Source organism: Auritidibacter ignavus, assembly GCF_003703835.1.
GTDB lineage: Bacteria > Actinomycetota > Actinomycetes > Actinomycetales > Micrococcaceae > Auritidibacter > Auritidibacter ignavus.
The window spans coordinates 1-48,845 of record NZ_RDQR01000021.1 but is presented as its reverse complement, the minus strand read 5'-3'; the positions used below and the strand labels follow the sequence as shown (position 1 = coordinate 48,845).

Annotated in this window: 42 protein-coding genes and 1 pseudogene; 18 read left to right on the top strand and 25 right to left on the bottom strand. The window is 59.6% G+C overall.

All coding sequences use genetic code 11. From position 1 onward, the window contains the following. Nucleotides 1-200 (top strand): transposase (locus DYI20_RS10045; RefSeq protein ID WP_136090121.1); only part of this gene is annotated, 200 nt, incomplete at its 5' end. 429 nt (nucleotides 201-629) lie between these two features. Here the strand turns inward: DYI20_RS10045 and DYI20_RS10040 are convergent. Further along, nucleotides 630-1,550 carry an aminoglycoside phosphotransferase family protein gene (locus DYI20_RS10040; RefSeq protein ID WP_122549430.1) on the bottom strand — a complete coding sequence of 307 codons (921 nt, stop codon included), beginning with the start codon at nucleotides 1,548-1,550 and terminating at the stop codon, nucleotides 630-632. Nucleotides 1,551-1,701: 151 nt separating this feature from the next. Further along, nucleotides 1,702-1,875: a hypothetical protein gene (locus DYI20_RS12380; RefSeq protein ID WP_158524770.1), complete on the bottom strand. Its 174-nt coding sequence runs from the start codon at nucleotides 1,873-1,875 to the stop codon at nucleotides 1,702-1,704. Nucleotides 1,876-2,257: 382 nt separating this feature from the next. On the opposite strand from DYI20_RS12380, the gene DYI20_RS12665 reads away from it, so the two are divergent. From DYI20_RS12665 to DYI20_RS10030, 3 genes are all read left to right on the top strand, one after another. Continuing rightward, a complete protein-coding gene (locus tag DYI20_RS12665) occupies nucleotides 2,258-2,524 on the top strand; it encodes a hypothetical protein (RefSeq protein ID WP_243857626.1) in 267 nt (88 codons plus the stop codon). Further along, entirely contained in the window at nucleotides 2,481-3,374 is an 894-nt protein-coding gene (locus DYI20_RS10035; protein ID WP_243857628.1) for an integrase catalytic domain-containing protein, read from the top strand. The genes DYI20_RS12665 and DYI20_RS10035 overlap by 44 nt, the downstream gene beginning before the upstream one ends. Before the next feature lie 316 nt (nucleotides 3,375-3,690). Further along, nucleotides 3,691-4,950 carry an MFS transporter gene (locus DYI20_RS10030; RefSeq protein ID WP_122549429.1) on the top strand — a complete coding sequence of 420 codons (1,260 nt, stop codon included), beginning with the start codon at nucleotides 3,691-3,693 and terminating at the stop codon, nucleotides 4,948-4,950. On the opposite strand, the pseudogene DYI20_RS10025 reads toward DYI20_RS10030, so the two are convergent. From DYI20_RS10025 to DYI20_RS10000, 6 genes and pseudogenes are all read right to left on the bottom strand, one after another. Beyond that, a pseudogene (locus DYI20_RS10025) lies at nucleotides 4,922-5,913 on the bottom strand (IS481 family transposase). The gene DYI20_RS10030 and the pseudogene DYI20_RS10025 overlap by 29 nt on opposite strands. Before the next feature lie 98 nt (nucleotides 5,914-6,011). Continuing rightward, complete coding sequence (locus tag DYI20_RS10020) at nucleotides 6,012-7,841, bottom strand: ABC-F family ATP-binding cassette domain-containing protein (RefSeq protein WP_122549428.1); 1,830 nt, start codon at nucleotides 7,839-7,841, stop codon at nucleotides 6,012-6,014. A 72-nt stretch (nucleotides 7,842-7,913) separates the two neighbouring features. After that, the gene (locus DYI20_RS10015) at nucleotides 7,914-8,870 is read right to left on the bottom strand and encodes a 4-(cytidine 5'-diphospho)-2-C-methyl-D-erythritol kinase (protein ID WP_122549427.1); all 957 of its coding nucleotides are present in this window, start codon (nucleotides 8,868-8,870) and stop codon (nucleotides 7,914-7,916) included. Beyond that, a complete protein-coding gene (gene rsmA, locus DYI20_RS10010) occupies nucleotides 8,867-9,775 on the bottom strand; it encodes a 16S rRNA (adenine(1518)-N(6)/adenine(1519)-N(6))-dimethyltransferase RsmA (protein WP_424923551.1) in 909 nt (302 codons plus the stop codon). Before rsmA ends, DYI20_RS10015 begins: the two co-directional genes overlap by 4 nt. A gap of 110 nt (nucleotides 9,776-9,885) precedes the next feature. Beyond that, complete coding sequence (locus tag DYI20_RS12820) at nucleotides 9,886-10,863, bottom strand: resuscitation-promoting factor (RefSeq protein ID WP_166769879.1); 978 nt, start codon at nucleotides 10,861-10,863, stop codon at nucleotides 9,886-9,888. 244 nt (nucleotides 10,864-11,107) lie between these two features. After that, nucleotides 11,108-12,172, bottom strand: coding sequence for a TatD family hydrolase (locus DYI20_RS10000; protein ID WP_243857630.1), 1,065 nt, complete (start codon nucleotides 12,170-12,172; stop codon nucleotides 11,108-11,110). A gap of 208 nt (nucleotides 12,173-12,380) precedes the next feature. On the opposite strand from DYI20_RS10000, the gene DYI20_RS09995 reads away from it, so the two are divergent. Further along, entirely contained in the window at nucleotides 12,381-13,649 is a 1,269-nt protein-coding gene (locus DYI20_RS09995; RefSeq protein WP_122549425.1) for a ferrochelatase, read from the top strand. A 134-nt stretch (nucleotides 13,650-13,783) separates the two neighbouring features. Here DYI20_RS09995 and DYI20_RS12650 read toward each other — a convergent pair whose 3' ends face one another. Together DYI20_RS12650 and rsmI are read right to left on the bottom strand one after the other, a co-directional pair. After that, nucleotides 13,784-14,098 (bottom strand): hypothetical protein, encoded by a 315-nt coding sequence (locus DYI20_RS12650; protein ID WP_243857632.1) that lies wholly within the window; start codon nucleotides 14,096-14,098, stop codon nucleotides 13,784-13,786. Further along, nucleotides 14,091-14,666, bottom strand: a complete 576-nt coding sequence (rsmI, locus tag DYI20_RS09990; protein ID WP_243857634.1) for a 16S rRNA (cytidine(1402)-2'-O)-methyltransferase — start codon at nucleotides 14,664-14,666, stop codon at nucleotides 14,091-14,093. The genes DYI20_RS12650 and rsmI overlap by 8 nt, the downstream gene beginning before the upstream one ends. Nucleotides 14,667-14,733: 67 nt before the next feature. Between rsmI and DYI20_RS09985 the strand changes: the two genes are divergently transcribed. Both DYI20_RS09985 and DYI20_RS09980 read left to right on the top strand, forming a co-directional pair. Beyond that, entirely contained in the window at nucleotides 14,734-16,371 is a 1,638-nt protein-coding gene (locus DYI20_RS09985; RefSeq protein ID WP_244924681.1) for a dolichyl-phosphate-mannose--protein mannosyltransferase, read from the top strand. 63 nt (nucleotides 16,372-16,434) lie between these two features. Further along, a complete protein-coding gene (locus DYI20_RS09980; RefSeq protein WP_122549423.1) occupies nucleotides 16,435-18,285 on the top strand; it encodes an AMP-dependent synthetase/ligase in 1,851 nt (616 codons plus the stop codon). 8 nt (nucleotides 18,286-18,293) lie between these two features. Here DYI20_RS09980 and DYI20_RS09975 read toward each other — a convergent pair whose 3' ends face one another. Together DYI20_RS09975 and DYI20_RS09970 are read right to left on the bottom strand one after the other, a co-directional pair. Further along, complete coding sequence (locus DYI20_RS09975; protein WP_166769880.1) at nucleotides 18,294-19,808, bottom strand: TIGR01906 family membrane protein; 1,515 nt, start codon at nucleotides 19,806-19,808, stop codon at nucleotides 18,294-18,296. A 157-nt stretch (nucleotides 19,809-19,965) separates the two neighbouring features. Then, a complete protein-coding gene (locus DYI20_RS09970) occupies nucleotides 19,966-20,958 on the bottom strand; it encodes a stage II sporulation protein M (RefSeq protein WP_110099605.1) in 993 nt (330 codons plus the stop codon). 64 nt (nucleotides 20,959-21,022) lie between these two features. On the opposite strand from DYI20_RS09970, the gene DYI20_RS09965 reads away from it, so the two are divergent. After that, a complete protein-coding gene (locus DYI20_RS09965; protein ID WP_122549421.1) occupies nucleotides 21,023-21,820 on the top strand; it encodes an RDD family protein in 798 nt (265 codons plus the stop codon). Nucleotides 21,821-21,897: 77 nt separating this feature from the next. Here DYI20_RS09965 and ahcY read toward each other — a convergent pair whose 3' ends face one another. From ahcY to DYI20_RS12645, 5 genes are all read right to left on the bottom strand, one after another. Further along, nucleotides 21,898-23,424 carry an adenosylhomocysteinase gene (gene ahcY / locus DYI20_RS09960; RefSeq protein ID WP_122549420.1) on the bottom strand — a complete coding sequence of 509 codons (1,527 nt, stop codon included), beginning with the start codon at nucleotides 23,422-23,424 and terminating at the stop codon, nucleotides 21,898-21,900. Between the two features lie 82 nt (nucleotides 23,425-23,506). Further along, a complete protein-coding gene (locus DYI20_RS09955; protein WP_180342606.1) occupies nucleotides 23,507-24,031 on the bottom strand; it encodes a DUF3499 domain-containing protein in 525 nt (174 codons plus the stop codon). Nucleotides 24,032-24,136: 105 nt separating this feature from the next. Beyond that, entirely contained in the window at nucleotides 24,137-25,954 is a 1,818-nt protein-coding gene (locus DYI20_RS09950) for a DUF5719 family protein (RefSeq protein ID WP_147472553.1), read from the bottom strand. 5 nt (nucleotides 25,955-25,959) lie between these two features. Continuing rightward, the gene (locus DYI20_RS09945; RefSeq protein WP_166769881.1) at nucleotides 25,960-29,658 is read right to left on the bottom strand and encodes a glycosyltransferase; all 3,699 of its coding nucleotides are present in this window, start codon (nucleotides 29,656-29,658) and stop codon (nucleotides 25,960-25,962) included. An 11-nt stretch (nucleotides 29,659-29,669) separates the two neighbouring features. Further along, complete coding sequence (locus DYI20_RS12645) at nucleotides 29,670-30,233, bottom strand: WhiB family transcriptional regulator (protein ID WP_110101143.1); 564 nt, start codon at nucleotides 30,231-30,233, stop codon at nucleotides 29,670-29,672. A gap of 511 nt (nucleotides 30,234-30,744) precedes the next feature. Here DYI20_RS12645 and DYI20_RS09935 point away from each other — a divergent pair. Then, nucleotides 30,745-31,377 carry a hypothetical protein gene (locus tag DYI20_RS09935; RefSeq protein ID WP_110101144.1) on the top strand — a complete coding sequence of 211 codons (633 nt, stop codon included), beginning with the start codon at nucleotides 30,745-30,747 and terminating at the stop codon, nucleotides 31,375-31,377. On the opposite strand, the gene DYI20_RS09930 is transcribed toward DYI20_RS09935, so the two are convergent. Beyond that, a complete protein-coding gene (locus DYI20_RS09930) occupies nucleotides 31,340-31,936 on the bottom strand; it encodes a GtrA family protein (protein ID WP_110110574.1) in 597 nt (198 codons plus the stop codon). The genes DYI20_RS09935 and DYI20_RS09930 overlap by 38 nt on opposite strands. 188 nt (nucleotides 31,937-32,124) lie before the next feature. Here DYI20_RS09930 and DYI20_RS09925 point away from each other — a divergent pair, with 188 nt between their 5' ends. From DYI20_RS09925 to manA, 4 genes are all read left to right on the top strand, one after another. Continuing rightward, the gene (locus tag DYI20_RS09925; RefSeq protein ID WP_110101177.1) at nucleotides 32,125-33,264 is read left to right on the top strand and encodes a 5-(carboxyamino)imidazole ribonucleotide synthase; all 1,140 of its coding nucleotides are present in this window, start codon (nucleotides 32,125-32,127) and stop codon (nucleotides 33,262-33,264) included. Nucleotides 33,265-33,371: 107 nt separating this feature from the next. Beyond that, nucleotides 33,372-33,893 (top strand): 5-(carboxyamino)imidazole ribonucleotide mutase, encoded by a 522-nt coding sequence (gene purE, locus DYI20_RS09920; protein WP_166769906.1) that lies wholly within the window; start codon nucleotides 33,372-33,374, stop codon nucleotides 33,891-33,893. Nucleotides 33,894-33,970: 77 nt separating this feature from the next. Further along, on the top strand, nucleotides 33,971-35,695 hold the full coding sequence (locus DYI20_RS09915) for an LCP family protein (protein ID WP_122549417.1): 1,725 nt from the start codon (nucleotides 33,971-33,973) through the stop codon (nucleotides 35,693-35,695). A 15-nt stretch (nucleotides 35,696-35,710) separates the two neighbouring features. Beyond that, on the top strand, nucleotides 35,711-37,060 hold the full coding sequence (manA, locus tag DYI20_RS09910; protein ID WP_122549416.1) for a mannose-6-phosphate isomerase, class I: 1,350 nt from the start codon (nucleotides 35,711-35,713) through the stop codon (nucleotides 37,058-37,060). 9 nt (nucleotides 37,061-37,069) lie between these two features. On the opposite strand, the gene glpX is transcribed toward manA, so the two are convergent. Continuing rightward, nucleotides 37,070-38,083 (bottom strand): class II fructose-bisphosphatase, encoded by a 1,014-nt coding sequence (glpX, locus tag DYI20_RS09905; protein ID WP_122549415.1) that lies wholly within the window; start codon nucleotides 38,081-38,083, stop codon nucleotides 37,070-37,072. 166 nt (nucleotides 38,084-38,249) lie between these two features. Between glpX and DYI20_RS09900 the strand changes: the two genes are divergently transcribed. From DYI20_RS09900 to DYI20_RS09890, 3 genes are all read left to right on the top strand, one after another. Beyond that, on the top strand, nucleotides 38,250-38,948 hold the full coding sequence (locus DYI20_RS09900; protein ID WP_110099618.1) for a DUF4245 domain-containing protein: 699 nt from the start codon (nucleotides 38,250-38,252) through the stop codon (nucleotides 38,946-38,948). Next, nucleotides 38,945-39,589, top strand: coding sequence for a carbonic anhydrase (locus tag DYI20_RS09895; RefSeq protein ID WP_110099619.1), 645 nt, complete (start codon nucleotides 38,945-38,947; stop codon nucleotides 39,587-39,589). The genes DYI20_RS09900 and DYI20_RS09895 overlap by 4 nt, the downstream gene beginning before the upstream one ends. Nucleotides 39,590-39,661: 72 nt before the next feature. Next, complete coding sequence (locus DYI20_RS09890; RefSeq protein WP_110123442.1) at nucleotides 39,662-41,089, top strand: class II fumarate hydratase; 1,428 nt, start codon at nucleotides 39,662-39,664, stop codon at nucleotides 41,087-41,089. A 100-nt stretch (nucleotides 41,090-41,189) separates the two neighbouring features. On the opposite strand, the gene DYI20_RS09885 is transcribed toward DYI20_RS09890, so the two are convergent. Next, the gene (locus DYI20_RS09885) at nucleotides 41,190-42,806 is read right to left on the bottom strand and encodes an amidohydrolase (protein WP_122549414.1); all 1,617 of its coding nucleotides are present in this window, start codon (nucleotides 42,804-42,806) and stop codon (nucleotides 41,190-41,192) included. Nucleotides 42,807-42,937: 131 nt separating this feature from the next. Then, complete coding sequence (locus DYI20_RS09880) at nucleotides 42,938-43,471, bottom strand: prepilin peptidase (RefSeq protein ID WP_110099623.1); 534 nt, start codon at nucleotides 43,469-43,471, stop codon at nucleotides 42,938-42,940. 141 nt (nucleotides 43,472-43,612) lie between these two features. Here DYI20_RS09880 and DYI20_RS09875 point away from each other — a divergent pair, with 141 nt between their 5' ends. Further along, on the top strand, nucleotides 43,613-44,284 hold the full coding sequence (locus DYI20_RS09875) for a rhomboid family intramembrane serine protease (RefSeq protein ID WP_110123371.1): 672 nt from the start codon (nucleotides 43,613-43,615) through the stop codon (nucleotides 44,282-44,284). 43 nt (nucleotides 44,285-44,327) lie between these two features. Here DYI20_RS09875 and phoH2 read toward each other — a convergent pair whose 3' ends face one another. From phoH2 to mca, 4 genes are all read right to left on the bottom strand, one after another. Next, entirely contained in the window at nucleotides 44,328-45,653 is a 1,326-nt protein-coding gene (gene phoH2, locus DYI20_RS09870) for an RNA 5'-3' helicase PhoH2 (RefSeq protein ID WP_233242962.1), read from the bottom strand. A 201-nt stretch (nucleotides 45,654-45,854) separates the two neighbouring features. Continuing rightward, nucleotides 45,855-46,634, bottom strand: coding sequence for a polyprenyl diphosphate synthase (uppS, locus tag DYI20_RS09865; protein WP_122549413.1), 780 nt, complete (start codon nucleotides 46,632-46,634; stop codon nucleotides 45,855-45,857). Between the two features lie 9 nt (nucleotides 46,635-46,643). Next, nucleotides 46,644-47,015 carry a hypothetical protein gene (locus DYI20_RS09860; protein WP_110099627.1) on the bottom strand — a complete coding sequence of 124 codons (372 nt, stop codon included), beginning with the start codon at nucleotides 47,013-47,015 and terminating at the stop codon, nucleotides 46,644-46,646. Beyond that, nucleotides 47,015-47,926 carry a mycothiol conjugate amidase Mca gene (mca, locus tag DYI20_RS09855; RefSeq protein WP_110110579.1) on the bottom strand — a complete coding sequence of 304 codons (912 nt, stop codon included), beginning with the start codon at nucleotides 47,924-47,926 and terminating at the stop codon, nucleotides 47,015-47,017. The genes DYI20_RS09860 and mca overlap by 1 nt, the downstream gene beginning before the upstream one ends. Before the next feature lie 228 nt (nucleotides 47,927-48,154). Here mca and DYI20_RS09850 point away from each other — a divergent pair, with 228 nt between their 5' ends. Beyond that, nucleotides 48,155-48,670: a DUF4307 domain-containing protein gene (locus tag DYI20_RS09850; protein WP_110101152.1), complete on the top strand. Its 516-nt coding sequence runs from the start codon at nucleotides 48,155-48,157 to the stop codon at nucleotides 48,668-48,670. Nucleotides 48,671-48,845 lie beyond the last annotated feature (175 nt).

Here is a 48,845-nt window from a genome sequence, read left to right as displayed (position 1 = left end):
GGACGCTGAAGAAAAGGGCGGCAGACATCCTGGCCTACTTCGACCGCCCCGGAACCTCCAACGGACCCACCGAGGCCATCAACGGACGACTCGAACACCTGCGCGGATCCGCCCTGGGCTTCCGGAACCCAACCAACTACATCGCCAGGTCCTTGCTCGAGAGCGGAGGATTCAAGCCCCGTCTACACCCTCGATTGTGAAGAGCCCCTTTACGCACTCTTGGTACGCTTAATGCATCAGGCCCGACAATCCACTCGCTACGCTGCTCGGCAGCGATGAGAAGCTCGACACCACTCAAAGCAGATGTCGCGACGGTAGCGCCCTCGGCGGATGGTCGCAGACTCCAGCCTAGACTAGTTCGGCGTGCATTCCTCAGTGCTGTTGATGCCACCACGGGGCTAGCCACTTCGGCGCCTCGCGCCACTGAGCTTCCTGTCCTCTTTAAGTGGACGTCCTCGTAAAGCCAGCGACTCACCGTCCTCGCTGCGACACTCGAAGTGGCTGAAACAGACTCACCGTTGAGGCACCTCCTAAGTTCCTTGCCATCGACAAATAGAGAGTTAAGACATTCTTCGGCCCAACGCGCCGCGGCCGTATACTCAGTTTCAAGCAGTGCAGACCTAGTGCCCTTACTTAGCATCCCGCATCAACCCTTTGCTTATAGCAGTGGCATTGGCGGTCATGTTTATTGTCATGCGTAACAAAACCGTCGCCAACGCAGTCTGTGGAACCGATGCAGCGGCCACCACTTGTGACCGCGCAAGAAGTTTCAAGGCTACGACACGCACGAGAAGCACCGCCTCGTCGGTGTCGGAGGCAAACCCGTATGCGCCTAGGAGGTGGGCAGTGAACTCTTTAAATTCCCCCATAAGGCCAGCTGGCACGCTGGTACGTACAGTACCTCCCGCGGTTTGTGCCCGCACACGCGATGCAAGGAACGATGCCATTAGTGAGCTGATATCATGCAGATTCGGTCCCGCGCCCGCCAGCTCCCAATCGATAAACACCGCATCGTGCTCAGTGGTAAGTACGTTGTCTATCGAGAGATCGCCATGAATGAACACTGACTCCATCTCCTGGAGTTGTGTGATCGTTCTCTTTAACGTTTCGTGCACCTGTTTTGGAAGTTGCTTTAGCGTCCATAGCGCGCCGTCAGTGATGTGCATGAAGAGGTGAGCCGGAATAGGATACAGAATGGGTGATTCTGGCTCCGCGCCGAAATCTATTGACGCTCGGTGTAGGATGGCTAGCTTCTTCCCGATGAGGGAAACTTGACCTCGCCAGTCCGTGGGAAGATCCCGATCAAAAAAATCCTTGATCGGGGAGGAATATCCGTGAGGGGTCTCCATGGTAATCTGGTTGTCGAGGATACGTGTGCTTGGCAATGCGACCGGGTTTCCGGCTTCATCCAGAATCTCTGCAGCCGCTTGCATAGCCTGGAACTCCCGGTTAAGAAGTCGCTGTTCCTTGTCGAAGCCTCGCGCTGTTTTTACGTACCTCTTGAACTCCTTTTCATCGGATACTGTGACCCGAGACCCCATCCGCTCCATCGCGTCCACCTTTTCCGTCGATCGATTTCACAACGATCAATAATGCTTGCAGAACTACTAGTGCTGGGCCAGGACCCCGGGCACAGATTGGGCCCTACCCGATCGCAATAGGCGACTGCTTCGGTAGGGCCCAATCAGGGTTTCCCGCCTTTTAGCACATGATCAGAGCGGTACCGATCGTTGCGCAGACGGGGGTGGTTGCAACCATCTCAGGGTCCGTGGCGAACGCTTCCTCGCGCTCAGCCTGCTCCATCAGGTCGATGGTGTCCTGAAAGTCGCCGAAGACTGCTTCCGCCATCATGGTGTTCTCGGTCTGCATGGACATGTTCTCTTCCTTGAGTCGTGCCCTCCGCCCTGAGCGACGGGGTCGCGTCATGCACTATCTTCGCTCGAGCCCACAGCTGACGGACCGCCTGCGACGAGACTCATAGAAAGTCCCCGCGTAGTAAGGGGTCGTGCCTCACAGAAGAATCCACGCGAAATCTTTCTCCCGGGCCACCAGGCACGACGACGATGGGGTCATGGTCGACAAGGACGTATCTATGAGCAGCCGAATCGAGATCACGAAGAACTACGCCACCGCCTACACGCAAGCGCCGAAGAAACCTAAAGCCGCGATCCTCGATACCGTCACCGAACTCACCGGGTAGAACCCCGACCACGCCCGCCAGCAACTCACCCGCCGTACCCGGCAGCCCAAAGGACGCGTGAAAGCCACAGTCGCGGTCATCGACAGGCCGAAGACGAAGGCCCGCAAATACTCCTACGACGCGGTCAAGATCTTGCCATACGTGTGCTCGATCGCCGGCGGCATCTGCGGTCAGTACCTCGCCACAGCCATGGAAGGCCTGCTGGACTGCCTCGAAGCCCACCCACCTGATCCCGGGCAAAGGCCGCTACAACCACAGCGTGCGTGCCGAGCTGTTGGCGATGAGTCCGGCGACCATCAACCGGTACCTCAAACCAGTCCGTGACAAGGATCCCCTGCCTGGGAAGTCAGCGACGAAGCCCGGGAGCCTGCTGCGGAACTCCATCACCGTGCCCAAGGCCGGTGACGAAGTCGACGACGAACCCGGCTTCTTCGAAATCGATACCCTCGCCCACTGCAGCCCGACCCTCAACGGCGAGTTCGCCCGCTGCGTGAACGACACCGACATGCACACCGGGTGGGTCTATACCCACCCGATGAAGAACAACGCCTCGACCCACGTCGTCGATGCCTGCACACAATTCGTCAATACTGTGCCCTACCTGGTGACCGGACTCGACTTCGACAACGGATCCGAGTTCATCAACCACAACCTCAACGACTGGGCCGCTGACCGCAAGATCTTCTTCACCCGGGCACGCCCGTACACGAAGAACGATCAGGCCACCATCGAATCGAAGAACAACCACCTCGTGCGCCGGTACGGGTTCTCCTACCGCTACGACACCGCGACCGAGCTGGAGCTTCTCCAACGCCTGTGGCCGCTGGTCAACGACCGCCTGAACTTCTTCACTCCGAGGAAGAAACCGACCGGGTATTCCACCGATCGTGCCGGCCGCCGCAAACGCGTCTACGACTCTGCGAAGACACCGTATCAACGATTGCTGGATTCCGGGATCCTCAACGCCCAGCAGAAACAAGAGCTTCAGAAGTACCGGGCAGGTCTGGATCCGGTCGACCTGGCTGCCGAGATCGATCAAATCCAGCAACGGTTGATCAAGCTCACCGCGACCAAGACCGCGAAGCTCGAGCGCGAGATCGAGAAAACTCAGGCCCAACCGGACCCCGCGGGCATCAAGGTCCACCACACCCGGGCCGGCTCAGACCCCGGTTAGCGGGGAAAATATGTGTCAGGCACAGCCTGCAATTCCCGGGGATCTTGACATGAGGCACTCCGGGGCATCTAGGCCACGAGTTACGGACGGCCGTGTGCGCGAAGCGCACGTCGGCCGCGTGACATGCACGTGTCCACTGAGAAGAAGGGGCTCGCGCTATCGCGCGTGTTGGCCTCGGCAGTGCTGCCTGGCGAAGCGTGAAACGTAGCTTGACCTCGACCGACGCCGACTACAGACTCCATTGCCGCCGAGCTCATGATCAGTCTCTCGCTCCGAGTGTTGACCTGGCCGCGACGGCATAGTTTTTCATAGTGCCATGAACAGAAGCACATGGGCATACTTCGGCTCCTATAGCTTGTCCCTCCTGGGCAACGGCATCGCATCAATCGTCCTGCCTCTTTTGGTGCTCGCGCGAACCGGTGACATCCTCGCCGCCGGGATCGTGGCGAGCGTTACATCTGCAGTGAGCGCGGTGATTGGACTATTCGCCGGCGTGTTAATCGATCGCATCAATCGTCGAACGATCTCGATCATCAGTGATGTTATTTCTGCCAGTGCGGTTGTAGCGCTTCCGATTGTTGACGCAACCGTAGGACTAAATTTAGCTTGGTTCATCGGCTTGGCAGTGTTAGGAGCTTTTGGGGATGCGCCTGGAATGACTGCCAGAGAGGCACTTTTGCCGAAATTGGCTAAGTTGAATAATGAACGCCCAGACACACTTGATCGTCTTGTTGGAACACGCGAGGCTCTTTCTGGTGCGCTCATGTTGGCTGGTCCGGGTCTAGGTGGGTTACTGATTGCCGTTTTCGGCGTTGGATCCACGACTTTATTTGTAACTGCGGCTACGACCCTAACCGCTGCAGTTGCCTCATATGGAATCCAACATAGAGCAGGAGACCCTGACGCTCTGGAATGCGCGGACAAGCATCAGTACCGCTCTCCGATGGTTGCAGTTCTGTCTGAACTCGGTGTGGCTCTACGGTTCTTGTTCTCTCAGCGCCTTATTCTTGGCGCCACCGCGCTTACCGCTTTGTTTGTTGCCACCTCCGCTGCGCTGCAGACGAGCTTGCTACCTGCATTCTTCGCGGCTGAAGATCTTCCCGGGCTCACGGGGCTGGTCGTCGCATGCCTATCCGCCGGAAGCCTGGTCGGGGCCGGTATATACGCTGTGACTGTAGGAAAGATATCGCGACGGACCTGGTTTGTTGTCGGGATGATTGGGACTTTGGTGGGATACATCGGCCTAGGAGTAATGGCAACTCCTTGGCTCGTAATTACCGCCGCTGTGGTTATAGGCCTTGCTGGCGCGCCCGTTTCGGCCGTGATTGGAGTAGCGACAATTGAGGCTACGCCGGACCAAATGCGAGGTAGAGTGCTAAGCGCTCAGAATACTATTATGCTCGCGGCGCCAGCTGTATCGTCTGCCCCAATAGCTGCTGTCGCGAGCAACTGGGGGCTACCGGCGGCAGGGCTTTCTCTGGCAACTGTAATTGGTATCGTAGTTGCGGTTAGCATCGTAACGCCTGCGTTTAAGAACCTCGACAGTGTTATGCCGAGCACCGACGCAGACGACTGATGTAATTCCCCGCGAGGTTGTGAACGCGTTCAGCTGGGGTGAGACCGCCGATGCCGGTGTGGGGTCGGTGATGATTGTAGTAGTGCAACCAGTCGGGGTAGGTTGCGGCGTGGGCTTGGTCACTGTAATAGGTTTGGGCATAGGCCCATTCCTGGGCCAGGGTGCGGTTGAAGCGTTCGACTTTGCCATTGGTTTGGGGTCGGTAGGGTTTGGTGAAGCGATGCTTGACGGTGTCCCCAAGGTTGGCCTTGAACAGGCGTGAGCGGTAACAGGCGCCATGATCAGTCATCACGGCCTGCACGGTGATCCCAGCATCGGCGAAGAATGCTTGGGCGCGTTGCCAGAACCCTGCGGCGGTCTCTTTGCGCTCATCGGACAGGATCTCAGAATAGGCCAGCCGCGGGTGATCATCCACGGCGTGGTGTAAGAACGCATAGCCGCGGCCCGTGTTGCCGTACCCGTTGTTTTTGCGGCCTGCGACCCCGAGTTTCCGATGGCCACCGCCGTCGGGGATTCGGCCCAGTTTCTTGATATCCACGTGCACGAGCTGCCCGGGAGCCGATTTTTCATAACGGATGGGGGCTGGTGTGCGCACCGGCAGCCCGGTGGTCTGATCCACGTGCGCTAACCGGGGCATCCGGTATCGGGCCAGCACCCGACCCACCGTGGAGCGGGCGATACCCAGGTGATAACTGATCCGATGCGGGCCCCCCGGCGGGTGAACCGCAACGCAATGATGCGCCGCTCCTTGCGAACAGACAACCGATGGGGTGACCGATGCGGCCGCGACGATCGATCCGTCAGCGGCTCCCCGGCCCGATAGCGAGCGGCCCACTTCGAGGCCGTGGCCGGTGAGACTTGCAAGCGTTCGGCCGCTCGACGAATCGTCCAGCCGTCCTCAACAATCAACACAGCAAGGCGACGACGGCCTTCAGGAGTCAACGGTGCATTAGAGTGGAACATGAAGACCTCCGGTTTTCAGATGCAGGTTGTGCTAACCCCATCTGTACCGGAGGTCTTCTTCCTACCGCGAGTGTTCACAACCTCCCGGGGAAGTACAGTTAGCTCTCTACCGCTTCGAGCAACTCCAGCCAACGGGATTCCTTGGTATCAATCTCTTTGCGGAGCTCGGAGGCTTGGGCTGTCAGGTCCGCAAGCCCTTCGAAATCTGTCTGGTCGTGAGTGGCCATTTTTTCTTCTAGCTCAGTGAGTTCGGTGTTGAGTTTCTCCAGTTTGCGCTCAATCGAGGACGCTTCTTTCCGCGCAGCGTGTTTCTCAGCCCCAGACAAGCCACGTGACTGTTCGTTACCGGCGACGTTGTCAGCGCCGGAGGAATGGTGTTGTTGCTGTTTCTGGTTCGTCGACGGTGTCGTCTTGGCTTGACTCTCAGCCTGTTCGGCGAGCTGGAGATACTGGTCGACGCCACCGGGCAAATGCCGAAAGGTCCCGTTGATGATGGCATATTGCTGATCGGTGACGCGCTCCAGCAGGTATCGGTCGTGGGAGACGACCAACAAAGTGCCAGGCCAGGAGTCCAGCACATCTTCCATAGCCGTCAGCATTTCGTGGTCCACGTCGTTGGTGGGTTCGTCCAGGATCAACACGTTCGGTTCCGATAACAGCACCAACAAAAGCTGCAACCGTCGTTTCTGTCCTCCGGACAGGTCTCTGACCGGGGTGGACAGATGGTCACGACTGAACCCGAGCCGTTCCAATAATTGGGCCGGGGTGAAGTCTTTTCCGTCGATGGTGAATGAGGTTTTGGTACGTGCCAGGACGTCTCGGACCCGGTCGTTGCGAATCGTTTCGAGTTGCGAGAACTTCTGGTCGAGGACTCCCAATTTCACGGTTTTCCCACGTTTAACACGTCCGGAGTCCGGTTCGACGGTTCCGGCGATCAGCCCCAGCAACGTAGACTTGCCGGCGCCGTTGGCGCCGAGAATTCCGGTGCGCTCCCCCGGTGCAATGCGCCAGGTGACATTGTTCAGCACGTGGATCCCGTCATAGTCAACCGAAACATTCTCCAGATCCACCACATCTTTGCCCAACCGGGAGACGGCCAGCGCTTGAAGCTGAATCGAGTCACGAACTGGGGGCTCTTGAGAAATCAGCTCAGCGGCAGCGTCGAGCCGGAATTTGGGTTTCGAGGTCCGGGCCGGTGCCCCTCGACGCAGCCAAGCCAACTCCTTGCGCATCAAATTCTGACGTTTCGCCTCGGCGGCGGCAGCAATGCGTTGCCGTTCGACTTTCTGCAATACGTAGGCGGCGTAGCCGCCTTCAAAAGGCTCCACCATGCCGTCATGAACCTCCCACGTATCCGTACACACCGCATCCAGAAACCACCGGTCGTGGGTGATGACCAACAGCCCGCCTTCATGAGCTGTCCAACGCTGATTGAGGTGATCGGCCAACCACCGAATCCCTTCCAAGTCCAGGTGGTTGGTAGGCTCGTCCAGGCCAATCACGTCCCAGTCTTCGACCAACAACTGGGCCAGAGCCACGCGACGGCGTTGTCCACCCGAGAGCGTTGAGATCGCGGCGTTCCAATTCAGATCGGCCACCAGCCCGGAAATGATCGAGCGGATGCGTGGGTGTGAGGCCCATTCGTACTCTGCCCGGCCTCCCACAATGCTGTAGCCCACCGTGTCCGCGCCACGCAACGCATCGGACTGGGTCAGCACACCGATTCGGAGCCCATTGCGGGTGGTGACCCGGCCGGTATCGGGACTCTGTTGTGAGGTAAGAATCGACAATAACGTTGATTTACCGTCGCCGTTTCGACCCACGATACCGATTCGTTGGCCTTCCGAGATACCCAGCGTCACCCCGTCCAACACGGTACGGGTTCCAAAAGTCATCGAGATATTTTCAGCACCAAGCAAGTGAGCCATCGACAGCGTCCCTCCTCTGTCCTGAACTACGTCAACATGACGAATCGGTCAGGTTGATACCGGTAAAACACTCTACAGAATGCGAGCGCCTGACCTCGGTGCGCTAATCGGGATGGAGGCGATCCCGCAACGTTCTTCTACCCGTGAGGCCAACTGCGTTGCGTCGTCAGCGTTACGGGCCAAGAACATCACGGTCGGTCCGGCCCCACAGATCATGGCAGCCAGAGCACCTTCTTGCATGCCTATATCCAGCACGTCGGAGAGCTCCGGCAACAGTGAGACGGCAGCGGCTTGCAGATCATTGTGCATGAGCAACGCGATCGTTTCCACGTCCCCACGAGTCAGAGCGTCCAGTAGTTCGGGATCAATTGCTGCACACTCCCGCTGTGGTTGGATACCTTCATCACGCAGGGAGGCGAGGTTGGCATAGACCTCGCGCGGCGCGTAGACCGAAAAGGCTGGAACGATCACCAGGTTGAGGCTTGCCCGGGTCAGGATCGGCGACAATACATCACCGCGTTCCATCCCCACCGCTGCACCGCCCAGGATGGCAAACGGGACCTGCGTGGAGATTTCGGTTCCCAGCTGGGCCAGGTCACGCCGTGACAGGTGCAGGTCCCACAGGGCAGCGCAGGCCATCAGTGCTGCCGCAGCGTCGGCGGCGCGACCACCCACTCCGCCTGCCAACGGCAAGTCTTTGGTCAAATACAGGTCAACCCCGTGAGTTTCCGGCTCAAGCTGCAACCGGCGTCGCAACAGGTCAGCTGCTTGAAAAACCACATTGGAATGGTCATCGGGGATATCAGCGGGATCGAGGATTCCGCGGGAGGAGTCGGAGATGGAGACGGTGATATGTTCATCGTCACGGGCGACGGCGACGACCTCGTCACTGAGGGAGATCGCCAGTGAGATGGTGGCTAGCTGGTGGTAGAACGGGCTGAGCTGTTGCCCGACCTCGGTGGTGAGGTTAATCCTGCCCGGCGCGGTAACCGTGACGTGTCCGTAGAACTCTCCGGGACGTAGACTCATCCGCCGACTCCGAGGGTCTTGGACTGCTCAGCGATGGCGGCAAAATCTTCAATGCTGAGCACTTCCCCACGGGCCTGGGGGTTGAGGCCTGCTGCCCGCAGAATCCGTTCTGCTGAGGCACCAGAGCCGGCCCAGTTCGATAGTGCTGCCCGCAGGGTCTTGCGTCGCTGTGCGAACGCCTCGTCGATAACGGTGAAGACCTCGTTCCGAGATGCTGTGGTCTGGATTGGTTCGCGTTGGTGAAAATGCACAAGCCCGGATTTAATACGCGGTGCGGGCCAAAAAACGTGGGTTCCCACAGTTCCAGCGGAGCGTGCGGTAGCGTACCAGGCCAGTTTGGCAGAGGGAACTCCATAAATCTTGGTGCCCGGTGCCGCACAGAGCCGATCGGCGACTTCTTGTTGCACCATCACCAACCCGTGTCGGATGCTGGGCACTGACGCCAGAATGTGCAGGAGGACAGGGACCGCCACGTTATACGGCAGGTTTGCCACGAGCGCGGTCGGTGCTGAGTTGGTCGCAGCCGGGCGTACGTCATGGAGCTGGTCAGCATCAATCTGCAGAGCGTTTGCTTGCAGCACACTGGCACAACGCGACGCGCCAGGACGGAAGTGTTCTAGGGTTTCAAGCAACGCTGCGGCGGGAACCGGATCAATTTCGACCGCGGTCACCGCGGTGGCTTGGTCAAGCAGGCCCAGAGTCAACGAGCCCAGCCCGGGACCAATCTCTAAAACGTGCTCTGTGGGGTCAAGCTGTGCCTGATCAACAATTCGACGAATGGTGTTCGGATCGATGACGTAGTTCTGACCCCAGGATTTCGTCGGGCGTAGCTGCAAATGCTCGGCAAGACGACGAATATCTGCGGCCGACAGCAGACGTTGGGCTTCAGCAGTCACAGTCATCATTTTAGTGGTATTTACCACCTCACTTGACCACACGAAAGAGCTCGAGCACCTCTTGAGAGATGCTCGAGCTCTTTCGTGGTCCTGGCCGTTGCGGTCAGCCCAGAGTGTTATTAGCGCAGTCCCAGGGAACGCGAGCAAGCTGGCCACTGGCCCCAGCCAGACTGACGTTGCAACTTGCTAGCAATTTCAATCTGCTGGGCCGGAGTGGCTTTATCAGCAGTCGGCGCGTACTTGGTGCCACCCATGGCTTTCCAGGTGGGACCGGAGAACTGCAGGCCACCGTAGTAGCCGTTACCACTGTTGGTCGACCAATTGCCACCGGACTCGCACTGGGCCAGTTTCGCCCAGACACCAGAGCTGGGAGCCGCACCGCCGGAGCTGGAGGACTCTTCAGAATCATCCGAGGAGGAATCCTCTGAGTCGTCATCGGAGGAGGTGGACGACGATGATGAGGAAGACGAGGAAGTAGACGATGAAGAGCTAGCCTGCTGCTCTTTCTCCTTGGTGCCGACCTTCACGACTTCGTCGGTCGGTTCTTTGGTGATTTGACGGTGGGTCTCTTCGCGGGACGATTCTTTGCCGTCGATCACGGTGACGGTGTAGGTGACTTCAGCGGTGCCGTTTTCACCTTCGGTCTCTACCTTGGTCTTCCCCTTTTCCAGGCTGTCGTCGTTTTCACGAACGGTTTCGTACTCAATCGTTTCTTCTTCGACAAGCTCTTCGGTGGTGACAACCTGCACGGTGATTTTGTCACCGGTGGAGATCTTAGTGTCGGTGGAAGGGCTCACTTTGTCCTTCTCGCCGACCTCGATGCCGGACAAGCTCAGAGCCTCCCCGACAGTATCGGCGTACACCGCGTAGTTTTCGGTTTCACCGGCACGGGTCACCTCCACAACAGTGGGTGCTGCCGGGATGAAGTCGGTCAGTGGCTGAACGCTGGAGGCCAGATCGATATCGAGTGCTTCCCCTTGGCCAGAGTTCTGCTGATCCTGTGCCTGAGCGCTTCCGTTGTTCTGAGTCAGGATGAAAGCTGCTAGCCCGCCCAGAACCAGCGCAAGCGCTGCCAGCTGCGCGACGAGCTTGCTCACGCTACTACTAAATACTCGTGACATGAAAAGGTGTTCCAATGCTTCGGGTAGGTGATGGTTAGCGACCAACGAGAGATCTGAAAAGTGGGGAAGCCCTCAACAAAGGGAGTGTCCCCCGTCGACATTCCAATACAATAACGGAAAGATAACGAAGGTCTCAACTCTATAACGATTTTTGTGAACAACACACCGTTGCCGAGGGTTGACTGACGGTATCCTCACATCACCGTTGCCGAACCGAAATCTAGGAAAAATCCCCGTAAACACGCCGAGTATTGGCCATCACCTGTTCGCACATCTGCTGTTCACCAGTACCACGCACCTCAGCGATTTTTCGTAACGTCAGTGGCGTCATATACGGAGCATTAGGCCGTCCCCGACGCGGATGAGGAGTCAAGAACGGAGAATCCGTCTCTGTCAGGATCAGCTCTGGCCGTGCCAGGGCTGCAGACTCTCGCAGGCGGTCATTCGCGTTAAAAGTCACCGGACCTGAAAAAGACATGTACCAACCGTGTTCGTTACAAATGTCGGCCAGCTCGGGCCCTGCTGAAAACGCATGAAAAACCACGTGTTCGGGGCGTTGCGGCATAGACAGCAGAATCTCGACAACATCCTCATGCGCCTCGCGGTCGTGGATTTGTACTGCTTTACCCAACTGAACGGCCAGCTCCACGTGTTTTCGGAAGGAATATTGTTGCGCTTCGTGGCCTTTTGCACCAGTACGGTAATAATCGAGCCCGGTCTCTCCCACCGCCCTGACGCGAGGATGCCGGGCCATCTCTGCAATAGCCTCAATGGCCCGCTCCAGCCCGGCCTGGCCTTGCTGATCCCAGATCTCGGCAGCTTCATTAGGGTGCAGGGCCACGGCCCCGAGTAAGCGCTGGTGAGTCTCGATGGATTCAAGAGTGAACCGTGCCGAGTCCAGATCACAGCCGACTTGGATTACCCCGGCTACACCAACGGATTCGGCAGTATCTAGTGCATCGGCAATGGAGACCTCGACGAGTCCGTCACGAAAATCCAGGTGAGCGTGGTTGTCGATGATCGGCGAGACCAAAGGTTCCGGCGCTTTCGGGTAGACCAGCACCCGCTGCTTTCCGGTGTATTCATCCACGGTGTCACGACGTGGGCCACCCCCTTCGGACACAGTGTCTACGACTCCGGGACGGGCTGGATCAGGCCAGTGCACCCGATAGGCCTCGGGCACGCCGGTCTGATCGTACTTTTTCGACTTCTTCGAACTCATCATTTCCTTACCACGCGTGAGCACGGACAACGGTAGATCGGAGCCACCTCCCACTCCAAGCATTACTCCGTTCCTGACGGTTTGACGGCTATGCAGGCACCAGATCTGTAGTGTACTCTCCGCCCATGACCACTCCCGTTCTACGGGGCACAGGGTCGCATTGACAGCGGTGTATTGAGGAAGAACTAGACTGAGAAGTGACCCTACAGATCAGGTCGTGACCGCGCGTCACGGCTGTGATTCAACGTGGCCCCGATCCTCAGGAGGAACCGTGACCGAATGGTCCAAACCCAAACCGGCTTCCCGCGTCGTGCTTCAGGCCGGTGCAGCCGTTCCCGCAGCCACACCCCACGCCCAGTCCGGTGTGAAATGGGTTGAAGAACCCACCGAGTTTGACGCGATCTTATTGGCTTCCTACGGCGGGCCCAATGGCCAGGACGACGTCATCCCGTTCCTGCGCAATGTGACTGCCGGTCGCGGCATCCCCGACGAGCGTTTAGAAGAAGTCGCCGTACACTACCGCGAGCGCGGTGGTGTCAGCCCGATCAACGAACAGAACTTGGCGCTGAAAGAAGCCCTGGAGAAGGAACTGGTTGCCCGCGGTATTGACCTGCCGATCTACTTCGGCAACCGCAACTGGGAGCCCTACTTCACCGAGGCCATCCACCAGGCTCACGCCGACGCGCAGGCTCGCAAGGCCGACCACACCGAAGACGGTGCGAAACCAGAGCCGACCAAGATCTTTGCCCTGGTGACCTCGGCCTACTCGACGTACTCCTCCAATCGCCAATACCGCGAGGATTTCGCCGACGCGCTGGAGTACCTAGACCTGTGGAATGAAGTCCAGATCGATAAGATCCGGGCATTCTTCGACCACCCCGGTTTCATCAACCCCTTCATCGAAGACACCATCGCCAAGGTGCGCGAACTGCAGACCGAGACCCCGGACTTGGACCTGCAACGCGATGTGGAGTTCATGTTCGCTGGCCACTCGATTCCGCTGACCCACAATGAGGTCTCAGACGAATCCGATGAGCACGACCCCGAAGTGCGCGGTACCTACGAGCAACAGCACGTGGCCGTGGCTGAACTCATCGTTGACGCTGTCCTGAAGGAGTTCGGTGTTTCCGAGATCTCCTGGCAGTCGGTGTGGCAGTCGGAGTCGGGCCCAGCCTGGCAGAAGTGGCTGGAACCAGACATTGGAGATGCCATTAGCGAACTCGACGAGTCGAAGAAGGCCATCGTCGTCGTTCCGGTCACCTTCTTGTCTGATCACATGGAAGTCTGGTGGGACCTGGATAACGAGGCGAAAGAGGAAGCCGAGGGGCGCGGACTGATCTTCAAACGCGTCGCCACTCCGGGCACCCACCCCGACTTCGTCTCGGCCCTCGTCGACCTGGTGGAAGAACGTCTGAAAGGTACCCCGGCAGATCAGCGCCCGGCATTGACCTCCTACGGCCCCGGTTATGACGTTGCCCGGGCCCGGCGTGCCGCTGGTTCAGGTGGCTTCCGTGCCAGTGTGGGGGGCCTGCTCCCCTAGCGCCCTGCCCGACCGACGATGAATTCCTCGTCACAGCCCCGGAAGACACAGTCCACCCCAGACCGGTCACCCCGCCGGCAGGTCACTGAGTGTCCGGGGCTGATCTGTCGGAGCTAACCCCTGGTCGCAGGAGATCACCGACGTTGTTGGTAGAGGTTGTACAGCGTCCGGGCCGAACCGCCGTATTCGTGTGCGATCTGTTTGGTGGCGTCTTTAGCGCGCATCCCGGTAGCAACCAATTCGTCCACGAGCCGTAGCTGTTGTTCGTCATCGAGTTCGACCCGTCGGTTGTCAGCTGGAGCCAGTAAGAGCACAAACTCTCCGCGAAGCGTCGCCGTCTGCGTCCAACCCAATAACTCACGCAAGGAGGCGGTCACCACCTCTTCGTGCCGTTTCGTCAATTCCCGGGCCACGCACCCGATCTGATCTTCGCCAAAGACCTCAGTCATTACCTGTAGCGTATCGACCACTCGGTGGGGGGGACTCAAAGAAAATCAGCGTGCGCGGTTGATCCTGAAGATCCGTCAAGAACCGGGTTTTCTCGCCGTGTTTTTTCGGAACAAACCCTTCGAAGCTAAACCGATCGCTCGGCAATCCCGAGACTGCTAGCGCGGTCGTGACCGCGCTAGCCCCCGGGGCGCAGGTCACGGTCAACCCGTCTTGTACCGCCGCCTGCACCAGACGGAAACCAGGGTCTGACACCACCGGCATGCCAGCATCGGTCACCACCGCAACCGTGGCCCCTTGGCGTACTTTCTCCAGTAGCTCCGGGGTGGACCGTTGTTCATTATGTTCGTGGTGGCTGATGAGTTGACCACGAATCTCCACTCCTAGGGCAGTAGCTAACCGTTGAGTGGTGCGGGTGTCTTCGGCGGCGATAATCTCGGCGCTAGCCAGCACGGTCCGTAGCCGGTCAGTGGCGTCCTGCAGGTTTCCAATCGGCGTCGCAACCAACACAATCTGGCCCTCGCCCGCCTGGTGCAAGTCATGAGCTTCGGTGTCTGGGCCACCCTTCATTGATCCCCTCTCAATTCTTCTCCCGCAAATACCGTACCGCCGGGTGTTCTCACGTACGATGTTCTGTGTGTCGTTGACAGAAACTCCCGCTCCCACAGCCAGGCAAGGTGCTCGCCGCACCTGGCTCGATTCTATCGACCATGCCTATACCGACACGGTGCTTCGTGCTCGATTGCTGGGTGAGAAACTGACCACCCAGCGGTGGGAATGGATTCTGATTTTAGCGGTCGCTGCCGTGGCCGCGCTGTTGCGATTCCACCGTCTCGACCACCCACACAAGTTGATCTTTGACGAAACCTACTACGTCAAAGACGCCTACTCCTTGTTGCACTTCGGTGTGGAGATGGAGTGGGAAGAAGACATCAACGACGCCTTTATCGCCGGTGAGGCCGAACCGCTCAATGAACCCGCCTATGTGGTCCACCCACCCTTGGGCAAATGGCTGATCGGCCTGGGGATGCTACTGTTTGGTAGCGATAACGGGTTCGGCTGGCGCTTTTCCTCGGCGGTGGTCGGAACCTTGTCGGTGCTGATTCTGTCACTGATCGCCTGGAAAATCTTCCATTCTTCCTTTTTAGGCGCCACCGCGGGATTATTGATGGCTGTCGACGGCCACCACCTGGTCATGTCCCGGACCGGTCTGCTGGATATCTTCTTGTCCTTCTTCGTCCTGGCTGGTTTCGGCGCCCTGGTCTTAGACCGTGATCATGGACGACGGCAACTCGCCGACACAATCAACTCCGCCTATCGCAACGGAACCCTGTCCCAGGTACTGCGCTATGGGCCGATGATCTGGTGGCGTCCGTGGCGTATTGTGGCCGGCATTTTGTTGGCAGCCGGGTGTTCGGTGAAGCTCTCCGGACTAGCATTCGTGGCAATCTTCGGGCTGATGACGGTGTTCTGGGACCTCAACGCCCGTCGCGTGGTCGGGATCAGGCGCTGGGCGCTGGGCGGGATTCTCCGCGATGGTCTGTGGGCATTCGTCTGCGTGGTCGGAGTTGGATTCCTGACCTATTTGGCCACCTGGACCGGCTGGTTTGTCTCCTCCCGGGGCTATCACCGTCACTGGGCCGAGGACAACCCTGCCGAATCGTGGCTGGGATCGCTCATCCCTGACACGTTGCGCTCTTGGTTCCACTACCATCGTGCCTCCACCGACTTCCATACCGGTCTGGATTCGGGACACAACTACGCTTCGTCGCCGTGGACCTGGCCCTTTATGGGCCGGCCGGTCTCCTTCCACTACGAATCCACCGACGACGGTTCGGGTGATTGCGGGGCAGCACACTATTCGGAAGCTATCCTGGATCTGGCCAACCCCATCCTGTGGTGGTCGGGCACGGTGGCCATTATTATCCTCACGGTGGTGTGGTTTGCCAAGCGCGACTGGCGCGTCGGCGCCATCTTGGGTGCCTATGTGGCCGGACAACTGGTCTGGGTGCTCTGGCCGGAGCGGACGATGTTCTTCTTCTACACCATCGCTTACGAGCCCTTCCTGATTCTGGCCATCGTCTATTGCCTAGGCTGGTTGTTGCGGTGGGAAACCGGCCACAATCCCCGAGCCAAAACCCGAAATCTGGTCATTGTCCTAGGTTATATTCTGGTGATTATGCTGGTCTCAGCGTTCTTTATGCCGATCTGGACCGCCGAAGAGATTCCCTATGATCAATGGCGGTGGCGGATGTGGATTCAGTCCTGGATTTAATTCGGTGAGAACCGCTGATCAACGATGCGTCTTAACCGTTCAGCGAGAGTAGAGAAGGAACCCATGCGGTACGTAAACACCCAGTTGAAAGTCTCCCTTCCCGAAGACTCCAATCTCACCGATTTGGTGCTGAAAACCGCCCACCACAGCCCCGAGGCTCCCGCCTACGCGCTCTCCAACGGCATTGGAGGCTGGATCGATGTGAGCTATCGCGAATTTCTAGATCGCGTCCGGGCGGTCGCCAAAGGCCTCATTGCCCGTGGCATCAAACCCGGCGACCTCGTTGCTGTGTTGGCTCCGACGTCCTATCAGTGGGCCGTGATTGACCAGGCGCTATGGTTTGCCGGAGCGATCTCAGTGCCAATCTATGACACCTCCTCCCCGGCCCAGATTAGTCATATTCTCTCCGATTCCGGGACCACGGTGATCTTGCACCAGGGCACACTACAGGCCCAGGCGGCTGAGAAAGCTGTTGATGAGCTGAATCAGTCCGCCACCGATTCCACCCGCATCGAACGGCTGGCTCTCGACGAGGACCTCTTCGATGCACTGACGACCGACGGCGAGACCATCTCCGATGAGCAGCTCGAGCAGGCCCGTTCCGCCGCTACGCTCTCGGACCCGGCTACCATTGTCTATACGTCCGGGACCACCGGTCGCCCCAAGGGAACCATCATCACACACGGGAATCTTGCCTTGGGCGCAGCCAATCTGCTGGAGTACACCAGTGAGATCCTGGCCGCACCGGAAAATCGGACCCTGATGTTTCTACCGTTGGCCCATATTCTGGCACGTGCGGTGCAGTTTGGTTGTTTGGTGGGCAAGATTCAGATTGCCCATACCCCCAACCTGGGCTACCTGTTGCGGGATATCGGGTCCTTCCGCCCAACCTGGTTGTTGCTGGTTCCGCGCATGTTGGAGAAGGTCGAGGCCGGCATCATCAACAAGGCCCGAGAAGGGGGCCAGGAGAAGATCGTCCGCGCTGCCCGCCAGGTCGCTATTGAGTACTCTACTGCCTGCGACGCTCAACAACGCGGAGAAGGCTCCGGTCCGTCCATGGCGTTGAAGCTCAAGCACAAGGTGTTTGACAAGCTCGTCTTTTTCAAGATCCGAGCGCTGATGGGTGGCAATGCCCGAGTGGCGATCTCCGGTGCCAGCCCGCTGCATCCCGAACTGGCTCACTTCTTTTCCGGTATGGGAATTCACGTCAAAGAGGGCTATGGCCTGACCGAGTCCACCGCCCCGGCGACGGTGAATGTTCCCGGCGTTACCCGCATTGGTTCCGTGGGCCGACCCATGCACGGCATGGAAGTCCAGCTGGCCGACGACGATGAGATTCTGTTGCGCGGTATTGCGGTCACTCCCGGCTACTACGGGGCACAGGCTTCCGGCGAATCCGCCGTCGATGAGCACGGCTGGTTCCACACCGGTGATATTGGGCGCCTGGATGACCAGGGCTACCTATATGTCACCGGCCGGAAGAAGGAACTGCTCGTGACCGCAGGCGGAAAGAACGTCGCACCTACTCCCCTGGAAGAAGCCATCCGCACCTGCGAGCTGGTCGACCAGGCTGTTGTGGTGGGCAATAACCGTCCGTTTGTGGGTGCGCTGATCGCACTAGATACGGATGCGCTAAAGCACTGGTGCGAACAGCACGACCGGCATCCGCTCAGCTTGGCTGAGGCGGCCACTGATGAGCAGGTCCGCGAGGAGATCCAGCAGTATATCGATCAGGCCAACGAGTCGGTGTCTCGGGCAGAGTCGGTCCGGAAGTTTAAGATCATCTCCGCCGAGCTGACCCAGGAAGCCGGCTATGTCACTCCAGCGGCTAAGCTCCAGCGCAACCGGGTCATTGAGGACTTCCAGGACCAGATCGAGAGCCTGTACTCCTCCGGCTCTGCCGGGAATTTATAGCGTACTACTTAACGCCCAGGGCGAGATCCTTCTTCCAAGCTGACCTCGGTGACCTTCCCGTCGGTCGTCGGCCACTGCTGGCGGGCTGCCAGCATCATCAGCTGGGTTTGGGCGGAGCGCTTTTTCCGGCGCTTCGTCGGCCAGGTTGCCACCAGCGTGATCGCCGCGGTCAACACCGTCAGCGCTCCGACGGCGAGACCGGCGTCGATCCAGAACTGATTGGGGTACAACCGGATCAGGGTATCGGAAGCGTAGAAAGTCCACGTTCCGTCAGCGAAGAACAGCGCGTGGAAGCCGGCGAAGAAATCCTGCCAGGCGATGATGGCCACGACAGCCAGGGCCACGATGACGAGCAACAGCCAGATGCTGGCCGCAAACAGTGAACGGCGAATGGCGCCTTTCGAGATCCGAGAGAGCACCACCATGATGATCGCCGAAGCGATGACCAATACGGCTCCGATCAGCATCGAGGTTAGCATCACCGACTTGACGTCTGCCATGTGAGAGACCTCGTCCTGGGTGAACAGTGGTGACCCATCGGCGAAGGTCAATGACGCCAGGTAGTTGGGTGAGGCGAGGTTAAACAGGTAATCCAACCCATAGGAACCGTAGTCGAGCCGTTCAGTGGTCGTCAGGCCAAAGTCATCGGCGGGGAACCCGGGTCGGTGGTATTCAATCCAGAGAAATAAGGGTGAAGCCACGGCGCGAATGACCACGGTTAAGAAGGCAATGGGGGCAATGATTGCCAGCACAGTTTGCAGGATCCGGGAGAGAGTCTTGGGTCCTTCAAGTGCTTGGGCGCGGGCAGCAAGACGCGCCTGCGCGTCTGTGAGGAGGCGTTGTTGTTCGGCTACCCGATCTTCCCGGGTGTCTGCCGGTAGACCGTCGTGGTCTGCCAGCAGGTTGTGCTGCGTTCCGGTTGCTGTTGCTGGTTCAGCAACAGGGGTAGCACCAGCGACGGCGGCAACGTCAGGAGCCCCCGTAGCTTCGGGCTGAGGTAGCTCAGCCTGCGCGTTGGGCCGTCGCCGGCTGGCCCGGGTTTCGTGCACCGTTTCAGACTCGGCCATCGTGGTGCTGTTGCTTACTCCATCGTCGAGAGCCTGAGTACGGTCGAGCGAGGACCTGTCGTCATGGTCTTTGAGGAAGTTCGGCATGGCAGTGGTGGCGGCGGTCGTGGCCGATCCGGAGTCGTGAGGGTCCGCCGGAGGGGTTGTCCGAGACGATTCGTCAGAGTCCCGGGGGGCGGATGAGGGCTCAGCGTCAGGCTGGAGGGTCTGGATTGGGTGGGTGGGTTGATCCACCGAGTCATGACTCACCGTGTCCTGTTCGGAGAGCTGGCTGTAGAGCGGGGTTGATTCCGAGGTGTCCCGGGTGGACTGTGGTGACGATGCTGTGGGAGAGGACTCGGTCGTGTTCTGCTCGTCCGCGCTCTCAGCGTCGTCGGGTTCCTGAAAACGGGCGTAGTCAATGCCAGATTCAAACTCTGGGGCCTCATCGGGGGTGGGTGATGTTTTGTCAGACATCGACAAGAAACCTCTTTCCGCGGCGCGGGTGAATAGCAACGGGTAGCACTCGTTGTCCCCCACAGTAGTCGTCGCTACCCCGGTCATTTCTAGGCCACACCGACACGTGGCGGAAATGGTGTGCTGAGAGAGCTCCAGCCAGCGTGAAAGTCCGAATTTAGGCGGTTAGTTCTACGGTTCCACCATCGTATTGCCCCACGTCGGCGTCCAAGTTCATCCGTGCCGCCCGAGCTCCCAGAATCCAGGTGTAGCACCAATAAGCGGCAAGAACCAGCAGGCCAATACCGTGACGCAAGACGTCGGGTATCTCGGCGGGGGTCACGAACCCTTCGACCAGGCCAGAAACAAAGAGCACGACCACCAAACCGATGGCCACGGTAATCAACATTCGCCCCGCTCTGGCTAAGGAAAACAACCTGGTGTGTCGGCCCGGCGCCACCCAGGACCAAAAGATGTACAGCCCGGCAGCGCCGGCAATAAAAATGGCGGTAAGTTCCATATAGCCGTGGGGCAGAATGTAATTGAAGAAGGTGTCAGTTTCACCGTGGCGGGCCATGATGCCACCAGCAACCCCGACATTCGCCGCGTTAAGGTAGAGCACTACAGGCACGAAGAACCCGGTAATCCCGAAGGCAACCTCTTGGGCGGCGATCCAGGCGTTATTGGTCCAGACTTGTCCAGCGAAGGAAGCGGCAGGGTTCTGCGAGTAATAACCCACAAACTCGTGTTCCACGTAGATTTCTTGTTGTTGTTCGGACATCAGAGCATTGGCGACTTCGGGGTGTTGATACACCCAAGCCCCATAAGCGGTGGCTACCGCACAAAAGAGCGCCCCGAGCACAAGAGTCAACCAGCGAATTGTGTAGAAAGCATACGGGAGCCGATAGATCACAAAGTCCGTAAACGCGCGGGTAAAATCTCCCGGGGTAGAGCTGAGCCGTTGTCGGGCGCCGGCGACAATGAGTGACAGTCCGCGAGCCTGGGGGCCATGTGGGTCTTGGGCTTGGATGACCGACAGGTGCGTGGATGCCACCCCATAGAGCTCGGTCAGCTCATCGATTTCGGCCGCACTGAGTCGGCGGGTTCTCGACAAGGTCTGAAGCCGCTCCCAGTCACCGCGATTCACTGCCGTGTATGCCTCTAAGTCCACGAGGCCAGGCTACCCGCTATGCTGAAGAAGTACCATCACTTCAGCGAGTCGAAAGTTTGGTGCCGTGAGCAACTCCACCTCGGTCGTGACCGGTCAGGCGGTTCTTCTGCATTTGAACCCAGCTACCGTCTTCGTGCGTGGCATGTCGACAATCATCGACATTTTGCTCAGTGCGGTCGGACTGTGGGCCACTTTTGTTGTCTTGGCCAGCGTCATCGAACAGTTAGATATGGCCGCGTTGGGAATGTTTAGCCTTCTCACCGTTGTCTTCTGGTTCGTGCTAATTCCCCTCACGGTGGAAACGGTCTCGGGCGGAAAATCGGTGGGCAAATTGGTTTTCGGCACCCGAGTAATCCGTGACGACGGCGGAGCCGTCGTTTTTCGGCACAGCCTCATCCGGACGCTGAGCGGGTTTTTCGAATTGTTGCTGACCTTGGGCTCCGTGGCACTGATGAGTGCCATTCTCAATGATCGCGGAAAACGTCTCGGCGACATGATGGCAGGAACCTATGTGATTCACGACCGGCAACCGCGACTACCTGAGCCGTTGCCAACCGTGCCAGCGGAACTACATCGTTGGGCTCAGATCGCCGATGTAGGACGCATACCCGATGAATTACTGGTAGAAATCAACCAGTACTTGCGAAACTTTTCGCGGATGACCCCACAGGCCCAGAACCTGCATACCCAACGGTTGCTTCAACTAGTGGATCCTTATGTCTCCCCGGCGCCACCTGCACAAACACCGCCGACGGTGTATCTCCACGCGGTCGTGGCCGAACGACGCAATCGTGACTATCAGCTATTGATCAGCCGTCAGCAGTCCCAGCGCCAGCTCTCAGCTGAGCTCAACCAACACTAAGCGCGACCACGGCCGGCACCGGAAAAGGAGTATCTATACCCGCTCCGGTACCGGCCGTCGCTACTCGTCAACAGGGGTCAGTAGCGGTAGTCCTCGGACTTATACGGCCCCGCGACGTCGACGCCCAGGTACTCGGCCTGTGTCTTTGTCAATTCGGTCAGTTGCGCCCCAAGGGCCCCAAGATGCAACCGTGCGACCTTTTCGTCAAGAATGCGCGGTAGCGTGTAGACCCCTACCGGATACGTCTGGCCGGTAATCGAACCGGCATCACCTTGAGAGTGGAAGAGCTCGATCTGAGCCATCACCTGGTTTGTGAACGATGCTGACATCACGAAAGAAGGGTGGCCGGTGGCGTTGCCCAGGTTCAGCAGTCGCCCCTCAGAAAGCACAATCACCGAGTGCTCGTTCTCAGTGCCGGGTTCGAAAACCCATTCGTGGACCTGCGGTTTGATTTCCACTTTCTTAATTCCGGGAATCCGGGCGAGACCGGCCATATCGATCTCATTATCGAAGTGCCCGACGTTTCCGACGATGGCTTTATCTTTCATCTGTTGCATGTGCTCGGCCATGATAATGTCCCGGCCACCGGTAGCAGTGATGAAAATATCGGCGGTAGAGACCACGTCTTCCAACCGAGCCACTTGGTAGCCATCCATGGCCGCCTGCAGGGCGGTAATCGGGTCGATCTCGGTGACGATCACTCGAGAGCCTTGACCGGAGAGGGCCTCGGCTGCTCCCTTGCCCACGTCACCATACCCAGCCACCACGACCGTCTTGCCTCCCAGCAACACGTCGGTGCCACGGTTAATGCCGTCGGGTAACGAGTGGCGAATGCCGTACTTATTATCGAACTTAGACTTGGTGACCGAGTCGTTGACGTTCATAGCAGGGAATAACAACTCACCGGATTCAGCCAACTGGTTCAACCGCAGTACACCGGTGGTGGTCTCTTCGGTCACGCCGCGTAGTTCGCGCGACAGACGGGTGAAACGTTGCGGGTCGGCCTCCAGGGAGGCGGCCAGGACCTTGAGCACCTCACCATATTCTTCCGAGTCCTCTTCGCTGGGAGACGGAACTGCTCCTGCGGCTTCACATTCCACGCCTTTGTGCACCAGCATGGTGGCGTCTCCGCCATCGTCGAGGATCATGTTTGGTTCGGTCCCCTCAGGCCAGGCAAAGATTTGATCTGCTGCCCACCAGTATTCGGCCAAAGACTCATTCTTCCAGGCAAATACCGGCACCCCGGCGGGGGCCTGGGGAGTGCCCTCACCGACCACAATGGCAGCTGCGGCTTCGTCCTGGGTGGAGAAAATATTGCACGAGGCCCAACGCACCTCGGCCCCCAGGGCCACCAAAGTCTCGATGAGCACGGCGGTCTGGACCGTCATGTGAATCGACCCGGCAATACGGGCCCCGGCTAGTGGTTGGGATTCCCCGTATTCTTCCCGCAGGGCCATCAAGCCCGGCATTTCTTGTTCGGCCAGCCGGATTTGGTGCCGGCCAGCTGCTGCGAGATTGATGTCACGAATCGCGAAATCAAAGGGCGCGTTGGCAACGGTCGTGGGATTAGAGAAGGCAGGATCTGCTGCAGGGTTAATGCTCATAACTCCCAGCGTATCCGGTACAGGACGATGGTGGGCCTCAGACGGTAAATTTCGACATGACGACCAGAATGTTCTGGCAGATTCAGCTTTCGCGATACCGGGGGCGGGGTTGTTTGACCAGCCGTAGCCCGGGAGCTTCTCCACCGGAGGCGTGTAACGGTCGCGCCGGCCCCTCGGGCCCCATAGCTTCAGGGCGACGTAAACCGGAGGCAGTATCGGTGTGTGCCGATTCAACACTACGATCCGTGCGACCGGGGTCTTTGTCGAGTTCCTCGGTGGTCGATGAGGCCTCGGGTGGCTCGGATTCTGTCTGGGCAGGGTCGGTGGAGGGCCGACTCACCGCATGGGCCAGCGCGAGCAAATCATCTGGATCGGCGACCGGTTCCGGGGTGGGAACCGCGTTCTCATCGGGGAATAACCGCATCATTTCCCATCCCACCGGGGCGGTCATTTCCACAGCGTGGCGAGCGCACAGGTCATGGGCGTGTGGTTCGGCTCGTTGCGACATGGGACCGACCACGACCGTGGAATCACGGTAGTTGAAGGTCAGCGTCGCTGCTGCCGGAGATTTACACCCTGTTTTCGAACACTGTCGTATGGTTGCCACTCCACATACTGTACTCGCGGTACCTGGTGGATTTCACCAACACCACGCCCGGCCCAACGCCCGGTGGCCGTCGATATCGCTTGCAGGACAGATAGGGCCGGCCTGTTACCAGCCGACTCGCACCGGGGCACCGGCCGGAGCTGCTTGTGGCCCCACCACCGGATAGGCCGAAATTCCCTGCGAGGACGTTGTGGTCACGGCAGCGTAGACTTCCGAGGAATCTGTCGAAATTTCAACACCGGCGGCGTCGTCGTCAAAGCTGACCGGCACGGAAGTGTTGGCGGCTATAGTTTCGGTCTGGTCTTCCCCGATCTCGCCCTCGTGATCGATCGGTGTGACGGTGACTTCGGCGTCTTCGGGGGCGGTGAAAACCAGCTGCGAGTCACCGGCTGATCCAAAGGGTACCACCTGGTCGAAGCCTAAAGCCGGGGCCGAGGCTACCGAGGACACTTCGTGGTCGGGTCCGGTATCCGAGGTGGTCCCGGTGCCGGCGGCGACCACAGGCGCATCGGAGACCAGGTAGACCGAATAGGTCCCGGTATCTAGTTCGCTCAAATCGAGGGTGGACACCGTTGCGGTATCGACGTCGACCGTGTCGGGAACCGCGCCGGCGACCACACCGTCTTCGTCGACGATCTGGACCTCGACCGATGCGTCCGCTAATGGAGAAGCAATACTGAGGCTGGGGTCGGCACCGGCGGTGTCGTTGTCGGGATCCACGACAATCCCGGGGATCACCACTCGGTTCTCCAGGGAGTCCACAGCTTGGATGGTGTCAACTCCTACCGGGTCCACCCCGTCGAGGCGGTGGTGCTGGATCGAGGCGGAAACCGCCCCGCCGGTGGAGGAGATCCCCACTGCCAGGTCGGAGGCATCGGCAGCGAGGCCACCCAGCACGAAACTACGGGTCTGGTCCGGTGCCAGGGTAATTCCGGAGACTCCCGTGGCCGCTACGGGACCATCGGTGTCGTAGAGCGAGATGTCGACGGCGGTAGCCGAGGCTGAGGGGTTCGTCACGGACAGCACCGAGGTGGTTCCGATTGTGGTATCAGCGCCGGTAAGCCACTGCTGGTGACTGGCCGGGGTACAACCGGAGAGACTCAAGCCGTGCAGGTCGCCGTCTGAGGCGGTGAATTCCGAGGAGCCCGCCACCACGGCGGGGGAACCGCCGAGGGGTTCAGCGGCGATGACTCCGGCGATGCCCTCGTCTGCCAGCGCGTCGGAATTCTGGGAAATCAGGGCCCGGCGCACCGGGGTTCCATCGGCTCCAGCGCTGGCGGGTTCACCCTGTTGGACTTCTTCGGGTTGCGATGCCGAGAGCTCTTCGGCGTCCTCGCCGGCCTCGGCATCAGCATCTTCGGGTACACCGCTGTCGGTGCTGGCCCGCAAAGTCAGTCCGGAGATGGTTCCGGCCAGATCCGATCGGGCGGCCACATTGATGGAGGTGGCTGCGTCGGAAGACACCGGGGAGAACTGCACGTCTTCGCCTTCTCCGGCCCCGGCGGGTAGCCGTGGGGCCGGGGCACAGACGCTCTGGGACGGTGCCGAGGGGATGGAGGCTGGACGGGCCGAGGTATCGAGAGAGACCGGCGCGGTATCGATCACCTGGTGGGCACCGATGATCCCGCCCACCACGACCAGTGCACCGACACCCGCTAGGGCGCTGATCCACATCCGTCGGGTTGAGGAACCGGTTTTCGCGCGGGCGGACTCTTTACGGTACCGTTTCAGCGCCTGATCGCGTCGTACCGCGCGACGACGAGCGCCGCGGGCCTCTGCGTATTGTTCAGCGACAAGGTTCTCCCCGGAGGCTGCACGACGACCTCGCCTAGCTCGAGAGCGATCCTGGCGGAGGCGCTCAGCGTTTTCGACAGGCTCGGTGCGGTCGGTGTGATCGGACGATGGTGTTTCGTGGTCGGTCATGGGGATCATTGCCTTCCGCTACAGGAGTCATCAGGCGTGTAGGGGCCAAACCCGAAGGCATCGGCCTCGGCATCGGCGGGAGTTGCATGGGAGGGGTCCTCGGAATCGGACAGACCGAGGTCGTTGGTCTGACCGGGACCCGCCTGCGAGGACGGGGCACTGGGGCGACGGCGAGTGACCGGCGAGGGGATGGCCAACAGTATCGTGGCCAGTAGCGCCACGGCAGGAATCAGCCAATACCAGGTGAACAGCCCCGGATCGTAGCTGACACGTAGCTGTTTGCCGGCCACGTCGTCCGGTAGCTCAAACTGCTGGTGCCAACCAGAATTCTCGCCGGTAACGGCAGTGAGCGGTTCGCCGTCAAGCTCGGCGTGCCATCCGGGATCGGCGCGGTAGGCCAGGGTCAAGCGTAACGGCTGCTCGGAGTCCTCGGTGAGGTTGGTGGGAAGGACCTCGGGGAACTGGGCCTGGCCATCCAGACCATCGGAGCCCACCAGCCAGACCGGTTGTCCGTCCTCGCGGGTGATACGCATCGCTGCGGTATTCACGCCGCTACTGTGCTGACCGGTGTACTCTGTGGCCAGCACGGCGAGACCTTGGTCTTGCTGGTCATCGGTGCGAGCGTTCACCCGCCACAGCCACCCTTCTGAGGTCAGTCCGACCGGGGCCAGCCCGGTGATGGCGTCGACCGAGGACGCGATGGAAGCCTCTCCCCCATCAGGGTCGCGGAGCACGACGAAGCCAACGCCGAGGTCTTCTAGTTGCTGGCGGGGGTCCCCACCAGACTCAGAGGTCAGAGTCGCTGCCACCGAGCGGAGGGTTTCATCGGCCTCATCGGCAGTGGCGACTTCAGGATTGAAGAGGGGCCCGGTCAGCGCCCGCGAGGTCCAGGTTCCGTAGTAGTCCTGTAGCGAAGCACCGGCACCGGTGACCAGGGTGGCGTTCATGCCGTCATGGGTGCGTTCTAATACCAGCGTGCGGGTGTTGACCGGTGAGGTGCCCTGATCGGCGGCGGTAGCCGGAAGGGTGCGCACTGGGAAACCGGTGATCAGACGTTGGGCGGTCAGGTCGGCAAAGCTCGGGTCAGGGTTGGCGGTTTCCAAGGTGACCGTGGTCGCGGCGTCTTGGCGGGCATCGTCTAAGATGTCGTGCGGAACCACCGAGGGGATCAACCACACCATGGCCGCGACCAGGCTGGTCACCAATCCGGTGCTGACCGCGATGACGTGAAGAGCGGTCGAGGCCCGAATGAGGACCTCGAGTCCGCTACAGGCGGCCATGAGAAGCCCGACTCCGGTCAACGAGACGGCGGTGCCGGTGTATATCAATACCGGGGTTCCCGCGCTATCCACCGAGACGGGAACCGTGGTCGCCAACCATCCGGTCAGCAACCCAGCGGCAGCGATCAGCAACCCCACACGCGCATGGACACCGCTGACACCACGGTGGAAGGCACCGCAGATCGCCAAGAGTAGCACCGGCAGGCTGATCACCGCCACGATAATCCCGGCCCACGGGATCTGCGGTAACCAGTCACTCAGCCAGGGTAGGCTGGCGACTCCGCCGTGGGGGTCTAGGGCTTCGGGGAAACCCAGGAGCTGTTCCAGAAGGTTGGCGGGCAGATAGCCCTGGGGTACACCGGGATCGGCGAAGATGGCGCGCAGATTATTCCATTGCGTGAAGAGCACCGGGACCATCAGTAACAGGCTTAGTAGCGGGGTCCACCACAGCGTTTTGCCACGGGTGCCCACAAAGGATGCCAGCAGGACCACGATCAGCACGAGGGGCAGGAGCAACACCGGTGCAGCGGCGGTAATCAGCGCCATCAGGATCGCCACCCAGCCGGATGCGGTCCAGGATAATGCCCCGCCAAATCCGGGGCGAGAGGTCACGGTCCTCACATCGGGGTTGGCGGAGGCTCCGATCAGTGACGGCGCCCGGCGGGGCCTGGCGGAACCGGTGGCGCGGATGACGGCCAGCACGAGCAACGGCAAGAGCAGGTGGGCCACAACAGCGAAGAACCGGCCCTGTCCGAGGGAGATCAACAAAGTGGGTGCAAGCCCCCAGAACAGTCCGATCACCACGCGGGCGCCCCGGCGTCGGGTGATCGCCCCAGCCATGGCCCAAGCGGCGATACCGGACAGTGGCATCGCTAGCATCATTAGGGTGGTTACGGCGATGGAGGCCGAGCCGGTCAGGGCCAGCAACACCAGAATCCAGATGGAAGGACCCGTATAGCCGGACGCACCGGCGGCAACGGGCGCGAAGGCGGCGAAACCGGTGTCGATCAGCTCGGTGATGCCGGCTGTCACCGGCACTAAGGACCCGCCGCTCAGGGCCGGTGTGCCAAAAAAGGCACGCAACCCGATCAGGCTGAGCGCACCCAAACCAAGAAGCAAAGCGACCGCACCGAGCCCGACCCAGTTGCGCTCGGGGGTGGCCAGTGCGACGAATTCGTCGTGCCCGCCGGTGGGTTCGTCTTGCGCTGGCGCGCTGGTGGAGCCGGTACCGTCACCGATGGTGAACTCAGGTTCGTCTTCTGCAACCAGCGAACGTCGGAAGTTGCGGATTTCGGCAGGATCTGCCCGGAGGTCATCGACGGCCGAGAGGCTCATTGTGCGGGTTTCGGAGGCCCGAGAGATGGAGCGAGCCAGCCGGATCGGGTGACTTCCGGCGCGCCAGATCCCGCGGAAACGGTCAAAGCCCACGCCGGGCGCTTTCACGACCAGAGAGCCGAGCAAAATACCGAAACTAGAGATCAGCACCCACAGCCACAGCACAATCAGGGTGGCACCGGGGCAGTGTTTGATGCGCAACCAGGTTGCCGACTCTTGGTATTCGGCCACCCCCGGGCTGTCGGGCATCGGCACGGTCGTCGTTGACGTTGAGGTGGGGTCTTGTTCGACGTGGTCTTGTTCGGATTGCCCTTGCTCAGACTGGTCCTGCTCGGCCTGGTGCTGGCGACGTTCGTTGATCGCTTCAATTCGTTGCAGAATCTGGTCGTCGTCGAAGTTCTCGATCACCGCCGAGGGAACCACCACGACGCGACCACCAGCCAGCCGGGCCCGCCAGCAGAGATCTACTCCGCGAGACAGCGCGGGGCTGAGGCGGTCAAAACCGTCGAGTTTGTTCCAGATATCTGCCCGAACTAGCATGCCGGGCACCGAGACGGCAAAGACATCAGACCGGTCGTCGTACTGGCCCTGGTCTAATTCACCGGGTTCCACCAGCGTGTAGGTCTCACCCCGGGTGGAGACGGTCAGGCCCACGTCGTGAAGCTGGCGCGGGTCCTCAAAGGCGACCTGTTTCGCCCCGGCAATATACACCGAAGGCGAGACTTCCGTTTCGTTCAGCACCGCTTGCAGCGCGTTGGGTTGAGCCACGGTCGAGTTGGTCATCAGCCACAGCCAATCAGACTGTTGCTCGCCCGGTTCTCCTACCTGGCCGTTCTTGGGGAGATTGCGCAACGCCGTCGCCAGCGACGTGGACGAGGGGTCGGGGTGGATCAGATGGTGCCAGTCCATGTCCGCATCAATACATAGGACATTGACACGGTCGAGCTCCTCAGCGTCGACAGTTGCCGAGGTGACCACCACCAGCTGGTCGGGAACCCGATGCTGTCCCAGGACGGAAGCGACAGTTTCGGGCAGACCACCGGTGATGGTTTGAGCTAAAACGACAGCGGTGACGTGGGGTGTAGGCACGATAATGGGAACTACGAGGACATTTTCTTACGCAACCGGCGCCGTTCGCGTTCTGACATTCCGCCCCAGATCCCAAAGCGTTCATCGTGAGCTAGGGCGTAGTCCAGGCATTCTTGGCGCACCGTGCATTGGGCGCAGACGCGTTTGGCATCGCGCGTTGACCCACCTTTTTCGGGAAAGAAGGCTTCCGGGTCTGTTTGAGCACATAGCGCATCGGCCTGCCAGGCCAGCTCGCCGTCATCGGCAGTGTCACCGAAGCCGGGCAAGCCCAGCCAGATGCTTTGTACCCCTGAGGAAGGCGCCTGTTTCTGCGGGGCGGTCGGAACGGAGTGCAGTGCTGTGACGTTATGAGACTGGCCAGCCTCCAGGTCGGCTTGTTGTTGCTCGTCAAGATCCTCGAGAGCTTCGTGGGCTGCCAAAAAAGCGGTGGCCTGATCGTCGAGGCTCGCCTCGATCGCTTCGGCCGCATCTGGATCGGCCGGGTCGAGAAACCAGTCTGATGGCACGGCACGCGAGGCTGACCCCCGATGCTGTGCGCCGCGGCGGGATTCTTCCTGCCGTTGTGCGTTGTCCATACCTTCAGGTTCCTTTCATCATGACCGACCCGTCGGTCACGGCGTGGCTCACCCGAGGTCACCGACAGCTCTGGCAAGGTGGAACCTATCCACAACAGGACCACAGCTCGTCCAGCAGAGCTGACCACCATAACGATGTGAAGCACGGGAAGCGCCAAGCCGTAGATCAGACCGGTAGGGCCACTTTCTCTACGTCGTATTTCCTCTAATTACACCGTTGTAACTCCCTGAGGTCAAGTTACAATTAACTGCAGATCCGGCGTGAGAAGAAACCAAATCTCAAGGTGTTTGCCGTGAAAGGGCAGTGATCGTGGTATCGATAACATCGTTGTTTTCGTCCGGCTCTATACCGGGAGACCCGCTAGGTGACCAGGACGATCTTTTCGCCGAATTGGCCCATAGACCTACCCCCGTCATTGTCGATTATGCGACCAGTGCGACACCTGATCCGGGCCCTGATTCCTCAGCTAATTCTAAGACAGTTCGCACCGAACTCTCAGGAACGGTGGCCATGAACTGGGTACATAAAGTCGCGAACCTGTTGAGTGCTACTGGATGCGACGATCCGCATCACACGTGTGTCATTGACCTACCGGTTGATTGGCTCACAACGTGTTTAGTCTTCGGGGCCCTGTTCCATCAACGCCACGTAACATTGGCATATCCCGCTCCGATTGACCATGGCGTATTGGGTGAGTCTGCTGAGACCGGTGACCAGCCAGATTTGGTCATCACAGACCGCCCCCAGCGGTGGTTAGATACCTCAGCTGAGATCTTTGTGGTAGGTGCTAGCGCCGACGACGATCCGTCCTTAATCTCGGTTGACCAAGAGGTGCTCGCTCAGCCCGATCAGCCGACTTATCCGCCCCAGAATATCCTTTCTGCCTGGCAACCCCCCATGGATCCGGTTGCTCTCTCGCGGGAGTTGTCCCAGGCCGGCTTGAGCTCCCGCGTGGAGTTAGTCACCGGTGGGGTGCTAATTGCCACCGACGGGCTACGGTGCTCACGCCAGCTGGTCGAAGCTATCCTGCACGCATGGAGTCACCACGGGGTGGTGGTGTTGCTCGGACTCAGCTCGCTACAAGCCCCTGAGGATCAGCGGCTCGTTAATCAGATTCTGGCCGAGCAACGTTTGTCCCGTTAGTCCCGCCCGCTCCACTAGACGAGGACGTCTGCGGGGTGCTGGCGTTGTCTGCAGGGGTGTCTCCGCTGCGCGAGCCGATCAGGACTTCGTCATCGGAAAAGGCGGGGTCGGCTTCGACGGTTTCGCTGAACACCCAGAAGCGGTAGGCAAAGAACCGGAAAACGGTGCCAAAGAACAACCCGATAACGTTACCGGCGATGACCAGCCCGAAGGCAGAGTTGACGCCCAACAGGTAGTCGGCGATGAACACACACGCGCCTTGAATACCCGCACCGATAGCGTTCATCACCAGGAAGAGCACCAGCTCACGCGCCACGTTGGACTGTCGCCGGTGTCGGAAGGTCCAGTAGCGGTTCGCAACCCATGAGAAGACGGTGGCCACCGCAGTGGCCACCAGTTTGGCTTTGGTGTTGGACCCCTCCATTGGTCCTGATATCAGCCAGATAAACACACCGGTGTCAATAAAGAACCCGATGCCACCCACCACACCGAATTTGGCAACCTCGCGCCACAGCAAAGCCACCAGACCTCGAATGCGCTGGTAGAGGCTGGACAACATCGTGTTTGTCTCTCCTTGGTTTGAGTGGGTCGATAGGTGAAGCCAAGGTGGGCTGCTGAATAACGTCGATACTCTAGTACCTTCACCTGCCAAATTCCTGAATTTCACGCTACCGCACCAGAAGTGGGTACCCTAAGAGGGTGAGTTTTCCGAAGATTGGCGTAGTTGGCGGCGGACAGTTGGCCCGTATGATGGCCCCACCCGCCATTGAGTTAGGAATCGAATTACACGTTCTTGCTGAAGCTGAGGGCGTCAGCGCCACCACAGCTGCTTGTCGGTCCACCGTGGGTGATTATCACGATCTGGACACGTTGCGACGTTTCGCAGGATCAGTGGATGTGCTGACCTTTGACCACGAGCATGTCCCCAGTGAGCACCTCCGGACCCTGCAGGCTGAGGGTGTCGCGCTTCACCCCGGCCCTGACGCATTGCTTTATGCCCAAGACAAATTGGCTATGCGCCGGAAAATGACGGCCTTAGGCCTGCCACAACCGGCATACAGGGCCGTATCCAACGTGGAGGAATTGATCTCCGCAGCGCAGTCCATTGGGTACCCGGTGATATTAAAGACCCCGCGCGGTGGCTACGACGGTAAAGGTGTGCGTCTGATTCGCCGTGCAGAGGACGCTCACGAAAGCGCTAACTGGTTTGACCTGCCCTTCGACGCACTGTTGGTCGAAGACTGTGTGGAATTTACCCGGGAGCTCTCCGCTCAGGTAGCGCGTCGGCCCAGCGGAGAAACCGCCCCCTACCCGGTGGTGGAATCCATCCAGACCAATGAGGTCTGTGATCTGGTGACCGCACCGGCCCCGAACCTTGACCAGACCATCGCTAGCGCAGCTCAGCAGGCGGCTGTCACTATTGCCGAGCAACTGGGCGTGACCGGCATGTTGGCTGTGGAGATGTTCGAGGACCCCCATTCTGAGTCGGGTTTCTCGATTAACGAGTTGGCAATGCGGCCCCATAATTCCGGGCACTGGTCCATGGATGGAGCCACAACCAGCCAGTTCGAACAGCACTTACGCGCGATACTGGATCTGCCTCTCGGGTCAACCACGCCGGTGGCTGAATTCACGGTGATGAAAAACTACCTAGGCGGGGCGAACGAAGACCTTTACGGTGCTTTCAATACTGCGATGACACGCTATCCGCAGGCGAAGATCCATGCCTACGGCAAATCGGTACGTCCTGGGCGTAAAGTGGGCCATGTCAACGTCCTGACGAACCCGCAGCGTTCCTTAGACGATGCCCGTCGCATCGCCGAACGCACCGCGGCCATCATCCGCGACGGCTCCGAGCCGGCAACAGACGAACTTCCGGATAGATAAGGATATTCTGGCTCATGGTTTCATCCGACCATCCTGAACAGCACAGCACCGCCCAAACCACAGCACCGCAACCACACGGTGGTACGGCTCCTCGCGTGGGCTTGGTGATGGGTTCGGACTCAGATTGGCCGGTCATGCAGGAGGCGGCCCAAGTTCTCGAAGAACTGGGGGTCAGCTATCAGGCCGATGTCGTTTCCGCACACCGGATGCCACACGAAATGATCGCATACGGCACCCAGGCAGAAGCCAATGGGCTCGAAGTGCTGATCGCCGGAGCCGGCGGAGCAGCGCACCTGCCCGGAATGTTGGCCTCGACCACGGTGCTACCCGTTATTGGCGTACCGGTGAAGCTCAAGTCCCTAGAAGGGCTAGACTCATTATTGTCCATCGCGCAAATGCCCGCTGGGATTCCGGTGGCCACCGTCTCGATCAACGGAGCACGCAACGCCGGATTACTGGCTGCCCGCATCCTGGGGGCTTCGCACCACGATGCCGAGACAGCACAAGCTCTGCGTGACCGGCTGCACACCTTCTCCGCCGAGTTGCGCGATGCGGCTCATGCCAAAGGCCAGCGTTTGCGCTCAACTTTGGCTGACCGTCCTGGTAACGCTGGGCAAGCGACGACCTAAACTCGCCCGACGACCTAAACTCGCCACCTCACATACCACCGTAGGTCTGTTACCAACGACTAAACTCCGGTAGTACTATGACGCCTCCCCCTCCCCGCCCTACCGCTACTCAACGCGGAGTTGCTAAGGAATCAGCTGCTGCCCGGCGTGAACGCTATGAGCGCTTCGAAGCCCAATTCGAGGGCTATCGCAGCGACGATGCTCTCGTTGACGTCTCTGCTGGAACTTGGAAACAACGCACCAAACGCGCTTTCATCATGATCGCGCTGACCATTTTTGTCCCTGGTGGCGCGCAGTCGATTACTGGGCGTCGAAAATTGGGGCGCTTCGGATTGGGCGTGACTGTTGCCGTGTGGGCGTTAATTGTGGTCACCGCGCTTTTAGCTCTGTTTGCGCGAGGCTTCCTGCTTCACATCCTCAGCTATCCCTCCGCTCAGCTGCTCTTGGTGGTCGTGCTGACCTTCTTAGGTCTGGTGTGGCTCGTGCTGTGGATCTCAACTTTTTCCATCATTGGCCTACGTGCCTTAGCGCCGGGAATGAAACCCATCGTGGCTGTGGTGACCACCCTGGCGATGTTGCTGACCTCAGGGTCCATGTTCGCTGCCGCGTTGATCGTGAACTCTTCCCGAACCACCATCGGCAATATCTTCGCCTCCGGCCCGGCGTTGGCCCCGGTCGATGGGCGCTATAATTTTCTGGTCATGGGTGCAGACGCCGGTGAGGGGCGCGCCGGTCTACGGCCCGATTCCATTTCGGTCGCCTCCATCAATGCCGAAACCGGTCAGATCATTTTGTTCTCCATTCCGCGCAACTTCCAGAACGCGCAGTTCCGGGAGGGTTCTCCGCTCTGGGACGTCTACCCCAACGGATTCGACTGTGGCGATGAGTGCATCATCAACGCGTTGTACACCGATGTGAGCAACAATCACGCCGACCTCTACCCCAACGCTGACGATCCAGGCGCTGAAGCGATGAAGGATGCGGCCAGCGGCATTCTCAACCTGGAGGTTCAGGGCTACATCATGCTCGATATGGACGGTTTCGCCCAACTCATTGATTCCATGGGCGGGGTCACGGTGACCTCCGGCGGCTGGGTCATTCACCGCGGTACCCGCCCGGATACCGGACAATGGGGCAATATCTGGTGGGGTCCGGGAACCTACACGTTCTCCGGTGATGACGCGCTGGCTTATGCACGATCGCGTAAATATTCTTCGGACTATTCTCGAATCCGGCGTCAGCAATGTATCCAACAGGCGATGCTCGCCCAATTTGATCTGCCAACACTCTTGACGAAATTCCAAGACATTCTGAGCGCCGGCGAACAGATCGTCGAAACCGATCTGCCCGGTCAACAGCTGGGTACGTTCTTGAACCTCGGCGCCCAGTCACAGAAGCTACCCTTGAAACGTCTCACGATTGGTGCGCCCGACTTCGGCGAACAAGGCAACCAGTTCTCCACCTATCCTGATTTCGATCAGATTCATCAGCGGGTAGGTTCCCTTGTGGCTGAGGACGGCACTCCGCTCAACGCGGCGACCGGTACCCATATCACTCCCCTGGCAACGCATCTGGCCCCTGTCTCGGTGCACATTCCCACCGATATTGAAGGTGATGAGATCACCGGGCGGGAACGTGGTGGCGCCACCTCGCAAGACTCCGAGGACTGGCCAGAACCGCCCAAGCAACCCAATGGTGAACCGCTCACCGAAGAATTTCTGATGCAAGCCGATGATGCCGGACAAACCGCGATCCTGGAGGAAGCTTCCTCCACCAACCAGTACTGCCACCCCGGGGACTAGGACACCGGTGATTTCATGACTTCCCACACACAGACCTCGCCCATGCCTGCGTTCTTCGCGCTTCAGGGCACTCTGAAAGACTACGACTGGGGCTCAGTCACTTTGCTAGCGGACCTGCAATCCCGCGAACCCACCGGGCGACCCGAAGCTGAGATGTGGTTCGGCACCCACCCGTCGGGAATCTCCGCTGTGCACATCGACGAGCACGATCTCAATCCTTTCGACTCAGCCCCGCAAGGTCAGGAACACCCCACGGTCCCGCTGACCGAGATCACCGGAGAGCTTGGCTTTCTTACAAAGCTCTTGGCAGCCGCCCAGCCCCTGTCGTTGCAGGCCCACCCCAACCAACAGCAGGCTCGCGAGGGCTTCGCCCGAGAAAACGCCGCCGGTATCGCGCTATCCGACCCGCGCCGGTGTTTCCAGGATGATCAGCACAAACCTGAGATGCTGATCGCACTCACGCATTTCGTCGCCCTGTGTGGTTTCCGGGATCCGGTGCAGGCCTCCTATTCTTTCCAGCGTCTGGCCGAGGCCGAAGCAGAACACCACGAGCAGGTCACCACCGACCTCTCAGCAGCTCTGGCCCGGATTTCCTTGCTTCTTAGCGGTGGCAACATCCGGCAAGCCCTACACTTGCTCTTGGACCCTTCCGGACCCTGGGTCGATCCCGAATCCGGGTGGGTCGAACGAGTGATCCAAGTCATCCATCACGCCGAACAACTTCGTCGGGATGACCAAAGCCTCGATACCGCCGCCTTGGCAGCGGACTTTTTCCCCCGAGACCCGGGCGTGTTGGTCACGTTGCTGATGAACCGAGTACAACTGGCCCCGGGACAGGCCATCTTCCTCGCCGCGCAGCAGCTCCACGCCTATGTGGAAGGACTCGGGCTAGAAGTCATGGCTGCCTCGAATAACGTCGTGCGTGGTGGGCTGACCAACAAGCATATTGACCGAGACCAGCTCGATACCCTGCTCGACTATGCGCCGGTGGGTGAACCACTGGTCTACCCCCGTGATGAACGTGCCAACACCGACCTCGCCACAGGCATTACGCTCAGCTCGCTGTGCCCACCGGTCAAGGAATTCTGCGTGCTTCGCGCTGATTTCGAGACCGAGAACCTCAGTTTAACTCTCGATCCTGCCACTGTCTTAGTCCCGGACCTCGCCCAGCCGGTGATCCTGGTCTGCACCGCCGGGTCAGTGATGCTCTCCAGTGGAACCCGCCAGCTGGAGCTCAACCCCGGTCAGGCGGCCGTGCTCCCGCACGCCAGCGCTTCCCACGCAGCCGGAGCCCCGGTATCGATGGTCGCCCAATCCGCAAACTCCACGGTCTTTGCCACTGGCGTGCCCACCGCGCGGAGTTAGCGCCCACGTTTAGCGCTCTGGCGCCGGCACCCACTTATTCCACTTATCCAGCCGGTGTTCTGCTTCAACGATGCGCACCGTTCCGGACGTTGAACGCATGATGATCGACTGGGTCTCAACCCGGTCCCGGTAGTACCGAGCACCACGCAACAGGTCACCATCGGTGATGCCAGTTGCGGCGAAATAGCAGTTATCGGATGACACCAAATCATTGGTGGTCAGCACCCGATCCAGGTCATGGCCGTATTCAAGTGCTTTCTCGCGCTCGGCTTGATCGGTGGGAGCCAGCCGGCCCTGAATCATTCCGCCAATGGCCTTCACCGCGCACGCAGTGATGATGCCTTCCGGGGTGCCACCAATGCCGAGCATCATATCCACGTCGGTGTTATGCCGGGCCGCGGCGATACCGCCGGCCACGTCGCCGTCCATAATGAACTTCACGCGAGCACCAGCTTCACGAATTTCTCGCACAAGACCCTCGTGACGGCCACGATCCAATACGCAGATATTGAGTTGTGAGACCGGCTTATCCAGGGCCTTGGACAGCAGGTGCACGTTCTGTTTAACCGGCAGACGCAAGTCCACCATTTCAGCAGCCTCAGGTCCGACGATCATCTTTTCCATGTAGAACACAGCCGAGGGGTCAAACATAGTACCCCGCTCTGCCACGGCAAACACCGACAACGCGTTGTTGTATCCCATCGCAGTCAGCCGGGTGCCGTCGATGGGGTCCACCGCCACGTCGACTTCAGCGCCAGAACCGTCGCCGACCTCTTCGCCGTTGTACAGCATCGGGGCTTCATCTTTCTCACCTTCACCGATCACCACGGTGCCACGCATGTTCACGGTGTCCATGAAGGCGCGCATCGCGTCGACCGCGGCGCCATCGGCACGGTTCTTATCTCCGTAGCCCACCCAATGACTGGCAGCAATCGCGGCGGCCTCGGTGACCCGGACCAGCTCCATTGCCAAGTTTCGGTCCGGGCGTGTCGGGTCGGTGGTGCCAATATCTTCGCTTGTCATAGTGCGCTCCCAGCTGTAGATCATGTTCGGTGAGCCGATCGGTGGCTCGTGGTGGTGTGCTGTTGTTCTTCTATCGTAGTCCGTCGTCCTCGATGCCACCGTCGGTCACACTCGCCGCGTCGTAAGCTAGCCACCCCTCGGTCCGCATTGCTGGCAGAATGGAGGGGTGAGTTCTGAGCGCCAAGACCAGTCCCGCCCCGCTGGGGCATCCGAGCAACCCGTGGAGGCGCCCAAACCGCGGGTCACGAAATCTCAGTCGCAGCGGATGCGTCAAAATATTCAGGGAATCGCCTATTCGGTGTTAATCACGCTGGTCGTGGTCGGTATTGTGATCGCTTTTAACCCGCGCCAAGGTGGCGATTACGACCTGGACATTGACGTCGCAGCCACCGCGTCCGAGGCCAGCAGTGTGGCCAGCTTTGATCCTGTCATTCCCGAACTTCCCGAGGACTGGTCGGCCAACTACGCCCGCTGGCACAATCCCTCTGCCGATGATGACACACCCTACTGGTCGGTGGGGTACTCCAGCGACGACGACGAATTTTTTGGCGTCGATCAGGCGGCTGGGGCTGGAGAGTTGTGGATTGATGACCGGGTCAAAAGTGGCGAGCCCCAGGGTGCTGCAGAAATCTTGAACTATCCCTTCGAGGTCTACTATGCAGAAGATGGACACACCTACTTAGTTGGGGAGGTCCCCGACCCGAAGGCCACCGAACCGGTCACCCTCGTGGTGTCAGGTTCGCTACCCGACGACCAGTTATCGCAGCTGACCGCAACATTGATCGAAGACCGTGAGGTCGCCGTGGAGAAGACCTCGGCTACCGCACCATCCACTGCTACCCCGCCCCAGGAGGCTGACGCATGACCGATACCCCCACCGAGGACGCCAACGCTACACTGACCCCTGATCAGGCATGGCAGGCGCTCAAAGACGGCAACGCCCGGTTCGTCTCCGGACAAGTCACCCACCCGCACCAGAATGCTGCCCGTCGCCAAGAGCTGGCCACCTCTCAAGAACCCATTGCGATCATTTTCGGATGCGCTGACTCGCGGTTGGCTGCCGAGATTATTTTTGATGTCGGTCTCGGCGATGTATTCGTGATTCGCACCGCCGGGCAAGTCATCGACGATGCCGTGCTGGGTTCATTGGAATTCGGTGTTGGGGTGCTCAATATACCGCTGATCGTGGTGCTGGGCCACGACTCTTGCGGTGCAGTCACCACCGCCGTGGAGTCCTATGAGTCCGGCACCGTCCCCGGTGGCTTTCTGCGTTCTTTGGTCGAGCGCATCACGCCATCGGTCATGGCGGCCCGCCAGGCCGGCATCACCGACGTCGACGGCACCGTGCTAGAACACACCGACCAGATGGTCCATCGGCTGGTTGACTCCAACCGGGTGGTGGCCGAGGCCGTGGAAGCCGGTCGCACCGCGGTGATGGCCCTGACCTATTCGCTAGCCGACGGCACCGTGCAGGTCGGCGATACGCTAGGACCTGTCACTGCCTAAGCCCCACCGTCCCCACTCCAGGCCCCCTTCGATCCGTCACATCCGTCAGATCAGTCAGAGAGGACACAACCAATGACCAAACAGCACAACGACCAGCAACAGTACCGCACTGAACACGACACCATGGGTGAGGTTCAAGTCCCCATCAACGCGCTGTATCGAGCCCAGACCCAGCGGGCCGTGCAGAACTTCCCGATTTCGGGCAAGCCGATCGAACCGCAGAACATTTACGCCCTGGCGCAGGTCAAAAAAGCCGCTGCCCGCACCAATCAGGAACTGGGTGTGCTCGACGCCGAGCGTGCCGAGGCCATCATTGCCGCAGCCGATCAGGTCATTGCCGGTGAACACGACGACCACTTCCCGGTCGATGTCTTCCAGACCGGTTCCGGAACCTCCTCAAACATGAACACCAATGAGGTCATCGCTACTCTGGCCACCCGCGCTCTGGCCGAGGCCGGTTCGGACACCGAGGTTCACCCCAACGACCACGTCAACGCCTCCCAGTCTTCCAACGACGTCTACCCCACCTCGGTGCACGTCGCCGTTACCGGCGCGCTGATCAACGACCTCAAGCCGGCCTTGGACATCCTGGCCAGCTCGCTCGAAACCAAGGCTGAAGAATTCGCCGAGGTCGTCAAGTCCGGTCGGACGCACCTGATGGATGCCACCCCGGTGACTTTGGGCCAGGAATTCGGTGGCTATGCCGCTCAGGTGCGCTACGCCATCGAGCGTATCGACGCCTCGCTACCCCGAGTAGCCGAGGTTCCCCAGGGCGGTACTGCCGTCGGTACCGGGATCAACACCCCGAAGGGCTTCTCCCAGCGCGTGATCGAGCTCTTAGTGGAACAAACCGGTCTGCCCATCACCGAGGCTCGCAACCACTTCGAGGCTCAAGCCAACCGTGACGGCCTGGTGGAAGCCTCCGGACAGTTGCGCAATATCGCCTACTCGCTGATGAAGATCAACAACGACCTGCGCTGGATGGGATCGGGCCCCAACACCGGTCTGGGCGAAATCGCGATCCCGGACCTTCAACCGGGTTCCTCCATCATGCCGGGCAAGGTCAACCCCGTGATCTGTGAGGCTGTCATCCAGGTGTGCGCGCAGGTGATCGGTAACGACACCACTGTGTCGCTGTCTGCTACCAACGGTGCGTTCGAACTCAACGTGGGTATCCCGGTCATGTCAGCGAACCTGCTGGAGTCCATTCGGCTGCTGTCCAACTCTGCGAAGGTCATGGCGGAGAAGATGATTGCTGGCATTCAGGCCAACGTTGAGCGCGCTGCCTTCTTGGCTGGTGCGTCCCCGTCGACCGTGACCCCGCTGAATAAGCTGATCGGCTACGAAGCAGCTGCCAAGATCGCCAAGCACGCCGTGAACGAAAAGGTCACCGTGCGTGAAGCCGTTATTGCCCTGGGCTATGTGGACCGAGGTGACGTTACCGAACAACAGCTCGACGAGGCCCTGGATTTGATGTCGATGACCCACCCCGGCGAGTAAGCTCCCCGGGACCAGGATCGTCCCGAGATCACCACGTACCAACCACCGCAGGCTCCGAACAGTTCGCTACAGCGTTACTGCTCCGGGGCCTGTGGAGTTCCTACTGGCTGATCAGCGCACGCCGAGGACGTCTCCTCCCGGCGGTATCAGGCTGTGCGAGCGCAAATACGCCCATGTGGGATAGCGCGACCAACAGCAATGACACCGCCTGCATGTTGATCAGCAAGCCAAACAGCGCAAAAACCTTCGAGAAGTAGGACAGCCACGAGGTCACCTGCAACCACCGATGCCTCCGGTGGCGTCGTTGCGGTGCTAAGACCTGTTTGGCCCAAGGGCCCAGCATCGTTGCGACGAGTAGCATGACGACAATCTGTGAGACCGAAACGGCCGTCTCTGGAGTAAAGTTCACGCCATGGAGCATAACCGCGTCACGACGTTCAGAACGAGAGGGGGAACACGATCGATCCGCTAGCTTTGGGGGGGCTTGGTCCTGTCCCAAATAGGTCAACGCAGCTGCGAGGTGCGCCTTGATGCCAGCTTCCAGCGTGGGATCGATGACCGGAGCGAAACCCGGTGAGTGGTTGACCGGGATGTTTTCGACCAACGTGCCGTTTTCGAGACTCGAGCGAAATAGCTTCGGGTCGGTGCCACCAAGTTGCCAGTAGTGATACGGCACTCCGAAGGCATCAGGGATGATGTTGAAGTCCTCCGAGGCCGGCACCCGCGCGCTACGGAACACCTGACCATCCTCAAAGACCTGCTCAAAGGCCTCAGCCACTCGCTCGGTCAGGCTCTCGTCGTTGGTGGTCAGCGGGAACTGGTCGTAGTATTCAATCTCCGGTTCTTTCTCAACTCCAGCAGCCTCGCATTCGGCCTGTACAATACGATCGATGCCGGCCACCAGTTTGTCACGCACCGCACTGTCGTAGGTGCGCAGATTAAGACGGAGCTCGGCTTTATCAGGAATGATGTTGGCACTGGACCCAGCGTTGAGCGCGCCGACGGTCACCACACCAAAGTCGGAGGGGGAGATCTCCCGCGAGACCAAGGTCTGCAAACGCAACACGATCGTCGCGGCGATCACGACCGGGTCGATGGAGTTTTGGGGCAAGGATCCGTGGGCGCCTCGACCGTGGACGGTGATCTTCACCGAATCGGCGGCCGACATGACCGGGCCGGCAACGACGCCGATATGTCCGGCTTCAAAAACCATCACGTGCTGGCCAAAGCACACATCGGGGGTCGGGATCTTGTCGACCAAGCCGTCTTCAACCATGGCTTTGGCTCCTGCAGCTTTTTCTTCTCCAGGCTGGAAGAGGGCGATGTAGGTTCCGGACCAGGCGTCGCGGTGTTGGAGTAGCACATCGATGGCTCCGAACAACGTGGCCATATGCATATCGTGACCGCAGGCGTGCATCACGCCCTCACGTTCCGAGGTGTAATCCAACCCGGTGTTCTCGGTCACCGGTAGTCCGTCGATGTCTGCCCGGGCCAGCACGGTCGGACCCGGGCCGTTCGTGATGACCGCCACGACTCCCGTGCCACCAATACGCTGTGTCTCCAACCCCAGGTCGGAGAGCTCTTTGTCAATAGTGTTGGCGGTGTCGTGTTCCTGCATACTCAGTTCAGGGTTGCGGTGCAGGTGTTGATAGAGCTCAGTACGTTGGGCAACGATGTCTTTCAGGTCATCGAACAGAGCAGAAAGAGCTGATGACATGATGGCAACCCTCCAAAAAGTCGGTCATCGGAATAGTGGACCCGACAGGCGTCGGTGGACGTGATGTCCACTCTAGGATCAGAACCGGTGTTCGTGCTAGGACACATCGCCTCTGGAGCCCCAGGTGACATTTATCCCAGCAAAGCGAAGGTGGCTGCGAGGATCATCGCTGGCCCGAACGGAATGCGTGAGGCCCAGGTCGCCGAGGTGAACACCACCGCAACCAGGGAAATGAGGCCACCCAACACGAAGCCCAACACTAGCGCCACCACCGTGGCTTCCCAGCCGACAAAACCGGTATAGGCGCCCAGCCCGGCGGCAAGTTTCACATCCCCCATGCCCAAGCCACCCCGGGTGATCAGATGCAACACAAACATCACCGCGGGATATCCGAACAAGCCCACGACCATCGTGGCTAGTCTGCCATGGGCTACAGAATCCTGCGGAGCGATCAACGTGCTCACGCCTAAGAAGGCCACTGCACCGATGGCCAAGGTCGCAGTCCACCCGTTGGGTAGCCGGTGTTGCCGCACATCAACCGTGAACAACACGATGCAGCTGACCACATAGATCAGCATCGCGATGACACAGCACAGCCACACGAACCCCGGGGTGTGGGCTGAGAAGGTCATTTCCGACAGCAGGCTGAACACAGTTGCGAGCATACCGAAGAGACATGCGGTCTCACGAGCGCGAGTGCGCCCCCTGTGGGTATCTCGCCACAGCTGACTGGTAGGGAGTTCTCAGTAGACTGGACACTAGAAACTCACCTACCCTTTGTTGTCCCCTGAAGGATCGGACCGGTTATGGCCCTTTTTCGTTCCCGTACAGATGAATCCGCCGAGTCACGCGAGCAGTCCAGCGATGACAATTCCCTAACCCGTCGCATTCTGTGGGCGTGGGCCCCGGTCTTGGTGCCGCTGGCGGTCATGTGGGTTTTGCAGATCATCAACGCCGTCACCGGGTATGCATTATCGAATGCCGCCGGTATTCAACCACGCAGTCTCGAGGGGTTGGTCGGGATTGCCGCCGCTCCGGTGCTGCACTTTAGTTTTTCTCATCTGCTCTCCAATACGGTGCCCTGGATCATCCTGGGCACACTCCTGGCGGTGATCACGCGCAAGTATGGTCAGGTGACCCTTCAGATTTGGCTGATTTCCGGTGTCATCACGTGGCTGATCGGCGGTTCCAACTCGGTGCATACTGGCGCGTCCGGGGTGATCTACGGTTATGCCGCGTTCTTGATGATCTACGGCATCTTGGTCCGTAAATTCTGGGCCATGCTGATCTCGGTGATCACGATTATCGGCTATGCCGGACTGGTATGGGGATTGTTCCCGCAGGCAGGTGTGTCCTGGCAAGGACACCTGGGCGGGGTGATTGCCGGCATCGTGGCCGCGCTGACGCTCACCAAAGATATCCGGGCTGAACGCAAGGCGTTAAAAGAAGCCAAGCAGGCCCGACGTATCGTGTCCTGACCTGCCTGGCTTGTGTACGATGTGTGGGGCTGCGGCCCGGGGCTTAGTGCATGCGGTCTTCAAGTAGTTCAGTCACCAGCGCTGCAATCGGTGAGCGCTCCGAACGGGTCAGCGTGATGTGGCCGAATAACGGGTTATCCTTCAGCGTCTCGACAACTGCAGCAATACCGTCGTGACGGCCCACACGCAGGTTATCGCGCTGCGCTACGTCATGGGTCAGCACGACTTTGGAGTTCTGCCCGATCCGGGACAGCACCGTGAGTAGCACATTGCGCTCCAATGATTGGGCCTCATCGACCACCACCCACGACTCGTGCAGAGACCGGCCGCGAATATGAGTCAAGGGCAAAACCTCAAGTAATTCGCGCTCGATGACTTCATCCATCACGGTCGGAGACACCAACGCTCCGAGGGTGTCAAAGACCGCCTGGGCCCACGGAGACATCTTCTCACCCTCTGAACCGGGCAAGTATCCCAGGTCCTGTCCGCCCACTGCGTAGAGCGGACGGAAGACCACGACCTTGCGGTGGTCGCCACGTTCCAACACTGCTTCCAAACCTGCACACAGTGCCAGCGCCGACTTACCGGTGCCGGCGCGACCGCCCAGCGAAACAATCCCGACACTGGGATCGTTGAGCAGGTCGATGGCTAGACGCTGTTCGGCTGAGCGACCGTGCACGCCGAAGACTTCGGTGTCACCTTTGACCAGTTGAATCTGGTGGTCTTCGGTGACGCGCCCTAGTCCAGAGCCAGTACCGGAGTTGAGAACCAGCCCGGTGTTGATGGGCATCTCTGCCACACGATCATCCAGCAGGTTCTCTCCGGAGTAAAGCTGGGAGAGCTGCTCGTCGGTGACGTCCAGGCGGTCCAAGCCGGTCCACCCGGAAGATTTGACCAGTTCGTTGCGGTATTCATCGGCTTCCAGCCCCATGGAGGAGGCTTTGACACGCATGGGTAGGTCTTTGGACACGACGGTGACGCGTTCACCTTCATCCGAGAGGTTCTGAGCCACCGCGAGGATGCGGGAATCGTTATCAGTGCCACGGAAGCCATAGGGCAAAACGTCGACCGAAATGTGGTTGAGCTCGACCACCAGTTGACCGCCTTCGTCATTGAGCGGGACCGGCTGGTTTAGCGACCCATGTTGGACGCGTAGATCGTCCAACAACCGTAATGCTGAGCGGGCAAAATAACCTAGTTCCGGGTCGTGACGTTTCTTCTCCAGCTCAGAAATGACCACGATCGGTAACACGACTTTGTGCTCGGCGAACCGCAGCAGAGCGTGCGGGTCAGACAACAAAACCGAGGTATCCAGGAGATAAGTCCTGACCTCGGTTTCTGATGCTGGGGTCTGTTGGTTTTGGTCGATATTGTGTTCTGCCGCCGTGGTCTGCGGAACGGAAACAGAACGGGGAGGGGTAAGCGACACGGTGGAAGCTCCTGCCGTTAATGTAAGAGGTCTCTCGGTTACGTACCTTTCCTGACGAGTCAGAGGGTACGGGCATTCAGTGAGAAAGAGCTAACCAGGACATGAACTCCCGGTGAATCCCGCAGGTGCGCAGCTGTGGCTTTAACTCCCGTACCGGCGCTGTCGTGAGGCATAATCACGCAGGGCACGCAGGAAATCAACCCGCCGAAAATCAGGCCATAGAGCTTCACAAAAGTAAAATTCGGCGTAGGCTGACTGCCACATCAAAAATCCGGAGAGTCGCTGTTCACCGGAGGTCCGAATCACCAGGTCGGGGTCCGGAAGACCTCGGGTGTACAGTCGATTCGAGATTTCTTCGATGCTGAGTTTTTCCGCCACGTCACCGGGGGTTTGGCCTTGTTCTTCGGCTTCGATTAGAAGCTCTTTGACCCCGTCCACGATTTCTTGACGACCGCCGTAACCGACTGCCACGTTCACGTGCATCCCGGATTCATTGTGTTGGGCACCGCGCCGCGTAAGGTGACGGATTTGTTCGGAGAGCGATGCTGGCAAAATCTCGGTCGACCCCACGGGTTGGACTTTGATCGGCCGACCGTTGATTTCGCCTTCTTCCAGCCGTTTGAGCGTATCGGAAATAATAGCGACCAGGGACCTCAGCTCGGAGGCATCCCGATTCAGATTATCGGTGGAGAGCATATAGAGAGTCACCATTGGGATCCCGATCTCTGCGCTCCACCCCAAAAACTCGAGGATCTTATCGGCACCAGCTTGGTGACCCCGGGCAGTAGGCTCCCCCGCGGCTTTCGCCCAGCGCCGGTTGCCGTCCAGGACGACACCGATATGCCCGGGCAAACGGGAGGCGTCAAGGCCTTGAGTTAACCGGCGCTCGTAAAGTCGATAAAACAGGTCGGGATAGTCCATACCCCAACTCTAGCGATGCTCCCGCCCAGATTCAGGCTCTTGTGGCTCGAGCGGAGGCGAGTCCAAATAGCCGGGGTACTTCTTGCGCATCATTCCGAGACGGTCAGGGCTAAGCTCGTCGATCTCAGGGCGCTGGCGTTGTTTCTCAGAAAGTCTTGGCTGGTTTCGCTCCACCAGCATATCTTCGGCGGTTTTGGAACGTAGCTTCACTTTGCGGACCGAGCGCACCATCATGCGGATAACCACCACGGACAGCGCCACCATCAGAAAGGTCAGCAGGAACCCTTCAATACCCGGAGTGACCTCTTCCTGGTCGAGTCCGGGGCGCAAGTTCGATTCCTCAGCGGCCAGCAGGACCGCGGTCTGCAGGGCAGTTGTCATCAGGCCTCGTTTCCCTGATCTGCCTGGTCTGGGGTGGGGGTGCGCAGACCGGAGAACAGGTCGGTTTCGGGCAGGTGAGTTGGTACGCGCGAGTCAATCAGCACGTAGTCTTCCCAGGGCCAGGCATCCCGCACAATGTCGTGGGGGGTGAAGAAGAACCCGTGCGGATCGATCTGCGTGGCATGAGCCCGTAGTGCAGCATCGCGACGGTCCAGGTAGTTCCCCACTGGAATCTGTGTGGTGACCTGGTGCTTGGTCAACCGCCACGCGTCCGGGTCTTCACCGGATTGCAACCGCTCGTACCACTGAATGCGATCCGCATAAGGCGAGGTCTGGCCGGAGGCTTCATAGGCTTTGTGCAGGGCAAAATATTTATCCGGGTTGAAAGCCCGGTCGTAGTACAGCTTGGATACTTCCCACGCTTGCCCTGTGCCCGGATAGGCTTGCGGATCGCCTGAGCTTTGATACGCCTTGACGGTGATCTCGTGAGCGCGCAGGTGATCGGGGTGGGGGTAGCCACCGATCTCATCATAGGAAATCAACACATGGGGGCGAAACTCTCGAATCAGTCGTACTAGCACCGCGACCTGAGTATCACGATCAGAATTGGCAAAAACCCCATAGGGTAGTTCGGGAACTGGGTCGCCTTCTGGCAGGCCCGAATCAATAAACCCGAGCCAGCGGTAGTCTATGCCAAGCGCTTGAGAGGACTCTTCCATCTCGACTCGCCGTACCGCGGTCATGTCTCGGTGCAAACGGGCAACGTCACCCTGGTAGTGCTGGTTCAGCAACGACCCAGCTTCTCCCGAGGTGCACAATGCCACCATGACGTCAGCACCGGCATCCTCATATGCTGCCATCATCGCCGCCCCCTTGGAGGATTCATCATCAGGGTGTGCGTGAACAGCCATCAGGCGCAACCCTTGGGAGGGCGGAACATCGGTGGCTTCTGGACGCTGATAGTCACTCGGCTGCGTGCTACCGTAGTCCTCGGATCCTACGGGCACACCAAACTCTGGGTGTTGCGATGATCCGGACCTTTGTTGTGTTGAAACGCTCACGAGTTGTCTGTACTCCTGATCCACTGCTTCGCGGTCACATTGGCTGTGCTACGCCGTGGCTGGGTAGAGTTTAAGTCTATGGTCAATAGCCCAGTTCCGGCGCAGGCATCGGCTTCTGATAGCTTAGCCAATCGTTATGGTCGCTCCCAAAGTAAGAACTCGCCTGAAAGGCAGGAGCGACGGCGTCGTTGGGGGATCATTATTGCGGTGACGGCTCTCATTCTAGCCGTAGCGCTCGCCGGTGTGTGGACCTACTCGATGACCGAAGACCGATTGAGCTATAAAGACGTGGGCTTCGACATCGTCTCCGAAGATCATGCCACTGTTCGCTTCCAGCTCACTAAAGAGCACGACGCCACGGTCTCCTGTGCGGTGCAGGTGCTGGCCGATAATTATGCGGTGGTGGGATGGAAAACAGTCATCATTGGCCCTGAGGCCATCGGCGAACAAATTGATTCCAGCCCCTCAGATCTGACTAGTTACTACGACGTCCAGGTCCGAACCGATGGGCTAGGAACCAATGGTGGCGTGAATGATTGCTGGTACTACGAAGACGGTCCCAGCAACATCTCATATTTTGATGTCGAACGGTAGCCTTCCTGGCGCAAGAGAGCCCGGTAGACGCTCCCACGGCGACCAGACCGTAGTGCCTCATGTCAAACTGAGCGCGAAGGGTAAGTCGTGCCTCACAGATCGTGAGCGCGAGAGGTCGCGTGGCTGCAGTGTCGTGCCTCAGCTAGTTTGAGCGCGAAAACTTGGGTTAGCTGGC

What these genes read in the sequence shown, in the direction of transcription:
- DYI20_RS09880 (WP_110099623.1), bottom strand. Translation starts at nt 43,471, where the DNA reads ATGCTCGCAACTGTGTTCAGCCTGCTGTCGGAAATGACCTTCTCAGCC.
- purE (WP_166769906.1), top strand. Translation starts at nt 33,372, where the DNA reads ATGGGTTCGGACTCAGATTGGCCGGTCATGCAGGAGGCGGCCCAAGTT.
- DYI20_RS10000 (WP_243857630.1), bottom strand. Translation starts at nt 12,172, where the DNA reads ATGCTTGGAGTGGGAGGTGGCTCCGATCTACCGTTGTCCGTGCTCACG.
- DYI20_RS09980 (WP_122549423.1), top strand. Translation starts at nt 16,435, where the DNA reads ATGCGGTACGTAAACACCCAGTTGAAAGTCTCCCTTCCCGAAGACTCC.
- DYI20_RS10040 (WP_122549430.1), bottom strand. Translation starts at nt 1,550, where the DNA reads ATGGAGCGGATGGGGTCTCGGGTCACAGTATCCGATGAAAAGGAGTTC.
- DYI20_RS09930 (WP_110110574.1), bottom strand. Translation starts at nt 31,936, where the DNA reads ATGTTGTCCAGCCTCTACCAGCGCATTCGAGGTCTGGTGGCTTTGCTG.
- DYI20_RS10015 (WP_122549427.1), bottom strand. Translation starts at nt 8,870, where the DNA reads ATGAGTCTACGTCCCGGAGAGTTCTACGGACACGTCACGGTTACCGCG.
- rsmA (WP_424923551.1), bottom strand. Translation starts at nt 9,775, where the DNA reads ATGATGACTGTGACTGCTGAAGCCCAACGTCTGCTGTCGGCCGCAGAT.
- ahcY (WP_122549420.1), bottom strand. Translation starts at nt 23,424, where the DNA reads ATGAGCATTAACCCTGCAGCAGATCCTGCCTTCTCTAATCCCACGACC.
- DYI20_RS12650 (WP_243857632.1), bottom strand. Translation starts at nt 14,098, where the DNA reads ATGACTGAGGTCTTTGGCGAAGATCAGATCGGGTGCGTGGCCCGGGAA.
- glpX (WP_122549415.1), bottom strand. Translation starts at nt 38,083, where the DNA reads ATGACAAGCGAAGATATTGGCACCACCGACCCGACACGCCCGGACCGA.
- DYI20_RS12645 (WP_110101143.1), bottom strand. Translation starts at nt 30,233, where the DNA reads ATGGACAACGCACAACGGCAGGAAGAATCCCGCCGCGGCGCACAGCAT.
- DYI20_RS09935 (WP_110101144.1), top strand. Translation starts at nt 30,745, where the DNA reads ATGAACTGGGTACATAAAGTCGCGAACCTGTTGAGTGCTACTGGATGC.
- DYI20_RS09975 (WP_166769880.1), bottom strand. Translation starts at nt 19,808, where the DNA reads ATGTCTGACAAAACATCACCCACCCCCGATGAGGCCCCAGAGTTTGAA.
- DYI20_RS09850 (WP_110101152.1), top strand. Translation starts at nt 48,155, where the DNA reads ATGGTCAATAGCCCAGTTCCGGCGCAGGCATCGGCTTCTGATAGCTTA.
- DYI20_RS09885 (WP_122549414.1), bottom strand. Translation starts at nt 42,806, where the DNA reads ATGTCATCAGCTCTTTCTGCTCTGTTCGATGACCTGAAAGACATCGTT.
- DYI20_RS09860 (WP_110099627.1), bottom strand. Translation starts at nt 47,015, where the DNA reads ATGACAACTGCCCTGCAGACCGCGGTCCTGCTGGCCGCTGAGGAATCG.
- mca (WP_110110579.1), bottom strand. Translation starts at nt 47,926, where the DNA reads ATGGCTGTTCACGCACACCCTGATGATGAATCCTCCAAGGGGGCGGCG.
- DYI20_RS10035 (WP_243857628.1), top strand. Translation starts at nt 2,481, where the DNA reads ATGAGTCCGGCGACCATCAACCGGTACCTCAAACCAGTCCGTGACAAG.
- rsmI (WP_243857634.1), bottom strand. Translation starts at nt 14,666, where the DNA reads ATGAAGGGTGGCCCAGACACCGAAGCTCATGACTTGCACCAGGCGGGC.
- DYI20_RS09950 (WP_147472553.1), bottom strand. Translation starts at nt 25,954, where the DNA reads ATGACCGACCACGAAACACCATCGTCCGATCACACCGACCGCACCGAG.
- DYI20_RS09915 (WP_122549417.1), top strand. Translation starts at nt 33,971, where the DNA reads ATGACGCCTCCCCCTCCCCGCCCTACCGCTACTCAACGCGGAGTTGCT.
- DYI20_RS09875 (WP_110123371.1), top strand. Translation starts at nt 43,613, where the DNA reads ATGGCCCTTTTTCGTTCCCGTACAGATGAATCCGCCGAGTCACGCGAG.
- DYI20_RS12380 (WP_158524770.1), bottom strand. Translation starts at nt 1,875, where the DNA reads ATGTCCATGCAGACCGAGAACACCATGATGGCGGAAGCAGTCTTCGGC.
- uppS (WP_122549413.1), bottom strand. Translation starts at nt 46,634, where the DNA reads ATGGACTATCCCGACCTGTTTTATCGACTTTACGAGCGCCGGTTAACT.
- DYI20_RS09890 (WP_110123442.1), top strand. Translation starts at nt 39,662, where the DNA reads ATGACCAAACAGCACAACGACCAGCAACAGTACCGCACTGAACACGAC.
- DYI20_RS10030 (WP_122549429.1), top strand. Translation starts at nt 3,691, where the DNA reads ATGAACAGAAGCACATGGGCATACTTCGGCTCCTATAGCTTGTCCCTC.
- DYI20_RS09895 (WP_110099619.1), top strand. Translation starts at nt 38,945, where the DNA reads ATGACCGATACCCCCACCGAGGACGCCAACGCTACACTGACCCCTGAT.
- DYI20_RS09925 (WP_110101177.1), top strand. Translation starts at nt 32,125, where the DNA reads ATGATGGCCCCACCCGCCATTGAGTTAGGAATCGAATTACACGTTCTT.
- DYI20_RS10020 (WP_122549428.1), bottom strand. Translation starts at nt 7,841, where the DNA reads ATGGCTCACTTGCTTGGTGCTGAAAATATCTCGATGACTTTTGGAACC.
- manA (WP_122549416.1), top strand. Translation starts at nt 35,711, where the DNA reads ATGACTTCCCACACACAGACCTCGCCCATGCCTGCGTTCTTCGCGCTT.